The organism is Azospirillum sp. SYSU D00513 (assembly GCF_017356015.1).
Taxonomy (GTDB): domain Bacteria; phylum Pseudomonadota; class Alphaproteobacteria; order Azospirillales; family Azospirillaceae; genus Azospirillum.
Map to the genome: position 1 here is coordinate 1 of NZ_JAFIQV010000042.1, position 55,287 is coordinate 55,287.

Below are 55,287 nucleotides of genomic sequence, written 5' to 3' on the forward strand. Positions count from 1 at the left end.
ACGGTCGGTCACCCTTCCGCAGTTGCGCTTCACTTCGCTCGCCGTGATCAGCTTACGATGGGACTTGCACCCACAAGAGAACGCCCATGTTGGGCGCACATCGAAAACGGCATCCCGGTTTCCCGGGATGCCGTTTTCTGCCGACCCGATGGAGTCAGTGCTTCATTTCGGCCTGCTGCTTCAGGGAGTCACCGCTCTTGTCCTTGATGATGTCGTCGTTCGCCGGACCTTCGACGACGAGGTGGCCGATGAGGCCCTTGGTGGCGCGGCTCAGGGCGTGGTCCACCAGCGCGTAGGTGCCGGGATAGTCCACCTTGAATTCCACCATGGTGGCGCCGCCCGGCGGTACCGTCACGGTCTGGACGCCCTTCGCCGGCGCGCTCTCGAGGTCGCCCATGTTGTAGACATGGTCGAAGATCTCGCCGATGACGTGGAAGGAGGAGGTGAGGTTCGGACCGCCCACACCGAACCAGACGCGGACCGTCTCGCCGACCTTGGCCTTCAGGGCGTTGCCCTGCGTCAGGGCGCCGACGGCCCCGTTGAAGACCATATAGTGAGGGTTCTCGTTGACCAGCCCGTCATAATCGTCCTCGGCGTTCGGGATGTTCTTCGCCTTGGTCGCGTAGACTTCCTGCTGCATGACGTAGAACTCGCGATCCACCTTCGGCAGACCGGCTTCCGGCTCCACGACGATCAGCCCGTACATTCCCTTGCTGATGTGGTGCGCCACCATGGGCGTCGCGCAATGATAGACATACACGCCCGGAGACAGGGCCTTGAACGAGAACTCCTTCGTCTGGCCCGGTTCCACCTGGGTGACCTGGCCGCCGCCGAGGAAGCCCGTGGCGGCGTGGAAGTCGATGGAGTGGTTCAAGGCCGATTCCGGGGCGTTGGTGATCTTGACGTCCACCGTGTCGCCGACACGGACCCGGTACATCGGGCCGGGGATCTTGTTGTCGAAGGTCCAGTAAGTGTAGGTCGTGCCGTCGTCGAGCGTGCCGTCGACTTCCGTCGTCAGGATCTCGACCGTGTGGGTCTTCGGTGCGCGCTTGCCGAACTCGGGGGCCGGCACGGCGGACGGACTCTGCACGATGTCCATCGTCGCGGGCCGGGCCGTCGGGGCCGCGTACAGTGTTTCGGCGGCGGACGGGGCCGCCATGCCGAGAAGGACGGTCAAGGCGGCGGCGCTGACGGAGGCAAGAAGATGACGGGAGTTCATGGCTTTTCTCGCTGACGATGGTCAATAAGTCGAAGGCAGCATGGCTGTTGCTTTTGTCTTTCACTCCGCACGGCGATGACGCCTTGCGCGTCGTCAGCCACCTTCTTTCAGAAAGAACGATCACCACTTGATATTTTTTGTGGCGAGTTCTTTCGTTGGAGAAGTTTTACCTGGCGCCGAGGACGGGGAGTTTGATCTGGAACAAACAGGCGGAGTTTTTCTAAAAATGCGCCGCGATGCCCGTCGGCACCCACGCGCCTTCGCGCGCGGGCCAAGTCAAGTCAAGCCAAGCCAAAAAACAAAACGCGCTGCGGCGCTCGCGAGGGTCATGGGGGACCTCCGCGAACGCCGCAGCGCGTTGGATTCAGGAACCGTCTCCGGCGCGGCCGATGCCGCGCCGGCCCATCGTGAGAGTTACAGGCCGGCCAGGGGATCGACGCCGATCACCAGAGGGTGCAGGAGCAGGACCAGCTTGGTCAACGCCAGGGCGGCCACCACCCGCCAGATCCGTATCTCCCAGAAATCGAAACGCTCGCGGCCCAGCAGGATGCGCGCGAAGGGAACCACCCCGAGCAGCCCGTGCTCCGTGTTGCGGGCGTTCCTCGCGATGGCGGCGACGGCGATGACGGCCATGCCGACGAAGACCAGGACGGTCCGCGCCTCGCCGACGTTCAGCAGATGCACGAGGCTCCAGATCAGGACCGCGAGGCTGCCGGGCGTGCTCGTGATCCGGTAGATCCCGAAGCTCGCCCAGGCGGACGGCCTCTGGGTGAAGCGGCAGACCAGCAGGAAGAGGGCGAGGGGCATGAGAGCGAGCGCCACGTAGCGCCCCTCATAGAGGGGAACCCAGAGCCACAGGTCCGATTCCACGCTCCGATAGGCGGTGATCACCGCGGCGAGCGCCAGGAAAGAGACGAGCGAATAGCCGGCGTAGAAGGCCGGGCGCCCGGCCACCCCGATCAGGCTCATCCTGATGGCGGGGCGTGACGGGACAAGATGGCTCGCGATCAGAAACAGAAGAGCGAAGGACAACCAGAACACCGCTGTTCTCCCAGCCGGAGGGCCATGGACTGGCCGGAAAAGGGTTTCGGGACATGGCGGCGAGCGCCACCCGAGCGGTCTTAACCATAGTGCACCGGGCCGCCCGCCCCCTTGATCCAGCGCAAACATCCGCCCGGCCGGCCTTCGCCCTTCCCCACCCCTCCGTTTCGCCTCGATCTTTGCCCCGGCGCAAAGACGGCGGCCGGGTTGGCGCTTAGGGTCCCGCTCATCCACAGCGGGTCCGTTCCCCGGACCCGGCATCCGGAGATGACTCTCCATGAGCGCACTGCCCTTCACCGAACCCGCCGCACCACGCTTCGTGCCCTTCGCCTACGGGTTTCGTCCCTTCTTCCTGCTCGCCGGCCTGTCGGCGGCGATCCTCGTTCCGGTCTGGCTCCTCGTCCTGTCGGGAGTGGCGGTGCCGGTCCTCGGCGTCCCTCCCGCGGCGTGGCATGGCCATGAGATGCTGTTCGGCTTCGTCGGCGCCACCGTGGGCGGATTCATGTTGACCGCGGTGCCGAGCTGGACGGGCGCCCTGCCGGTCACCGGCAAGACCCTGGCCGGCCTCGTGGCGCTGTTCGTCGCGGGACGGCTCGCCTCGCTGCCCGCCGTCGCGGCGCTTCCCGCCGCAGCCGCGGTCGATCTGCTGTTCTATCCGGCGCTCGGCCTCGCCATCGCCCTGCCGCTGTTCCGGGCGGGCAAGGCCCGCAACACCGCCTTCCTGGCCCTGCTCGCCCTTCTGACGCTGGCGAACCTGCTGGTCCGGCTGGAATGGATGGGCGTGACCGCCGACACGGCCCGTTTCGGCACCATTCTCGCCATCGACGCCGTCCTGATGATGGTCGCCGTGGTCGGCGGCCGCATCATCCCCACCTTCACCCGGAACGCCCTGCGCAAACGCGATCCCGCGGTCGAGATCGCCGCCTGCCCGCGGCTCGACCGCGCAGCACTGGTGCTGACGGCGGCGCTGATCCCGCTCGACCTCCTGTTTGCCGACAGCGCCTTGCCAGGCGCGGCGGCGCTCGCGGCGGCGGCGGTACACGGCCTCCGCATGGCCCGCTGGAAAGGGCACCGCACGCTCCACGATCCGCTGCTCTGGATCCTGCACGCCGGCTACGGCTGGCTGATCGCCGGGCTGGCGCTGAAGGGGGCCGAGCTGGCCCTGGGGCTGCCGCTCGGGAACGCCTGGCTGCACGCCGTCACGGCCGGCTGCTTCGGCACCATCATCCTGGCGGTGATGAGCCGGGCCGCCCTTGGCCACACCGGCCGGGCGCTCAAGGCTTCGGCCCCGACCGTCGCAGCCTATGGGCTGGTGATGGCTGCCGGGCTGGCGCGGACGCTGGCGCCCGCCCTCGACGGGGCTTTCCACCAGCAGGCCATCGGCCTGTCGGGCCTGTTCTGGGCGCTGGGCTTCATCCTCTTCTGCGCGGTCTACACGCCGATCCTTCTCCGGCCCCGCGCCGACGGCCAGCCGGGCTGATCCCCGCGCGGCACCGATCCGTCACCCTTCTGTCCTGCCGACCTTTTCTGGAGATAGCCGAGAATGACCGACTTCCGCATCGCCCTCGACCGCACGGGCAAGGCAACCCTGGCCGGGCCGGAGGTGTTTCCCGGCGCCAAGCTGAACGGCAGCGTCGTCTATGACGTGGTGGACTGCCCGCCCGGCATCATGGACCAGGACGTCATCGCCCTGACCACCGGCTTCCGCCCGCCGGCGGGCGCCACGGAAATCCCCTACGGCCGTCTCCTCGCGAGGCGGAACGGGTCCTGCTGCGGCGGCATGTGCGGCTGACCGCAGCATTCCCCGCGCTCCCCGAAGGGGCTGGGCAACCGGGTGGCCGCAGGCGCGGCCGCCCGGTTTTCGTTTCTACCGCCTGTTCCCGTACTTGCCGGCCTCGGCCCTGGCAATGGCGATGAGGTCGGAGGCGGCACAACCCCGCGCGCCGTGCATCAGGATGATGTTCTGCTGGATGCCGACGAACATCGTGACCAGCTCGGGCTTCTGCTGCGCCATCTGGGCCATGCTGCCGCCCTGTCCCTGCCCGCCTCCCTGGCCGCCCTGCCCGTGGGACCCGATCTGGCGCAGGCCGTCGTAGACCTCCTGGAAGGACCGTTCGAGAAAGGCGCAGTCGCTTTCATTCCCGCCAGCACCCTGATTGCCCTGCTGGGCGAAGGCTGTCGTCGGCGCGGACAGGACAGCGAGGGCGGCGAGAGCATGACGGATCTTCATTGGTGTTCTCCTGGCATTGCCGTTCTTCTGGCTTTCCACTTACTCCTCTTCAAACAGCCGTGCCCTCACGGCGTTCTGTTCTTCTTTTTGCCCCGTAAGGGTATTCCCTTAAGGGAATTACCGGACAGATTTCGACCGGCGGATTCCCGCATGGTGTTTGCGCGAGAGCAAGGAAGGCAGGCGTGACGGCGGCTAGCCTCACCCCATCGGGCGCGGCTCACCGGGGCTCCCCGCCCCGCCGCGATGCGACGCCAGACCCTGCTCCGGTAAAATGAAAGAACACCAGCGATGCAGACCAAGAGACTTTGGCTGATCCTCGCCCTGGTCATGGCGGCCTCGTTCGCCGTGCTTGGGCTGATGGGCCGCCAGATACACCGTGAAGCACCACCCATGCCGGCGCAGGTCGTCACCGACGGCGGCGCCGTGCTGTACACGCAGAACGACATCGAACAAGGCCGCCTCGCCTGGCAGTCCATGGGCGGCATGCAGGTCGGCTCCATCTGGGGCCACGGCGGCTACGTCGCCCCGGACTGGTCGGCCGACTGGCTGCACCGGGAAAGCGTGGCGCTGCTCGACATCTGGGCCAAGCGCGAACAGGGCAAGCCCTACGCGGCGCTCGCCTCCGAACAGCAGGCCGCCCTGCGCGACCGGCTGAAGGCCGAGATCCGCACCAACCGCTACGACGCCGCGAGCCGCAGCATCGTGGTCGGCGCCGACCGCGCCGCCGCGATCCGCGAGGTCGCCGCGCACTACACGGCCCTGCTCGGCAACGACCCCGCGCTGGAGCCCCTGCGCGAGCAATACGCCATCGCCAACAACGCCGTTCCCGACGCCGGCCGGCGCGCCGGCATCGCGGCCTTCTTCTTCTGGACGGGCTGGGCAGCCGGCACGGAGCGTCCCGGCGACGTCATCACCTACACCAGCAACTGGCCGAACGAGCCGCTGACCGGCAACACGCCGTCCACGCCCAACATCATGTGGTCGGTCCTGTCGGTGGTCCTGCTGGTCGGCGGCATCGGCGCCCTGGTCTGGCATCATGCGCGCACCGCGCATGAGGATCACCTGACCCCGCCCACGGCCGACCCGCTTCTCTCGCTGAAGCCGACGCCCTCGATGAAGGCAACCGGCAAGTATTTCCTGACCGTCATCGGCCTGTTCCTCCTGCAGATCTCGCTCGGTGCCGTCACCGCCCACTATGCGGTGGAGGGCCATGATTTCTACGGCATCCCGCTCAGCGACATCCTGCCCTACGCGGTCACCCGCACCTGGCACACCCAGCTCGCGGTGTTCTGGATCGCGACCGCCTGGCTCGCCACCGGCCTCTACATCGCGCCGGCGATCTCCGGCCATGAGCCAAGGTTCCAGACACTCGGCGTGAACGTCCTGTGGGCCGCCCTGGTCTTCGTGGTGCTGGGCTCCATGGCCGGCGAATGGCTCGGCGTGCAGCAGGTGCTGGACCTCGACGTCAACTGGTGGTTCGGCCATCAGGGCTGGGAATACGTCGATCTCGGCCGTTTCTGGCAGATACTCCTGTTCGTCGGGCTGATGCTGTGGCTCGTCCTGGTCGGCCGCGCCCTCTGGCCCGCTCTGAAGAGCCCGTCGGAGAGCAAGCCCGTCCTTCTCGTGATGTTCCTGTCCACCATCGCCATTGGCCTCTTCTACGCCGCCGGTTTCATGTGGGGCAAGCACACGCACCTCAGCATGGTCGAGTACTGGCGCTGGTGGGTCGTGCATCTGTGGGTCGAGGGCTTCTTCGAGGTCTTCGCCACCGCCGTCATCAGCCTGCTGTTCGTGAAGCTGGGCCTGGTGCGCGCCCAGACGGCCAACGTCGCCGTCCTCGCCAGCACCATCGTCTTCCTGTTCGGCGGCGTGCTGGGAACGGCGCACCACTGGTACTTCTCGGGCACGCCCGTGTCGGTGATCGCCATCGGCGCCGTCTTCTCGGCCCTGGAGGTCGTGCCCCTGGCGCTGGTCGGCGGCGAGGCCCTGGAAACCTACCGCCACTCCAAGGCAGCACCCTGGGTGCAGACCTACAAGTGGCCGATCCTGTTCTTCGTGGCCGTGTCCTTCTGGAACCTGCTGGGCGCCGGCGTCTTCGGCTTCCTCATCAACACGCCGATCGCGCTCTACTACGTGCAGGGCCTGAACCTGACGGCCAACCACGGCCACACCGCGCTGTTCGGCGTCTACGGCATGCTCGGCATCGGGCTGATGCTCTTCTGCCTGCGGGGCCTGTCGAACCGGGCACGCTGGAACGACGGGCTGCTGAAGTGGACCTTCTGGCTGCTCAACGGCGGGCTGGCGATGATGTCCTTCCTGTCGCTCTTCCCGGCGGGCATCTATCAGGCCTGGGCCAGCATCACCCGGGGCATGTGGTTCGCCCGCTCGCCCGAGGTCATGCACTCCCCGATCATGGAGACGCTGGTCTGGATGCGCGTGCCCGGCGACATCGTCTTCAGCGCGGGTGCCGTGATCCTCGCCGTCTTCGCCTACCGCCTGATCCGCGGCAGGAAGGCGCCGGCCGGAATCCCGGCCTCCGCCCAGCCGGCGGAGTGAGCGTCCTGAACTGAAATCCGCACAGTGAACCGGAAGGGGAGGCAGCCGCCTCCCCTTCCTTCTTTCCGATGCCGAGCCTCACGGTCGATCATGTATGTCTGCATCTGCAACGCCCTGAACGAGCGGCGCGTGCGCCAGGCGATCCGCCAGCACCGCCCCGCGACCGTCCATGACGTCTACGCCGCCTGCGGCGTGACGCCCCAATGCGGCAAATGCGCGCCAACCATCCGGGACATTCTGGAAGAGGAGCGCGCGGCCGCCCTGCCGGCCCTCGCGCTTGCCGCCGAATGATCGGGGCCGAATGACCGGCGCACAATGATCGGCGCCCAATGATCGGTGCCGGATCCTTTTCCGCTTCCTGAACAGCCCTGCCAGACCGCCGAAAGGAGATGCCGATGGCATCCGCCTGCCCGCCTCCCGCTACCCTCGCCCGTTACGCCGACCAGCGGCTTCCGCGCTACACCAGCTACCCGACCGCGCCGCACTTCACCGAAACGGTCGATGCCGAGACCTACCGGCGCTGGCTCGGCGCGATCCCGCAAGGGGCGCCGGCATCCCTGTATCTGCATGTCCCCTTCTGCCGGTCCATGTGCTGGTACTGCGGCTGCCACACCACCATCACCAAGACCGACGATCCGATTCTCGACTATCTCGGCACGCTGCGCGCGGAGATCGGGGCCGTGGCGGACGCCGTGCCGCATCGGCTCGAGGTCGGGCACATCCATTTCGGCGGCGGCACGCCCACCATCCTGGCGCCCGAGGATGTCGAAGACCTCATGCGGCTGCTGCGGGAGCGCTTCTCGCTGCGCGAGAATGCCGAGCTGGCGGTCGAGATCGATCCCCGCACCCTGAGCCGGGGCATGGCCGCGGCACTCGGCCGTGCCGGCATCACCCGCGCCAGCCTCGGCGTGCAGAGTTTCGACTCCGTCGTGCAGAGGGCGATCAACCGCATCCAGAGCTTCGAGCAGACCGCCGCCGTGACCCGCGGACTGCGCGGGGCCGGCATCGCCGGCATCAATTTCGACCTGATCTACGGGCTGCCGCACCAGACCGTGCAATCCTGCCGGGACACGGTGGCCCGCTGCCTGGAACTGGCGCCGGGCCGGCTCGCCGTTTTTGGCTACGCCCACATCCCGAGCTTCAAGCCGCACCAGAAGAAGATCGAGGAGAGCGCCCTGCCCGGCGCCGAGGAACGCCTCGCCCAGGCAGACGCCATCGCCGCCGATCTGCTGGCCGCCGGCTACCGCCGGATCGGGCTGGACCATTTCGCCCATCCCGGCGACCCGATGGCCGCCGCCGCCGCAGACGGCTCCCTGCGGCGCAACTTCCAGGGCTACACGGTCGATCCCTGCGACCTGATGCTCGGCTTCGGCGCCTCGGCCATCGGGCGGCTGCCGCAGGGCTACGTGCAGAACGCCGTGGTGCTCGGCGGCTACGCCAAGCGCGTCGCGCAGGACGGCCTCGCCACCATCAAGGGCTACGCGCTCACCGAGGACGACCGGCTGCGGGCCGAGTTGATCGAGCGGCTGATGTGCGACTTCCGGGTGGATCTGGCGGAGATCGCCGGCCGGCACGGGGCGGACGCGCGGGCGCTGCTCGCAGAGGCCGACCTCGGCCCGCTGGAGGAGGACGGGCTGCTGGAGCTGCATGGCATGGCCATCGAGATCCCGGAGACGGCACGGCGCATCGTGCGCGCGGTCGCCGCCCGCTTCGACGCCCATCTCGCGGCCTCGGTCCGCCGCTATTCGCCGGCGGTCTGAAGCCCGGACCCAAGGCCGGACTCAAGGGCCGGATCAGGAGCCGGAGGCGCTGCCCTCCGCAAGGAGGGTCAGCGCTTCCAGGTCGCGCACGACGATGCGGCGGCGCGAGCTTTCCACGATGCCCTGCTCCTCCCAGGCGCTGAGCGTGCGGCTGACCGTGTGCAGCGTGGTGCCGATCATCTCGCCCAGCTCCTGCCGGGTGATCGGGAAATCGATCTCGATCCCGTCGCCGGACGGGCGCCCGGCCTGCTCGGCCAGCCGCGCCAGCGCGCGCGCGAGCCGTCGGTCCACGCGCTCGGTCGCGATCTCGCGAAGCCGAGCCTGCAGATCGACCAGCCGTCCGCCGGTGATCCGGTTCGAGGCGAGCGCGATCCTGGGGTGCCGCTCGATCAGCTCCGCCATGGCCGCCGCCGTCCAGTGCATCTCCACGCTGTCCACCACCGCGATGGCGTCGGCCGGAAGCGGAATGCCCATCAGAACGGCCACGGTCCCGTACATCTGGCCGGGACCGAGATAGCGGATCACGACCTGCGCCCCGTCCGGCGTGACCTGGGAGATCTTGATGCGGCCGTCGATCAGCGCGTGGCAGCTGATGGCCGGATCGCCCTGAGCGAGCACGAGCATATCCTTGGGCAAGCGGCGGACATGCCCCGCCTGAAGGACGTCGTCGAGCGACGCCTCGTCGAGATCGGCGAACAACTCCATCGTCTTCAGCAGCGAGCGGTGCGGAGTCAGCGGCATGGTCCCATTCCCTTTCCGGTTCACGCCCGGCATCCGGCCGCCGCGGGCGGCCTGCCTGGTCCTGCGGATCACAGGAGAGCCCGGAAATCCGGCCTCTTGTATGACGAAGATCAAGCAACGCCGAATATGCCGCCCCCGTCACGTCGGTCATCCCCATGAAAACGCCGCCACGACTACGTCACCATGAGAATAGGGGAGCCTCGCGGCTCCCCTTCTTCGTTTCCGGCCCTGCCCTGCCGGTCAGGCGGCGCGGACGGTGGAGAGGAAGTTGCCGACCTCGGCCTTCAGCCGCTCGGCCTCCTCGGCCAGGCTGTTGGCGGTGCCCAGCACCTGGGTGGCGGCGGAGCCGGTCTCGGTCGCGGCCTGGGTCACGCCGGTGATGTTGAGGTTGACCTCCTCCGTCCCGCGCGCGGCCTGGGCGACGTTGCCGGAGATCTCGCCGGTGGCGGCGTTCTGCTCCTCGATGGCCGCGGCGATGCCCGTCGCGATCTCGTTCAGCTCGCCGATGGTCCGTCCGATGTTCGCGATCGCTCCCTGCACGCCGCCGGTCGCCCCCTGGATCTCCTTCACCTTGGACTGGATCTCCTCCGTCGCCTTCGCGGTCTGGCTGGCGAGCGCCTTCACCTCGCTGGCGACCACGGCGAATCCCTTGCCGGCCTCCCCGGCGCGCGCCGCCTCGATGGTGGCGTTCAGCGCCAGCAGGTTGGTCTGGCCGGCGATGGAGTTGATCAGCCCGACCACCTCACCGATCTGGTGGGCCGCCTCGACAAGGCCCTGCATGCTGCTCTGCGTCCGCTCGGCCTCCATTACGGCCTCGCCGCTGATGCGGGTCTGGGCGGAGACTTGGCGGCCGATCTCCAGGATGGAGGCGGCCAACTCCTCGGTCGCGGCGGCGACCGTCTGCACGTTGGCCGAGGACTGCTCCGACGCGGCGGCGACGGCGGTCGCCTGGCTGCTCGCCTGGGCGGCGGAAGAGGACAAGGCCGTGGCCGCACCCTGCATCTGCGTGGCCGATGCCGCGACCGTCTCCACGATGCCCTGGACGCTGTGCTCGAAGTTCGCCGCGAGCTGCGCCAGTTCGGCCTTGCGCTGCGCCTCGGCCCGCGCCTTCTGCTCCTCCTGCTCATGCTGGAGGCGCCGCATCTCGATCCCGTTGTCCTTGAAGACCTGGAGCGAGCGGGCGAGCGCCCCGACCTCGTCCTTGCGCGCGGTTCCCTCGACCGTTACGCCGAGATCGCCGCCCGCCAGGGTACCCATGGCGCCCGCCATGCGGACCAGCGGACGGGCGACCAAGCGGACGAGAATCCAGAAGAGCAGGGCCGACGAAAGGGAGAGGCCGGCACCGGTCACGCTCCAGATCATAACCTCAGCGTCCTGCGCGACCGCGCCGGCGTCGGCGACGCCCTGGTGGACGGCCTTCTTGTTGAAGGCGACCGCGTTCTCCGCCAGCTCCGTCGCCTTGGAACGGTGCGCCCGCGCTTCCGTGTCGGACAGCCGCTGGGCCTCGTCGTTGCGGTTCTGGAGCCCGAGTTCGATGACGCGCGCGGCGGCCTGCTCATAGGCGGCGACACTGGCGGCCAACTGCTCCAGGATCGCGCGCCGCTCGGCGTTGGGCGCGAAGGCGACGATCGCTTCGGACGCCCGGCGCGCGTTGGCGATGCGCTCGGCGAACAGCGCGGCGTTCTCGCGCATCTTCGCCTCGTCCGTTTCGATGATGACGTTCTTTTCGGCGATGGCCGCGCCGTTAAGCCAGGCCCAGCTTTCGAAGGCGAGTTCGTGGCGCTGGATCACCCGGTCGCCGAGATAGGTCATGCTGTCGTTCAGGCGGCCGATGCTCGCCTGGGACATCCAGACGATGGCGCCGATCACGCCGAACAGGATTGCCAAGGGGATGGCGAGCTTGCGAAGCAGGGGGAGATTGGTGAACCAGTTCAACATCGTGACCTCTGGCCTGTGATCCGGCCGCAAGGGGCGTTCTTCCGAGGGATGGTTCAACTGCCCTGGAACATCGCCGGTCAAGCCGCCGCTCCATGCACGAGAACCTATGACTATAGTCTAGATTCGTCCTGCATTTTACCACTAAGGGGATATACCTAGACGGGAGATTCCTGCGGCTGGCTGTGCGCAGCCGGCTCCACGCTTTCAGGCCGACGGTCCGGCCAGCTCCGAATGCTGGACAAACCGTCCCTTGCCGGCCTGCTTGGCGGCGTACATCGCCTCGTCCGCGCGGCGCAGGACGTCGTCGAGGCTTCGGCAGCCCTCCGTCGGGCGGGCGATGCCGATGCTGCATCCCACCGTGATCCGCCGCCCGGACCAAGTCATCGGCTCGCGCAAGGCCGCCAGGATCCGTTGCGCGACCATCTCCGGAAAATCCGGACCGGCCCTCTCGGGCTCGTTGATCAGAACGACGAATTCATCGCCGCCCAGCCGGACGACCATGTCCCTCTCGCGCACGGCGGAGAGAAGCCGCTTGGCGACATGGCGCAGGGCGGCATCGCCGGCGAGATGGCCGAGGCTGTCGTTGATGGATTTGAAACCGTCCAGATCAATGAACAGGAGCGCGCAATCGGGCTCACGTTCCGCGTTCCTCAGCTTCGCATCGAACACGCGCTCGAGCTGGAGGCGGTTCGGCAGTCCGGTCAGGCGGTCCTTGTGCGCCAGCGAACCCAGCGCCTGGCCCATCTCCTGTATCGACAGCGCCAGGGCTCCCAGCGGACCCGCCGGCCGCTCCACCGCACCCTCCCCGGTCATCTCCCCGCGCGTCATGCGGTCCGCGGCGGCCTGCAGGTTCTTCACGACCCGCAGCACGGACAGCTCGACGAGAAGCCATCCGCCCACGATGCTGCCGATGAAGACGAGCCCGAGCACGGCAAGGCTCACGCGCCAGCGCTGGTCGATCGCGGCGAGGATCTGGTCCCTGCGGAAGGACACGGCGATCACCGGATCCTCGGTGCCGAGCGACGCGAAGGCCGTGATCCGCTCCTGCCCGTCGAGCCCTTCGCCGTCGAAGACCCCTTCCGTCCTGGACATCATGGCCTGCACCAGCGGGTGCGGCCGGTAGGACCGGCCCAGCGTGACGCCGTCGTTCCGCGGCTCGGAGGCTAGAAGGGTCCCTTTCCCGTCGAGAATCAGTATGTCGCCTTCCGTCTCCAGCGCCGCTTCCTGTGCCAGCTGCTGGACCCAGATCAGGTCGATGCCGCCGAGCATGTGGAACCGGATGTTCCGCGAGGGATCGAGGACGGGGAGCAGGGCCACCCGCACCGCCTTGCCGCTGGTGCGCCCGAGGATGTAGTCGCTGACGGTGAAGACCTTCGTCGAGCTGGCACGCTGGAAATAAGAGCGGTCGGCGATGTCGACGCGGCTTGGCCCAAGGTCGTCGCAGACGATCCTGCCATCGGGCGCCACCACCGACAGGCCGGTGAGGAAGGGATGCATCGGCAGGGTCTTCGCCAGGAAATCCGTGCAGGAGTCCGGGTCGGTGCTCCGGACCGCGGGAACGAAGCTGAGCGTCTCCAGCAGGCCGCGCGCCTCCCTGAGGATCCCCGCCTGTGTCCGCGCGCCCTGCCGGGCCAGCAGCAGGGCACGGCTCACCACGGCGGAAACCTCGTCCTGCCTCATGCTTTCGACGAGGCTGAGAACCAGCCCGAACAGCGGCAGCAGGGTCGCGATCACGAGCAGGAACAACCGCGCGCGCAGGCCGAGGCGGCCCGGCAGCCGGCATATTCCACGGATGATGCTCTTCAACACGCGTCGCGCCCTCGATATTCGCGCGCACGCTAGGCCAAAAGGGTTAACGGATGATGGGGATCGGCTCCGCCGCCCTTGCCCGCCCCGGAGCCCATGCTATCCTGGGCGGCCCTTCCCACCTTTCACCAAAAGCGGATCCCCGATCATGCCGGCCAACCGGCGGCTGTCCCTTCGTCCCTATGAAGAGTCCGACCTGGACGCGGTCATCGACATTTTCCTGCGCGCCATCCGGGAGGTCGCGTCCAAGGATTATGGGCCGGCGCAGATCGACGCCTGGGCCCGCGCGGACCGCGCCATCTGGGCGGAGCGCCGGTCGAGCCGGCCGACCTGGATCGCCACGGTCGACGGCGAGCCCGCCGGCTTCACCGACCTGGAGCCGGACGGCCATCTCGACATGATGTATGTCCATCCCGCCCATCAGCGGATCGGCGTCGCCCGGGCGCTCGTCGGGCAGGCCGAAGCCGCGGCGCACGCGCGGGGCCTCGCGCGCATCTACTCCGAGGTGAGCATCACGGCGCGTCCCTTCTTCGAACGGCAGGGCTTCCACGTCCTCGAGGAGGAGCGGGTGACGCGCAACGGGCAGGAGTTTCTGCGCTACCGGATGGAGAAGCGTCTCGGGTAGGGACCCCGCCCGCCCGCACGCCACCGGCCCATCACCCCTCCCGCAGTGGTTCGAACCGGGCGAACCACTGTCCGCAGCCGTCCGGCGCGGCGGAGTCGTAATGGAGTTCCTCCATGCGCAGCCGTCCCTTGGCCCCCAGTTCCGGACCGTCGATCAGCGTGTGAACGCTTTCCCCGCCGATGAGCCGGTGCGCGATGGTGACGTAGAGGCGGGAGAGCGCGTCGTCGCGCAGCATCGTCTCCAGCATGCGCGGGCCGGACAGCATGAAGAGGCTGCGGAAGCCGAGCCCGCCCAGCGCCCGCACCAGTGGCCCGCCTTCCACCGCGCGGCCCCGGCCGGCGGTCACCACCTCGTAGCCGCGCCCCCGCAGCTCCGCCGCCCGGTCGGCGGGCGCATTGTCGCCGGTCGCGACGATGACCCGCTGGCCATGGCGGGCGAGGGAGTCCGGGATCGGGAAGTCCAGGCTGCCGCTCGCCACCAGCACGGCCGGCTGGGGCGCCAGCCCGTTGTCCGCGCGCCATTGCGCGAGGTCGCGGTTGAAGTCGCGCGTGCCGATCTGAAGGATGTCGTCCAGATGGCCGTCGGCGATGGCGCGCAGATAGCCGCCATGGGTGATCAGGCAGTCCGCCTGTGCCTGCAGTTCCAGCAGCAGCCGGTAATCGCTGCCACTGGTCAGCCCCTCGGGCATGCGCCCCTCGCCCGTGGCGGGATCCCGGACCGCGATGCGCCCGTCGAGGCTGGAGACGAAATTCGCATAGACAAAGGGCGCCTGCGCCGTCCCCAGCTCGTGCAGCCGGTGGGCGAGATAGGCGCCCTTGAGGTCAAGCTCCCGCGGCGGGCCGGGGTGCAGCTTCAGGATGCGGGGCATGGCGGTCCTCCCTCCGTCAGGAATTTTCCTCGGCCTCGGCCACCGCCGCTCCGGATGCCGCCGTCTCGGATGCCGTCGCGTCGGTCAGGAGCGTGCGCCGGCGCCGGCGGGCGGTCGCGGCCTCGGCCCCGCCGAGCCGGAGGAAATCGCCGGCCTCGGCACCCGCCGCGGCCGCCTTGGTCAGTTCCTGCGCGTTGTGGCTGGCGATCTGCAGGGCGGTCTCGACCTCGCGCAGGAAGGTGGAGGAGGGGAACATGGTGTAGATCTCGTCGCTCAGGCGGCGCCCCTCCTTGACCTGCTCGACCTCGACCGACTCGACGATGCCCGCGCTCTTCAGCGCCATCACCGTGTCGCGGACGGCGCGCAGGGTGTCGCGCGGGCGGCTGTACTCGTTCATGCCGCTGTCGCGGATGATGGCGCTCGCCCGCATGACGGTCGGAGTGGGCGCGCTGGCGGACTCGTAGCGCAGGACGAGGCGCTTGTAGAGCCAGCGGGACACCGGATTCTTCAGCCCCATGAGCCAGCGGTAGGAGATCATGCGGAAGTTCATCGAACGGATGGAGTCCGCCACCAGCGGGTTGAACTGGAGCTGCGTCTCGTTGACCGACGGCCTGTCCTCGTCGTCGCCCTGGAACCGCGTGCGGAAGGCGAGGGTGGGAAAGGCCGTGGAGGACAGCTCGGCGCTGCCGCCCTTGCCCTTGCGCCGGATCTCGATGAAGGACTGGTGCAGGATGGTCAGCGCCTCCTTGATCTCCGTGATGTTCAGCGTGTGGTTGACGCGCTCCAGCTCCTTCTGCACCTCATAGAGGCTGAAGCGCAGGATCACGCGGTCCTGCCGGTCGAGCGTCAGCCGCCCGCGCTCGGTCGCCAGGCGCCGGATGACCTCCTCGACGATCTGCTCGCGCTCGCCGGGGAAGACGTTCACCCAGCCCTCGTCGGCACCCTGGTCCTCTCGGACCTTGCGCTGGATGAAGGCCGGCTTGAGCGTCAGCTTGTAATCCTTGCCGTGGAACTCGAAGTCGCGCTGGATGGGCGTGTCGTTGCGGCTTTCCACGCGCTCGCCATTCTCCGACTTGTAGGAGGGGAAGACCCAGCGCGGTGCGATGTCGTAGATGCCGACCGTGTTGGTCCGGCGCCGGTTCGGATCGGGATCCGGGTCGAATTCGAACAGCACGAGCTGAAGGGCGGTGCCCGCCTCGAGTTGATCGCCGCTGCCATCCTGCTTCATGACACCACTCCATCCGCGCTCGCCGCACCGTACCGGTGCCGGCCTTCGACTCGCAACCGCGCCAAAAGACTCTCCCCGACCGTCCCTGTGGGAACGGCTCGCGCTTCGCTGGAAGCGGCCCGCGCCCCTGTGGGAACGGCCCGCGTTTCGCCCCATGCCGGCCAAGCGCGGGCCGTTCCCATAGAAGGTGGCCGCGCCGAAGCGCGACTCGGACCCACAGGACCACTCGCCATCCCCACCTCCGCCCGAATCCCCCATCCGCGAGCCGTTCCTCCATAAAAGAGGGCTGGAAAACCCGGCCGAAGGGCAGGGCGGGCGGACTAGGAACCTCTACCGGAAGGACAGGAAAAGAAGCGCGAGCCGGTCCTACAGGGCCGCCCCGCCGGTGAAGCGCGAGGCGTTACCACATGGCTGGCGGACTCCGCACGCGATTCCAGCGCCCGGAAACGCTTTGCCACAGCCCCGCCGGCGGCCCCGGCCTCCCGTCCGGCCCGCCCAAGCGCGAGCCGTTCCCACCGAATCGCGGAAGATTCCCCTAAAAGCGCGACCGGTTCCCCCAGGATTCCGATTCGGGAGTCCAAACGCGAGCCGTTCCCACAGGGAAAATCGGGGGACTCGGAGGAGCGCGACCCGTTCCCACAGCCCCGCGAGCCGTCCCCACGCAAGCGCGAGGCGTTCCCCTACGGTGGAATCCGTCGCGCTTTCCGGCCTTCTGACTCGCCGGAATCCTGTGGGTCACGCGATCACGGAGGCCTTGCCTTGACGACCGATACCCACAGCAAAGACAGCCGGAGCCGCTGGGGGCGGATCCCCGCCTGGTGGCTCGACCATCCCGAACTGGACGCCGACGGCCTCGCCGTGCTGGCCGCCCTTGCGACCTACGCCGACGACCAGGGCGTGTGCTGGCCATCCCAGGCCACGCTCGCCGCGAAGCTCAAGCGCAGCCGGCCGACCGTCAACCGCATTCTCGGCCGGCTGGGCGAGATGGGGCTGGTGGCGATCGAGCGCCGCTCGGCCAAGGACGGCGCGCGCCTGTCCTGCCGCTACCGCCTGCGCCTGTCGCCCGACGGAACGGAGAGCGGCGTGGAGGCGGCGTCGAAGGCTTCGGTGGAAGAGGGCAGGGCTCAGCACGTCCAGGAACACGCCCGGAAAGAGGCTGTCCAGCCGGCGAACCGGCCTGACTCGGAAACGGACTCCCCCTGTTCGCCGGCGAGTCATGAACAGCCCCAACCCGAACAGATTCCAGACTCGCTCTGCCGGCGCGAGCAGGGTCAGGCGGACGCGGTTCCGGAAGGCTGGACGCCGGCTGCCGGGGATCTGCGCTGGGGCCGCGAGCAATTCCCCCATATCGACCTCGACCGGCATGTGGAGGGTTTCGTCCTGCGCTGCCGGGCACACGGCTACCGCTACCGGGACGTCGGCGCCGCCTGGCGCGCCTGGCTGATCCAGGACGCCGCCCGCAAGCCCGCCTCCGCCAAGGAGCCCGGCGTTGCGGCGGCACCGGCCCGCCAGACCCGTGAGGCTCCCGCCGAGCAGCGCGTCGCCGCCTGGGCCGCCGTCGCGGCCCGGCTGCAGGCCGCCGCCGATCCCCTTCACTTCCGTTCCTGAGAGGCCCGACCATGGCTGGCAATGTGACCCCGCTGCATGACGGCGCCCGCCTTCCCTTCGACCCGGCCCTTCCGGCCGAGGCTCGGGTCCGGGCGCTGACCGACGCCTTGCCCAAGCCGCTCCAGGACATCCTGAAGGCTGGCCGCACCGAGCGCCGCGCCCGCTTCGGCGAGGACGGCTTCGCCGGGCTTATGGAGGAATGGCTCGCGCCTGAGGGCACGCAGCCCCAGCACGCCGCCCTGGCGCGGCGCGTCCTGGAGGAGCTGCACCGGACCTCGCTGGCCCCGGCGGCACCCAACCATCTGCTGGGCCGCATCCTGGCCCTGCTCAGCCATTTCCCCGCCAAGGGCACGACGCCGGAGGTGGAGCAGATGATCGCCATGGACTGGGCCGACGATCTTGGCGAGTACCCGGCCTGGGCACTCGATCAGGCGGCCCGTACATGGCGGCGGACCAAGAAATGGCGGCCGAGCATCGCCGAGATGCGCGCACTCTGCGAGGAGGCCTGCGCCGCCGAACGGGCGCTCGCCGAACGGCTTCAGGCCGTGGCGATGGCGGGCGAGGCCGCCGCCAAGCCGGCTGGGGGCGGTTCGGTGCGGGCGATGCTGTCCCGTTCGGTGCGGCGGATCGCCTGATGGCAGGGCCGGTCCGGTGCGGACGGGTAGGGGGGAGACACTATGGCCCATTCGATGGGTCTTGACCGGTTTAGTGTCTCCCCCTTAAGGATGGGCACGGCCACGGTGCGATGGCCTGGGATGGCATAGGGGGACGGTGCATGCTTGGCGACGCCATGCGGGGTTTTCGCGAGCGGCGAAACCTCAGTCAGCAGGATCTCGCGGCCTGGCTCAACGAGCGGCTCGGCCGCAAGTACGACCGGCAGCGGGTTTCCAAATGGGAGAGCGGGTCGGAGAAGATCCCGGAGATCGTGGCGGACCTTCTTCAGAAGGAGATCGCCGGACCGGAGATCGAACACGGCCCCGCTCTGGTCGTCGCCGTCGCCAACCAGAAGGGCGGTGTGGGGAAGACCACCTCGGCCGTCAACGTCGCGAGCATGCTGTCCCAGGACGGGCACAAGGTCCTGCTGGTGGACGTGGATCCGCAGGCGAGCGCCACCTTGCATCTCGGCTTCAACGTGATGGAGCTGCAGCGCAGCGGCCGGACCATCGACAATGTGCTGCGCGAGAACTTCCCCATCGCGGACATCCTGCTGACCGTCCCGGCGACGGGGCTGGACCTGCTGCCGTCCAGCATCCGGCTGTCCAAGACGGAGGCCGAGCTGCTCGCCATGCCGGCCAGCAACTTCATCCTGCGCAAGCGGCTCGTCGAGATGCGCAAGGTCTATGATTACATCGTGATCGATACGCCGCCGCATCTTGGCCAGATGACGATGAACGGGCTCACCGCCGCCGACACGGTGCTGATCCCCTGCCAGACAGAGGTGATGTCGGTGGTCGGTGTGGAGTATCTGCTGGACACGGTGAACCAGCTGAAGGAGCTGTGCCACCCGGATCTCGGCATCCTCGGCATCCTGCCGACGCTCTACAGCCAGCGCCTGACCCAGGACCGCGACTCCCTCCAGGACATCCACCGGCTCTATGCCAAGAACCTGCGGGTGTTCGAGCCGATCCCGCGCGCGACGGTCTACGGCCAGTCGGTCGGGGCCGGGCGCGCGGCGGTGGAGGCGGCACCCGACGCCGCCGGCATCGCCGTGTTCCGCAGCGTCGCCGCCGCCGTGACCGCCGAGCGCAAGAAGCGCCTGGGCGGCAAGACCAGGGAGCTGCCGCATGTCGCGTAAACTCGCCCGCAAGACGGTCTCCGTCCTCGACGACATGGCGGCGCGCCGCGAGGGAACCGCCCCGGCCATGCCGGAGGGCGCCGGCACCCTGCCGGGCATCCGGCAGAGTGCCGCACCCGTGGCGCAGATCGGCATCGACATGATCGCCGACAACCCGCACCAGCCGCGCACCCGTTTCGAGGCCGAGCCGCTGGAAGCGCTGGCCGCCTCGATCGCGCGGCATGGCCTGCTGGAGCCGATCGGGGTCAAGCGGCTCGACGACGGGCGCTACCAGCTCGCCTACGGGGAGCGGCGGCTGCGCGCCTGCCGCTCGCTCGGCCACGACACGATCCCCTGCGTGATCCTGAAACCGGAGGTCCCGGAGGACGAGATCACCGTGCTGGAGAACATCCTGCGCGAGGATCTCGACCCCTTCGAGGAGGCCGACGCCTTCGCCACCCTGCTGGACCGCCGCGGCTACACCCAGGCGGAGCTGGCGAAGCTGGTCGGCCGCAACGCGTCCGACATGTCGAAGAGCCTGTCGCTGCGCCGGCTGCCCGATCCCATCCGCGAGGAGTATCCCCGCTACAAACCGGCGCGCTACAAGCTGCACGAGATCGCCGCGCTGAAGGAGGAGGAGGCGCAGCTCCAGGCCTGGAGCGCGTTGAAGGCGGCCGCCGAGGCGCCGGAAAAGCCGAACGCGCCGGCGCGGGCCGCGCGCCCGGCCCCGGCCGAGGATGTCCCGAGCGCCTTGCCCAGGCGGGTGGCGGCGAAGATCCACCAGGCGCAGGAGGTGCTGCTGGCGCTTCGCGATGCGCCGAAGCCCCTGTGGGACAGCGACGTGGAACGGCTGCGCGCCATCCGGGACGCCATCGACGGCATTCTCGAAAAGGCGGAAGAAGAAGCGGGATCCGTCCGGCCGTGAGATTGTGGCGAGGCTTTCAAATTTGAAAGCCTCGCCACGCCAGCCCGGCAGATTTGCGGGCGCGCTTGCAAATTTGCCGGGCTGGCAGACGGGCCGGCAGGCGGCACTGTCCCCGGCGAAACGGGACCGGCTTGGTCCCGGCCGAGCCTGGAAAAGGGGATATGGTGCGATGATGGACCGGGTCCGCATCCGTGACGTGCGCGTGCTGTCCGACGACTGGTACGTGCTGCGCAAGACGACCTTCGACTACCGGCGCCGGGACGGATCCTGGCAGACTCTCTCGCGCGAGACCTACGACCGCGGCAACGGAGCCGTCGTCCTTCCCATCGACCCGAGCCGGGGCACGGTGCTGCTGACGCGCCAGTTCCGCTACCCGGCCTTCGTAAACGGCCATCCGGAGCCGCTGATCGAGGCCATTGCCGGGCTGCTCGACGAGCGCAGCCCGGAGGAGGCGATCCGCCTGGAGGCGGAGGAAGAGGCGGGCTGCCGGGTCCACTCCCTGCGCCGGGTGTTCGACTCCTTCATGAGCCCCGGCTCGGTCACCGAGCGGCTGGCCTTCTTCGTCGCCGAATACAGCTCGCAGGACCGCATCGCGGCCGGCGGCGGCGTGGCCGCGGAGGGGGAGGACATCGAGGTGCTCGAGCCGACCCTTGACGAGGCGCTGGCGATGGTCGATCAGGGAGAGATCGTCGACGGGAAGACCATCATGCTGCTTCAGCACGCCAAGCTGCACGGCCTCGCGCAGCGGGGCTCATGATCGACCTCGCCACGCTGGACTGGGAGGACGTGCGCGCCTTCCTGGAGATCGCGCGGCGCGGCAACCTGCCGGACGCCGCCCGCGCGCTCGGCGTGAGTGCCGCGACCATCGGGCGGCGGCTGCAGCGGCTGGAGAGGCTGGTCGGGGCCGCACTTTTCGACCGGCTGCCGAACCGCCTGGCCCTTACCGCGCTGGGACGGGAGCTGGCCGAGGCCGGAGCGGCGATGCGGCAGGGTGCCGAAGCCTTCGCGCGGATGGCGATGGCGGGAACGGCGCTGGACCGCGCGCCGGTCCGGGTCACGGCGACGGGATCCCTGTCGCTCTTCCTTGCCGGGCAGGCCGGCTGGCTGGCGGACCGGCTGGCCGAGGCGGGGGCCGCCATGGAGATCCTGACCAGCAAGGCGACCCTCGACCTCGCCGGCGGGGAGGCGGAGATCGCGCTCCGCATGCGGCGCCTGCCGCTGGAAGGCCCCCTGACCGCGCGGCGGCTCGGGCGCGTCGCCTTCGGCGTCTACGCGGCGCGCGCGGCCGCCGGGCAGCGGATCGAGGCGGGGGAGAGTGCCTGGGCGTCGCTGCCGGTGATCGGGCTGCCGCTCACCGGCCGGGCGCCGTCGCAGTCGCGTTGGCTGGACGACCGCGCGGCGGCGCAGGGATCCCGGGTCGGCCTGCGGATCGCCGATGTCAGCGCCCGCCATCGCGCCGTGCGGGCGGGGGGCGGTGCCTCCCTGCTGCCCTGTTTTCTCGGCGACGCCGATCCGCTCCTGGTCCGTCTGTCCGAGCCGCCGGAGGAGCTGGCGGAGGATGTCCATCTCATGCGCCACGACCAGCCGCGCAACCCGTCCGCCACCCGGGCCGTGACGGAGATCCTCGCAGCACTCTTCCAGGAGCAGGGCCGGGCCTTGCGCGGCGAAGCGGGCGGCGCAGTTCCGTCCCCGGCGTGAGGGCCGGGCGCCTGTTCCTTGTCACTCGACTTCACCCCTTTCCGCCCACACCCTCGCCACGGCCGAGGGATGAGGGAATGAGCTACACCCTTCTTTACGTTCATGAAAACGAGCTTCTTTCCGCCTCCTATCCCGGCCGCGACGCCGCGCTGGAAGGGGCGCGCGACGTGCTCGCCTGGGGTGGAAGGCAACTCTCCATCCTCGACCCCTCCGGCCGGGAGGCCATCCTGCACGAGGACATCGTGCGGCACGCCAAGATCCTCAAGCGCTGGAGGGAGCGTTTCGGCCCGCCGCCGGGAGGACCGCAAGCCGATGGGGGGCAGGGACGCCCTGGACAGGCTGCGCCGCGCTGATCGAGCTAAACATCATGCCGCCAGTAAAGCGTATGACCGCTTCCGCGACCCATTCCTTTAGGGTTGTCTCGGGGTGAGACCCGTGGACGGCGGCATGGGCTGATCGCCGGGAGCCTTGAACGACATGGCAGGGCTTGGACCGAACCGCCGCTTCAGCGCAACGATCCGCCTTTTCGCTGCGGGGTCCCGGTGCGGTTCACGCGTCACTTTGCGGCAAAAACCGGCACACCGAACGAGTTGAGCGTCGAGAGCAGGAACAGCATCGCCGGAAAAAGGAATCCGAGCCATATCAGCAACGAGATGATGAGGGTAAGCGAAGCATCAGCTCTCTTGAGGTTGCCGCTCTTCAAGACCCTTTTAAGGTACAATGGGATCATTACCAAAGGCACGGAAAGGATCAGCACCATGAAAATCCCCAGTGCTATTCCCGTGTAACTGGCGACTGAATGCCCGTCCGGCATGCCGTTTTCCCTTTTTCGCGCGCTCTGTAGGAACGTGAGTTGCCGCCCTTGGAAGCCGGACTGCGGGTGGGACTATAGAGCATGTGATGGTGTTCGGGGTGCCCCGCGGCTTCTTTTTCCGGCGGCGGGCTACGCATGGCCGGGAAACCCCCTCTGGCCCTTCGGCTCGACCATGCCGGGCCTGTCATGGCCTACCCCAGCGAACAGCTAGTTCAGGAACCGGTTCTCCCGCAGACGGGAGACCGCCAGGTCGACGAAGGCCCGCACCTTGGCGGGAGCGTGGCGGCCTTCCGGGTGCAGCACGTGGATGGGAAGCGGCGGTTCCTCATGGTCGTCGAGCACGATCCGCAAGGTGCCTTCAAGCAGCGCCGGCCCGATCTGGTAGTGGAGAACCCTGGTCAGGCCCAAGCCGGCCTTGGCGGTGGCGATCGCCGCCTCGTTGGTGTTGCATTGCAGGAAGGCGCCGACCGTCACGCGCTGGTCCCCGGCGAAACGCCATTCCGGCGATGCCCAGGCGCTCGTCGATGCGGCGATGCGGTGGCTCTTGAGGTCGGCAGGCGCCGTGGGGATCCCGTGCTTTTCGAAGTATTTCGGAGAGCCGCAGATCACGCGGCGGACGGTTCCGACCTTGATCGCCGTGAAGCCGGAATCCGGAAGGTGGCCGATGCGCACCGCGACGTCGATACCCTCCTCGACGACGTTGACCGGGCGGTCCAGGAAGAGGGTTCGGCCGGACATCGTCGGATAAAGGTTCAGATATTCGGTCATGATCGGCAGGACATACATCTGCCCGAACAGCGCCGAGGCGGTGACGGAGAGCGTTCCCGACGGTGTGGCGTAGGAGCCGGCCGCGGCCGCCTCGGCCTCGGCGATATCGGACAGGATCCGGCGGCAATCATCGAAGTAGCGCACCCCCGCTTCGGTCATCTTCACCGAGCGGGTGGTGCGGACGAACAGGCGGGTGCCGATCAGGTCCTCGAGCGCCGCGACGGTGCGCGTCACGGCGGGAGCGCTCATGTGCATGTGGCGGGCGGTCTCGGCGAAGCTCTCCGTCTCCGCCACCTTCACGAAGATCCGCATCGCCTGCCATCGGTCCATCCGAGTCCTCCCCTTTCACCCAGCCCGTTAGATCACCCGCATCAGCGTTTCGGCAAGGGTGGCGGGAGCCTGCCTCAGCAACTCCCCGTGATGGTCCGGCCCGTGATGGTCCGGAGAGGCCCGGCACTGTGCAAGCTGGCCGAGCCGATCCCAGAGCCGGCCTGCCCCGGCCGTCAGCTCGTGGACGGACCGGGGCGGTCCGGGAGGAACGATGTCAGCGGTTGTCATGGGCCGTGCCCTCCTGCCTGTGAGTGTTCGGCTAAAAGCCGAAGTGGCTCAGGCCGGGGTGGTCGTCCGGGCGCCGGCCGAGCGGCCACCGGAACTTGCGGTCCTGCTCGGCGATGGGGTGCTCGTTGATGCTGGCGTGCCGTTCGCGCATCAGGCCGTCCTCGGCGAACTCCCAGTTTTCGTTGCCATAGGCGCGGAACCACTGGCCGCTGTCGTCGCGGTACTCGTATGCGTAGCGCACGGCGATGCGGTTGCCCGTGAAGGCCCAGAGTTCCTTGATCAGGCGGTAGTCCAGCTCCTTGTTCCACTTGCGGGTCAGGAAGGCCTGGGCCTCCTCCCGGTTCGTCACGAACTCGGCGCGGTTCCGCCAGCGGGTGTCCGCCGTGTAGGCCAGAGCGACCTTGGCGGGATCACGGCTGTTCCAGCCATCCTCGGCCAGGCGAACCTTTTCGATGGCGCTCTCTTCGGTGAAGGGGGGCAGCGGGGGGCGGGGCATGGTGGATCTCCTGTTTGGATTGTTGAAGTCGAAGAGGGCGGGCGCATCAGAGGGCCAGCTGGATCCGGTCTTCCTCATCCGTTTCCGGTTGCGCGGGAACGGCGCAGCAGATCAGCACTTCGTCCGCCGCCGTTGCCGCGGCCGGCTCCCTGACGTAGGTCACCGCACCTTTGAGCAGCTTGGTTCTGCAGGTGCCGCAGCTCCCTTCGCGGCAGCTGAACTCGGGCTCCAGGCCACGCGCTTCCGCCAGCTCCAGCAGCGTGCCGGCGCCGGGCGTCCAGCGCGCTTCCTTGAGGGAGTTCATGAAGGCGACGGGCACCGGCTTCGTGGAGGCCGAGCGGCGTGCCGGTGCGGCAGCACCCGCGTCGGGGGTCCGCTTCAGCGACGAGGGGCCGAACGCTTCCGCGTGAATGCGCGCATCGGCGACCCCGTACCCGCGCAGCCCGTCGTAGAGCGACTGGGTGAAGGCCGGCGGTCCGCAGAGATAGAAGTCGTAGTCGTTGAAGGGAAGGAAGCGGGTGAGCAGCGCCATGTCGATCCGGCCCGTGGCCTCGTAATCGACGCCCTCCTTCGCGTCCGTCGGATCGCTCAGGACACGGATCACCCGGACCGCACCGAGGGACGCATCGACCAGCGCCACCAGCTCGCGGTCGAACGGCCGCTCCGGCTTGCTGCGCGCCGCGTGGAAGAGGATGGTCGGCCGGACCCGCTGCTTGCGCACGCCCTCGTACACGACGTGCCGCAGCATCGCGAGCATGGGGGTGATTCCGACGCCGCCCGCCAGCAGCACGGCGGGCCGGGTGGCCTGGGCGTCTATCGTGAAGTCCCCGGCCGGCGCGCGCGCTTCGATGGTGTCGCCTTCACGGACCCTGTCGTGCAGGTGCCGGGACACCAAGCCGTCGCGCTTCACGCTGATGCGGTACAACCCATCGGACGGCGCGACGGAAAGCGTGTAGGTCCGGATAACGGGCTTGTCCTCTCCGGTAACGGCAACGCGGATGGGCAGATGCTGCCCCGCTTCGTGCGGGAGCAGCCCGATCCCGTCGTCGGGCTGAAGGTGAAAGGACCGGATTGAGGCGCTTTCCTCGACGATCTTCGCGACCTTGAACGGGCGCCAGCGTGTCGTGAGTTCGGCCGCGCGGAGCCGGTCCGCGGCCTGCCTCCAATCGCCGGTCATGAGTGAACTCGGCGACCAGCCGTCCTCCCGGAAGGTCCAACGCAGGGCCAGCGCGCCACGCCTGCGGACGACGCGGCTGGCCCGGAAGGTCCAGAGCCGCTCCGCGCCCTGGAAGGCGGCGATCTCCGGGGAGTCGAGCAGCACCTCCGCCTTGCCCGTCATCTGCAGCATGTCGCCGGTTTCGAAATCGACGAAGAGCAGGCCCGCCCTACCGTTCAGGAGAATGTTCCCGAGCGTCGCGAAGAAGAGATTGCCGTCGAAATCCGGGATGGTCAGCGTGCCGTCCCCGGTGACGCGGACGAAGCCGCTCCGCCCACCGCGGTGGGAGACATCGACCTGGCGCCGGTCCTCGCGATCGGCGTAGGACGCGACGAAGAAGGCATCCGCCCGCCCGATCATGGCGCGCGCGTCCCCGTCGAGTTCGGTGCTCTCTTCGACCGTGCCGGCGAAGCGGGGGCCGGGATCATGCGCGAAGGTGAAGTCGCGAAGCTGGATGTAGCGCGGACAGTTGCCGAAGCTCTGGTCGACGTCGACCCGGATGCCGGTGCTGGTTGTCGTGACGAAGCCGTTCATGCGGTTGCGCCGCCGGCTGTGCATCTCGATGCCGAGCAGCCCGACGGGATCGCCGTCGCCCATCCCCTGGCCTGCGGGATCGCCGGGGTCCGGCCGGGCCGCGATGTCGAGGATGGTCGGGCCCGGCGATGACATGAAGCCCGGCGGCCCCTCGACGAAGGTGGCCCAGGCATCGCCCCGTGCATCGACGCTGCCGAGCACGATGAAAGGGAGCTGCGCGTAGAAGCTGCGGTGCTGATCGGGCATGAAGTCACGCACGACGCGCTTGCCCACCTCCGCCATGCGCTCGGCCCCGCCGACCTTTTCCTGAATGAGCCTCTCGCCCTCATGCCAGGTCGGCAGCTTTTTCAGATTCCCGCCCATGATCCTTCTCCTCTCCCGCGAAGGGGCTTCGGGTGCACCGCACGCCGGGCGGCGCACCGGGAACGGTGTTCAGGCGGCGAGACCCGCCGGCGTCCGGGCGAAGGGGACGAAACCGGGCAGCGCCTCGACGCGGTGGAGGAAGGTGTTGACGGCCGGGTAGCCGGACAGGTCGACATTGCCTTCGGGTGCACGCGCCACGTAGCTGTAGATCGCGACGTCCGCGATCGTCGGACGGTCACCGGCCAGCCATTCGCGGCCGGCGAGATGGTCGTCGAGCCTGGTCAGCAGGGCATGAGCCCGGGCGATCACCTCGTCCGGATTGTACTTCGCGCCGAACACAGTGATCAGCCGCGCGGCCGCCGGGCCATAGGCGACCTCACCGGCCGCGACCGACAGCCAGCGCTGCACCGCGGCGGCGGCGCGCGGCTCCTCCGGCAACCAGTCGGCGCGGCCGGCCTTCTTGGCGAGGTAGACGAGGATGGCGTTGGAGTCCGAGACGATCACGCCCTCATCGTCGAGCACGGGAACTTGTCCGAACGGGTTCAATGCGAGGAATTCCGGCGTCTTGTGCGCCCCCGCCGCGAGATCGACCTCGATCAGTTCATGGGGCAGCTGGAGTAGCGAGACGAACAGACGGGCGCGGTGCGCGTGGCCCGACAGCGGGTGATGATAGAGCTTCATGATCCTGTTCCTGGCGTTCGCGGCCGGGTCCATTCCCGATCCGCAAGGCCAGACTGAGGCCGTTCTCCGGCAGCGGGAATGTCCGGTGTGGGCAGTTCATCATTGCGCTATGCGGAATAATCGCCTTGGCGAAGGACCAGCCCTGGGCATGCCGGCCTCACCGCCGCGTCGGCTCTGGCGGGGGCGGGGGCTGGAGCGTGGCGCGCGCGGCCCGCAGGACGGCGGCGTTGACGCCGGCCAGCGTCGTGCTCGCGATCCGGCTGCGCTGCCAGAAGAGGGGAATGTCCAAGGGCCGGTCCGGCGCCAGCGCCACCAGCCGGCCGTCGCGCAGGAGCCCGGCGACCTGGGGCTCCGCGTTCATCCCCCAGCCGATTCCGGCGAGTGCCGCATCCACGAAGGCCTGGGAGGAGGGAAGCCAGTGGGTCGGCCGCGCGACGTCCGTCCCGAACAGACCTTCCAGCCAGAGCGCCTGGAGCCGGTCCTTGCGGTTGAAGGTCAGGGACGGCGCGCGGGCGAGGGCGGCCTCGCTCAGCCCGTCGGCGAACCAGCGCGCGGCGAAGTCCGGGCTGGCCGTGGCGATGTAGCGCAGGCTGCCCAGCGGGTGGCTGTCGCAGCCCTGCACGGCCTTCTCGTGCGCGGTCACGGCGGCCAGCACCTCCCCCGTCCGCAGCCAGTCGGCGCTGTGGTCCTGGTCGTCGAGGACGAGGTCGAACAGGCAATTCCCGGCCTCCGCCATCGCGGCGATGAACCAGGTGGCGAGGCTGTCCGCGTTCACGGCGATGCGCAGGGTGACCGGCTCCTCCGCCCCTTCCAGCGCCGGCAGCCCGTCCCGCAACTCGCTTTCCAGCAGCGCCACCCGCTCCACGTGCTGGCACAGCCGCTGGCCCGCGGCGGTGCCCGTGCAGGGCTGGCCGCGCACCACGAGCACACAGCCCAGCCGGTCCTCCAGCAGCTTGATCCGCTGCGACACGGCCGACGGCGTCACATGGAGCCGCTGTGCGGCCCGTTCGAAGCTGCCGGTGCGGATGACGGCGGCCAGAGCCGAGAGCAGCGCGTAATCCAGCATGGATTAGAGATCCTTCATCAAGCGAAGAATCCTTAACTACGCTCATGCGGCGTCCGGTGATAGTCATTCCCGCCCGAACGCGACAGAGGATCGAGACGACATGGACATGGCCGCCTTCCTGCCCGGCTTCCTGCTGGGGCTCAGCCTCATCGTCGCCATCGGCGCGCAAAACGCCTTCGTGCTGCGCCAGGGCTTGAGGGGCGACCATGTGCTGGCGATCTGCCTGACCTGCGCCCTGTCCGACGCCCTGCTGATCCTGGCGGGCGTTCTGGGCTTCGCCCAGGCGAACGCGCTTCTGCCCTGGCTGGAGCCGGCGGCGCGCTATGGCGGCGCCGCCTTCCTAATCGTCTATGGATTCCGCAGCTTCCGGGCGGCGCTCCGCTCCGGCGATGCCCTGTCCCCGGCGGACGCCGCCCCGGCCGCGCTCGGCGTGACGCTGGCGGCCTGCCTCGCCCTGACCTGGCTGAACCCGCACGTCTATCTGGACACGGTCGTGCTGATCGGCTCGGTCTCCACCCAGTTCGCGGACGGAAAGGCGGCCTTCGCGCTGGGGGCGATGACGGCGTCCTTCGCCTTCTTCTTCGCGTTGGGCTATGGCGCGCGGCTGCTGCGGCCGGTCTTCGCGCGGCCCGCGGCCTGGCGGCTGCTGGAGGCCGTCATCGGCATCGTCGTGTGGGCCATCGCCGCCAGCCTGCTGCTGGGATGATCCCGCAAAGCCGGAGCCCGCCACCAGAGGTGAGTGAGACCGGCGGCGGGCTCCGCGCGGCCGGGGGGATGGTATCGGGGGACCAGCACGCGGCCGCAAGCGTGATACGGGCGGGGTCGCGGGGCTCCTGCGCGGATCCGATGAAAAAACCCGCCCCGGCGGCGGCCGGGGCGGGCTGAAGTGTGGTGCGCCCGCCGGGGGATCGACCAGGATTCCGGCAGGCTCGGCGCGGCCGGCGTGAGGAGCCGGGAAAAAGCTCTCGACCGCGCCGATGGTACGCGCCGGCCGCCCGGCCTCCTGCGCGAAGGCTTGGAGGTAGCCCGTTCGCCGGGGCCGGCGCGGAGCGGACACCGTTGTGTCCTAAAATGCGGTATCTACGACATTCAAGACATGGAGCGGCGCGGATAGGGTGTGTCTCACAGGGCCGGCGACGGCGGCACGGACCAACGGTCCCCGACCAGAGCAAAGACACACCCCAATCCAAGGAGACTCCATCATGCAGCTCACCGGAAACACGATCTTCATCACGGGTGCCACCTCGGGCATCGGCCGCGGGCTGGCGGAGGCGTTCCACCGGCTCGGCAATCAGGTCATCATCTCGGGCCGCCGCCGGGCGCTGCTCGACGAGGTGGTCGCGGCCAATCCGGGGATGAAGGCGGTGGAGCTGGACATCACCGATCCGGCAAGCATCCGTGACGTCGCGGCGAAACTGATCGCCGAGAACCCGTCGCTGAACGTCCTGATCAACAACGCGGGCATCATGCCCTTCGACGACGCGTCCGGCGAGATCGACGACGCCGTGGCGCAGTCCATCGTCACCACGAACCTGCTCGGCCCGATCCGCATGACCTCCGCCCTGATCGAGCATCTGAAGCGGCAGGAGCGCGCGGTCATCGTCAACAACACGTCGGTGCTGGCCTACACCCCGCTCGCGGTGACGGCCGTCTATTCCGCCAGCAAGGCGGCGCTCCACAGCTACACGCTGTCGCAGCGCTTCATGCTGCGCGACAGCTCGGTCCAGGTGCAGGAAATCGCACCCCCCTGGGTGAACACCGACCTGATCAAGAAGGGCGACGATCCGCGCGCCATGCCGCTCGACGCCTTCATCGCGGAAACGATGGCGGCCCTCGCCACCGATGCCGAGGAAGCCATCGTCGAGAGCGCCCGGCCGATGCGCGACAACCCCGGCCCCGGCGAGCATGCCCTGGTGAACGGCTTCAACGCCTACATCGCCGAGAACCCCATTCCGGTGTGATCCGGGTTCGCCTGATCCCGACGGCAGTGCTGCGGGGCGGGACCGTTCCGCCCCGCCGCGCCGGCCGGCGCATCCGCACCTCCAGCCCGGACGAGAACCATGAGCCTCAAGATTCACCCGATCAACCTCGGCAACATCACGATGGACGCGAGCGGCCTCGTGCTGTTCCGCGGGCCGGGCATGACGACGACCATCCCGACCCTCGGTTTCCTGATCACCGGCGGCGAGGGGCCGGTCCTGGTGGACACCGGGCCGCGCAACGTCCAGCAATACGCCGAGTTCGGCTTCCTGGGCGAACAGACGCCCGAGATGACGATCGAGCATCACCTGGCACGGCACGGGCTGCGGATGGGCGACCTGCGCTACGTCGTCAACACCCACGCGCACATCGACCATGCCGGCGGCAACGATCGCTTCCCCCTGTCCGTCCCCATCGCCATCGCCCGGCGCGAGATGCAGGCCGCGGCGTCGGGCGTCATGGGATCGGCCATGTACACGGCGGCCGACACCAAGCACCTGATCGACCGGCTGCACACGCGCGGCGCCTTGCGCCTCTTCGACGTGGACGGCAGCTTCGAGGAAGAGGTGATCCCCGGCGTCGCCGTGCGGCTGACCGGTGGACACACCGACGGGTCGATCTCGGTCCTGGTCGAGACCGACGAGGGCATCGCCAACATCTGCGGCGACATCGTCTACGACCTCAAGGACCAGCTGATCACGCCTCACCTCGACCGCAACCATATGGAGCCGACGGTCACGGCCAACCGATCCACCACGATCCTGGCCGAGAAGACCGCGATCAAGCGCGCCCTGGCCGGCAGCCGCTTCCTGCTGCCCAGCCACGACGTGCCGGCGCTGGTCAGCGGCGGGCGGGTGGTCGGGTTGCTGGAGAACGCGATCTCCAACCCCGCCGCCGACGTGACGGCGGCGGCCGGCTACGCCCCGCTGGCGGACACGCGCAAGGCCGCAGCCTGAACCGGCGCACGTTGCCGCCGCATCACGGAGCATGGAGGGCATTCCCATGAGACACGGTCTGGGACGGGAAGCGGGCTTCTGGGTCAGCGCGGCCGTCGTGGCGCACACGCTCTGGACGAGCGCCGCACCGGCCATGATCTATCCGCTTTACGCCGCGCAATGGGGACTGACGCCGACGGTGACCACGGGGTTGTTCGCGGTCTATCCGATCGTGGTCGTCGCCGTCCTGATCGGCTTCGGCACCTTGTCGGACCGGATCGGCCGCCGCGCCGCGATGCTTCTCGGCCTGGCGGCCTCGGCCGGGGGCGTCCTGCTCCTCGCCGTCGCGGCGGATGTCGGCACCCTCTTCGCCGGCCGCATCCTCATGGGGATCGGCGTCGGCCTGTCCGCGGGGCCAGCGGCGGCCGCGCTGGTCGAATTCGCCGGGCCGGGCGGTACCGGGCGGGCGGGCTCGGTCACGGCGGCGGCGCAGTCGCTGGGGCTCGCGCTGGCGCTGCTGCTGGGCGGCGCCCTGGTCCAGCACGCGCCCTGGCCGGCGCGGCTGAGCTTCTGGCTGCTGTTCGCGGTGCTGGTCCTGATTTTCGCGGCGGCATGGTTCCTTCCCCACGGGCGGGCGGACTCGCCGCCAGCCCGCTGGAGGCCAGGGACACCGTCGGTACCGCCGCACGCTCGCGGCGCCTTCGCCACGGCCGCACTGGCGGTGACGGCGGCCTACACCCACGGCGCGATCCTCATGTCGCTCGGTGCCCAGATCGCCGATGACCTCGTCGCGTCACCCGACGCCTTCGTCAATGGTGCGGCGCTCTCGCTCTTCGCGCTCGCCTCGGGCGCGGTCGGCATCCTGGCGCGCGGCATGGCGCCCCGGGCGGCGATGATCGGCGGGGGTGCGGTCTCGGTCGCAGGGGCCGCCTTCCTCGCGGGTTCGGCCGCCCTGCAAAGCCTGGTTTTCTTCCTCGCGGCGACGGCCATGGCCGGGGCTGGCTACGCGCTGCTGGTTCTGGGAGGGCTGGGGATCGTCAACGCGGCCGTTCCGGACCGGCAGCGCGGGGGCACGCTGTCGGCGCTCTTCCTCTTCGCCTACCTGTTCACGGGCGTCCTGACCGCCGGGCTGGGGCGCGTCGCTGCGGGCGCGGGTCTGGAAACCGCCGTCGACATCGGGGCGGCGGTGATGGGGCTGCTCGGCGGGCTCACCGTGCTTCGCGCCGCCGGGAACCATGCGAAGCCGGAGTCCCCCGCGCGGGCCGGTGCCTGCCCGGGCTAAGTTCCACCGTTTGAGCGCGGCACAGCCGAGCCTGTATTCTCGCCCGGCCTCGGCCGGGACAAGGTCGGATCGTTTCGGAGGTCGTCCGTCATGCATCGCGTCGGTCTTCTCGTCCTTCCCGGCTTCCAGAACATGTGCTTCGCGGCGCTCTCCGCCTTCGAGGTGGCCAACCGCAAGACGGCGCAGCCGGCCTATGGCCTGCATGTGGTGTCCGAGCGCGGCGGGCCGGTTCCCTGCTCGATGGGGATGGAGGTGACGACGGTCGCGATGGACGCGCTCGACCTCGACACGATCCTCATCGCGGTCGGCATGGAGGTGCCCGCCGCACCGGAGCCGGTCCTCGACCATCTGCGCCGGGCCGTCCGGTCGGGCCGCCGGGTCGCCTCCATCTGCCTGGGCGCCTTCGTGCTGGGGCAGGCGGGGTTGCTGGAGGGCCGGCGCGTGACGACCCACTGGCGGTGGGCGGAGGAACTGAAGGCGCGCCATCCCGCGGCACGGGTGGAGATGGACCGGCTCTTCATCCAGGACCAGGACCTGTGGAGTTCGGCGGGGATGGCGTCGGGCATCGACCTGGCCCTGCAGCTCATCGAGTCCGACCAGGGCCGCGACGTCGCCCGCGCCACCGCCAAGGGGATGGTGATCCACCACCGCCGCGCCGGCGGCCAGTCGCAGCATTCGGCCCTGCTCGACCTCGACGCCCAGGCCGACCGCATCCAGTCGGCGCTCGCTTACGCGCGGCGGAACCTGCATGAAGCGCTGTCGGTGGAGAATCTTGCGGAAGTCGCCTGCCTGAGCACGCGGCAGTTCTCGCGGCTGTTCCGGCAGGAGACCGGGACCTCGCCGGCCAAGGCGGTGGAAACCCTGCGGCTGGAAGCCGCCCGGGTGATGCTGGAGGAGAACGGCCTCTCCATCGACAGCGTGTCGCGGCGCACCGGTTTCGGCGATCCCGAACGCATGCGCCGCGCCTTCCTGCGCGCCTATGGCCGTCCGCCCAGCGCCTTCCACGGCCGCCGGAGCGAGCAGGAACCGGCGGATTAGGGAACCCAAGGCAATTGCGCCGACCTTTCCCCCGACCTTTGGAGCCACGATGACGAAACCGTTGACAGGACCCGCCCCCGGGACGCCTGAATCGGCTGCGGACAGCCCGTCCGGACAGCCGGAGAGTCTTATGCCAGCCATCGGTTTCGTGGTTTTCGAGGGCTTCCAGGTGATGGGGATGGCGGCGCTCTCCGCCTTCGAGATGGCGAATCTCGTGCTCGGCCGGACCGGCTACGAGGTGCATGTGCTGTCCGAGCATGGCGGTCCGGTGAAGAACTCCCTGGGCTTCTCCATCGACACGGCACCCTTCGGCCCCACCTTCTTCGACACGACGATCACGACCGGATCCCTGGTCGTGACGCCGTCCTCGGCGGGCCTGCTCGACTACATGCGGACCGCCGCCCAAGAGTCGCGGCGGGTCGCCGGCATCTGCACCGGCGCCTTCGTGCTGGCCGAGGCGGGGCTGCTCGACGGCCGCAAGGCCACGACCCATTGGGGCCACGCCCGGACCCTCCAGCGCCTCTATCCCAAGGTGAGGGTGGAGGAGGACCGCATCTTCAGCGTGGACGGCAATGTCTGGACCTCGGCCGGGATGAGCGCCGGGGTCGATCTGGCGCTGGCGCTGGTCGAGAACGACTTCGGGCAGGAGGTCGCCAAGGCCGTGGCCCGCAAGCTCGTCGTCTATCTGCGCCGGACGGGCGGGCAGTCCCAGTTCTCCACCCTCCTGGAGCTGGAGCCCAAGTCCGACCGCGTGCGCAAGGCGCTGGTCTACGCGAAGGAGAACCTGAAGAACGAGCTGTCGGTCGAGGAGCTGGCGGAGGCCGCGAGCCTCAGCCCCCGCCAGTTCAGCCGCGTCTTCCGCCAGGAAACCGGCCAGTCACCCGCCAAGGCGGTGGAGCATCTGCGGCTGGAGGCGGCGCGCGTGATGATGGAGGACGGGCGCCATCCCATGGACGTCATCGCCCGCGAGACGGGCTTCGCCGACCGCGAACGCATGCGGCGTGCCTTCCTGCGCTCCTACGGCCAGCCGCCCCAGGTCATCCGGCGCTCGGCGGAACAGGAGCGCGAGCTGGCGGTCCATTGAGCGGCTGAGGGTCGAGGGGCAGCGGTTCGAGAGGCCGTGCCGACATGTCCGAAAAGGAGGGACTTTCGACCTTCGGCGTCTGAGGCGCCGGCCCTAACCTCATGGCGGTTCAGCCCCAGTTCCGGACACCGCCATGACCACCATTCACGTCAACGGCCGCGCCCATGAGGTCGCGGTGGAAGCCGACACGCCGCTCCTCTGGGTCCTTCGCGACACGCTCGGCCTGACCGGGACGAAGTACGGATGCGGCATTGCCCAGTGCGGCGCTTGCACCGTCCTGATCGACGGCGAGGCCACCCGCTCCTGCCAGGTTCCGGTCGAGAGCGTCGGCAACGCCGACATCCGCACCATCGAGGCGATCGAGGAGGACGCCGTCGGCCGCAAGGTGGTCGAGGCCTGGGTCGCCTCCCAGGTGCCGCAGTGCGGCTACTGCCAGTCGGGCCAGGTCATGGCCGCGACCGCGCTGCTGAAGCAGACTCCGCAGCCGACCGAGGCCGACATCCAGGACGCGATGACGAATCTCTGCCGATGCGGGACCTACAACCGCGTCGCCTCGGCCATCCGCCAGGCCGCCGGCTGAGGGGGGACCGGACATGAACAGCCTGCAGACCCTGCACGCCCGGGCCGCCGCCACGCTGATGGACGCGCCCCTGGAGTCACCCGCCGGCGCGGGGACCCGCGTCTCCAACCTCTCGCGCCGCGCCTTCCTGGGCTTCGGCGCCGGCGCGCTCGTCCTGGGCGCGCTGCTTCCGCCCATGCCCGCGCTCGCGCAGGCCGCGGCGGCACCCAAGCCCGGCACGCGCGTGCCGGCCTTCCTGGTCATCGGCAAGGACAATGCCGTCACGCTGCTGAGCCCCTTCGTGGAAGGCGGGCAGGGGATCAACACCGGCCTCGCCCAGATCGTCGGCGAGGAGCTGGACGTCCACCCGTCGCGCTTCACCGTCGAATGCGCGCCGCCCGGCGCCGATTACGCGGTCATCAACGGGCTGCGCATGACCGGCGGCAGCTTCTCCACCCGGTCCAGCTACGATCTCATGCGCCGCCTCGGCGCCACCGCCCGCGACATGATGATCCGCGCCGCGGCGGCGCGGCTGAAGGTCGTGCCGGGAAGCCTGACCACCGACGACGGGCATGTCGTCCACGCCGCCTCCGGACGGCGGCTGACCTATGGCGAGTTGGCCGACGAGGCGCTGGCCCTGGCGCCGGACGAGGCCGTCGCGCTGCGCGATCCGGCGAACTTCCGCTACATCCGCAAGCCCATGGACCGGCTGGACGTGCGGGCGAAATCGACCGGCAAGGCCGTCTACGCCATCGACCAGACGGTCGAAGGGATGCTCCACGCCGCCGTCCGGCACGCGCCGCATCTCGGCACCCAGCCGGACGCGCTCGCCAACGAGGCGGCGGTCGCCGTGATGCCGGGCGTCCATTCCGTGCACCGGCTGCCGGGCGCCGTGGCGGTCGCCGCTGACAGCTGGTGGCGCGCCCGCAAGGCCGTCGAGGCGCTGGAGGTGGCCTGGTCCAAGCCGGCGCCCACGGGGTTCGAGACGGTGGCCGCGGATTACTCCTCGCAAGGCATCCTCGCCGCGCTCAAGGCCTCGACGGCGTCAGGTCCGCTCGCCGAGACGGAGGGCGACGTCGCCGCCGCCTTCGCCTCGGCCGCCAAGGTGATCGAGGCGGAATACGACGCGCCCTACCTCGCCCACGGGCAGCTCGAACCGCCCTCCAGCATCGCGCGCTTCAACCCGGACGGGACGCTGGAGCTGTGGGCGCCGAACCAGATGCCGGAGCTGTTCCAGTCGGTCGCCGCCCAGACGGCCGGGCTGCCGCCGGAAAAGGTCATCCTGCATTCGCCGACCCTCGGCGGCTTCTTCGGCCGGCATTTCCTGTACGGCAGCTCCAACCCCTTCCTCCAGGCGATCCAGCTCGCCAAGGCCACCAACCGCCCGGTGAAGGTGCTGTGGTCGCGGGAGGAGGAGTTCCGCATGGACGCCGTGCGTCCGCTGAGCTTCAGCCGCTTCAAGGCGGCGCTGGACCCGCAGGGCCGGCCCACGGCGATCCAGGTCCGCACCGTCGGGGAGGGGCCGCTCGGCCGCTGGTTCGGCGCCATCTTCAACGGGCCGGTGGACAGCTCGGCCGTGGAAGGCATCGTCGCGAAGCCCTACGCCGTGCCGAACCGCAGCATGGAATACGTGAAGGTCCCGCACCCCGTGACGATCGCCTTCTGGCGGTCGGTCGGCCATTCCATGAACGACTATTTCTATGAGGGCTTTTTCGACGAGATCGCGGACGCCGGCGGGCGCGACCCGTACGAGCTTCGCCTGGAGCTGCTGAAGGACAAGCCGCGCCACCGCGCCCTGCTGGAGACGGTCGCCAGGCTCTCCGGCGGCTGGAAGCGCGGCCCCTACGAGGCCGAAGGCGGCAAGCGGGCGCGCGGCGTCTCCATGGCATCGCCCTTCGGATCGGAGACGGCGACCGTCGCGGAGGTCTCCATCGAGGACGGGGAGGTGCGCGTCCACAACCTATGGATCGCCTTCGATCCAGGCAGCATCGTCAACCCGGCCATCGTGAAGGCGCAGGTGGAGTCGGCGGCGGCTCTCGGCCTGTCGGCGACCCTGTTCGAGGATCTCTCCTACGAGGGCGGCGTCCGGCAGTCGCACAATTTCGACGACTACCCCATCCTGCCCCGCCGCGCGATGCCGGCGGTGCATGTGGAGATCGTGGAAAGCGGCGCTCCGATGGGCGGTGTCGGGGAGCCCGGCCTGCCGGGGGTGGCGCCCGCCGTGGTGAACGCCGTCGCGGCGCTCACCGGCCAGCGCATCCGCAGCCTGCCCCTGGCGAAGGCCAAGATCGGCGTGTGAGGCGCGGCGGCCCTCCCCGGAGCGGGAGGGCCGCCGACGAAGCCGCGTGATTTCACGTTTTCTTCGCGCCCATGGCGCCGCATAATGGCCGGACCGCGCCATGGCCGATGCATGCCGAATCCCGATTTCAATCTGCTGCTCACGCTCGACGTCCTGCTCGAGGAGGGCAGCGTCGCGCGCGCGGCGCGCCGGTTGAGGCTCAGCCCCTCGGCGATGAGCCGGGCGCTGGCCCGGCTGCGCGAGGCGACGGGCGATCCTCTGCTGGTCAGGGCCGGGCGCGGCCTCGTGCCCACGCCGCGCGCGCTCGAACTGCGTGAAAGCGTCGGCCGGATCGTGCGGGACGCGGAAGCCGTCCTGCGCCCGGCGGGGGCGCTGGACATCGGGCAACTCGACCGGACCTTCACGCTGCGGACCGGCGAAGGGTTCGTGGAGACCTTCGGGCCGGGCCTCCTCGCCCGCGCCCGTGAGGAGGCGCCCGGCGTGCGGCTCCGCTTCCTGCCGAAGCCGGACAAGGACAGCGCGCCGCTCCGCGACGGGACCGTCGATCTGGAGACCGGCGTCGTGGGAGAGGCGACGGGGCCGGAGCTGCGCGCTCAGGGCCTGTTCCGGGACCGTTTCGTCGGGGTCGTGCGGGCCGGCCATCCGCTCGGCCGGGGCGCGATCACGCCCGCCCGCTACGCCGGCGGACGGCACATCCTCGTCTCGCGGCGCGGCTTTGGCAGGGCGCCGGTGGACGAGGCGCTGGAAGCCCTGGGGCTGGAGCGGGAGATCGCCACGAGCGTCGGCGGCTTCTCGACCGCGCTGGCGCTGGCGCGGGCCTCCGACCTGATCGCCACCGTTCCCGAACGGCACACCACGGGGCTGCGGACCGATCTGTTCAGTTTTCCCCTCCCGGTGCCCGTGCCGGACATCCTGGTTTCGCTGCTCTGGCACCCGCGGCTCGACGCCGACCCGGCGCACCGCTGGCTGCGCGGCTGCGTCCGGGAGGTCTGCGCGGAGCCGCTTCCGCCGTCCCAAGCCGGCGCCGCGTCCGCGTCATGACGCGTCGCCGGCGCGGCGGCCAGCCGGGGCACGGCTCGCCACGGCAATGGCGAGCGCGGCGACGACCAGGATCGCCGCGGCGGCGAAGGTGATCCGCGTGCCGGCGGCGACCGCATCGGGGCTCGCCGCCGCGACGTCGGTTGCCGCCGAGGCGACGGCGAACAGGGCGCCCATGGCCGAGGCCCCGGTGACGAGGCCGAGATTGCGCGACAGGGTGAGCATGCCGGACACGACGCCCCGCCGGTCCGGGGGCACGTCCGCCATCACGGCGGTGTTGTTGGCCGTCTGGAACAGCGCATAGCCCACGGTGACCAAGAGGATGGGAGCGACGTAGCCGGCAACGCCGAGCGTCGCGGGGATCACGGACAGCAGCAGTGAACCGGCCGCCATGCCGCAGAGCCCGGCGACCGTCATGCGCCGCGCGCCAAAACGGTCGGCGAGGCGCCCGGCCGCCACACCGGTGAGTGCTGCGGCGAACGGGCCGGCCGACAGGACGAGCCCGGTCATGGCCGTGTCGAGCCCAAGCGCGCGGGAGAGGTGGAAGGGACCCACGACCAGCGTCGCCATCACCACCGTCGAGACCAGCGCGCTCATGGCGAGGCCCGGCCCCAGCACCGGATCGCGGAACATCGCCGGCCGGATCAGGGGCGGCGACGCCCTCGCCTCGACGCGCAGGAAGAGGACGGCGCCGAGCACGGCGGCGGCCAGCAGCGCCAGGTTGAGCGGGCCGAGACCGCCGCGCCCCACCGTCATGGCCAATGCATAAGCCGCGAGCGTCAGGGCGAGCAGCAGCATGCCCGTCCCGTCGAAGCCGTCCAGGCCAGCCTTCGGCGTTTGGCGGTCGGGCGCCAGATGGCGGCGGGCGAGGAGGAAGGCCAGCGCGCCCAGCGGCAGGTTGAGGAGGAAGATCGCCCGCCAGCCCGGCCCGGCGATCAGCAGGCCGCCGAGCGAGGGTCCCAGCGCGGTGCCGACGGCCGACATGGTCCCGAGCAGCCCCATGGCGCTGCCAGTCCTCTCCTTGGGAACGGTCTCGCCGATGAAAGCCATGGTCAGCGCCATCATGACGGCGGCACCAAGGCCCTGCGCCGCACGGGCGGCAACCAGCAGCGGGAGCGAGGGTGCTGAGCCGCACAGGGCCGAAGCCCCGGTGAACAACAAAATCCCCGCCAGCAGCAGGCGCCGCCGGCCGATCAGGTCGCCGAGCCGCCCGACGCCGACGATCAGGCTGGTGACGGCGAGCAGATAGGCGATGACGACCCATTGGACGTCCTGGAAGGACGCGCCGAACGCCTGTCCGAGCGTCGGCAGGGCGACATTGGCGACGCTGGTGCCGAGCGAGGACAGCAGCATGGACAGCGAGAGCGCGGCGAGCGCCCAGCGGGCGGAGGCCGCCGGCCGGGCGCCCCCGGTCCCCGCCTCCATGCCCGTGGCGGTGGTGCCTTTCATCATGACCTTCCTTTCCGGCTCCCCGATTGGAGCCCCGGCAAGGCTGGACCCATGGCGGGCATGGCGGAACGCGCGTCGTTTGCAGTCCATTCGTGCATGGAACGCCATGTCATGGCCGAAGGCGGCGTGATGTGGCCGGTGAAATGTCCTGAAACGCTGTTTACCCGACATTCAGGCCGGATCGGGAAGGGGCTAGCCTGTCCTCGGCAGACACGTCCCTCCTTCAGGAGTTCGCTCCATGTCCTCCAAGGTCCCGCTCTATTGGATGGCCCTCGGCTCCTTCGCCGTGGGCACCGAGAGCTTCATGATCGCGGCGATCCTGCCGGAGATCGCGGCCGACCTGTCGGTCAGCGAGCAGGCCGCCGGCCAGCTCGTCTCCGTCTTCGCGCTGACCTACGCGGCCAGCTCCCCGATCCTCACCGCCGCGACGGGCGGGCTGAGCCGGCGCCTGCTGCTGATCGGCACCATGACCGCCTTCGTGCTCGCGAACATCGTGGCCGCTATGGCGAGCGGCTACGCCGGCCTGCTGGTGGCGCGCGTCCTGCTCGCCATGGCGGCTGGGCTGTTCGTCCCCAACGCCAACGCGCTGGCCGGCACGCTGGTCGGGCCGGAGGAGCGCGGGCGCGCCCTGTCCATCGTGACGAGCGGGCTGAGCCTCGCCATCGTCTTCGGCGTGCCCCTGGGCGCGCTCGTCGGCAACAGCCTCGGTTGGCGGATGACCTTCGCGGCGGTCGCGGCGCTGGCCGTCGCCGCGGTCATCGGCCTTCTCGTCGGGCTGCCGCGGTCGATGGAGGTCGCGGCGCCCGTCGCCAGCCTCGGCGCGCGGCTGGCGGCCTTGAAGAACCCGGCCGTCCGCCGCCCGCTCGCCATCACCGCCCTGTGGGCCATGGGTCCCTTCACCGTCTATCCCTACATCGCCTCCTACCTGCGGGAGGCCACGGGGCTGGACGGGGCGGCCGTCGGCTTCGCCCTCTTCGCCTGGGGGCTGGCTGCCTTCGCCGGGCTGACCTTCGGCGGGCGGGCGGCGGACCGGCTGGGCAGCCGGCGCGTCGTGAGGGCCACGCTGCCCCTGACGGCCGCCGCGCTGGCGAGCCTGTCCCTGACCGCCCATGTCGTGCCGCCCTCCCTGGCGCTCCTGCCCGTGCTCGCCGGCATCCTGGCCTGGGGCTTCGCGGCCTGGGCCTTCTACCCGGCGCAGCAGGCGCGGCTGATCGCCGCCGTCGGCCCGCAGGGCGCGCCGATCATCCTGTCCGTGAACGCGTCCTTCCACTATTTCGGCTTTTCGGTGGGGGCGGCGGCCGGGTCGCTGGTGCTGGGCTTCGGCGGCGTCCGGGACCTCGGCTGGGTCGGCGGCCTCTGGGTCGCGCTCGCCTGCCTGCTGGAATTTCAGGCCTTCTCGCGGTCGGCCGCCGTGTCGGCCAGCACGGAGTCGAGCAGCCGGATCAGGTCGTCGATGCGGTAGGGCTTGGCGAGCACCTGGACCCCCGTGGCGCGGGCGATCTCCTCGCTGTAGCCGGTGGCGAGGATCACCGGCAGTCCGGGGTAGAGGCGCCGGACCTCGCGGGCCAGATCCACCCCGCTCATGCTGCCGGGCATGACCACGTCGCTGAACAGCACGTCGACGCTTCCCGCCGCGACCCCCGCCTCGAGTGCCGCCAGCGCCTCGTCGGCGTTGGCCGCCCGCGTCACCCGCCAGCCGGCGTCCTCCAGCGCGGCGGCGACGGTGGAGGCCACGACGGGGTCGTCCTCCACGAGGAGCAGCCGGCCGCCACAGCCCGCCGCCGGCCCGCTGTGGCCGGACTCCTCGGCCAGCTTGGGCAGGGCCAGCTTGGGCAGGGTATGAGAGCGGCGCAGCAGGAGGGCGATGGTCGTGCCCCGTCCCTCCTCGCTGTCGATCCAGGCGGTGCCGCCGGCCTGCCGGGCGAGGCCGTAGACCTGGGCGAGGCCGAGGCCGCTGCCCTTGCCGACCTCCTTGGTGGTGAAGAAGGGGTCGAAGGCGCGGGCGCGCACCTCGGCGGGCATGCCGGTGCCGGTGTCGGCCACGGACAGCCGCACGAACTCGCCCTCCAGCCCGGACGGATCACCGGCCTCCAGCGTCACGTTCCCGGCCTCGACCGTCAGGCGCCCGCCGCCGGGCATGGCGTCGCGCGCGTTCACAGCGAGGTTGATCAGCGCCAGCTCGAACTGCGTCGGGTCCAGCTCCACCGGCCACAGGCCGGGGCCGAAGCGCGTCTCCAGCCGGATGTCGGCGCGCAGGGCGCGTTCCAGAAGGCCCGACATGCCTAGCACCCGGTCGCGCACGTCGATCGGCTCCGGCCGCAGGCTGTCGCGCCGGGCGAAGGCCATGAGCTGCTGGACCAGCTTGGCGCCCCGGTCCACCGCCTGCTGGCCCGCGTCGAGCAGCGGGCGGATGCGCGGCTCGTCCGTGCGCCGGCCGATCATGGTCAGGCAGCCGCCCAGGGCCTGGAGCAGGTTGTTGAAGTCGTGCGCCACCCCTCCGGTGAGCTGGCCGACGGCCTCCATCTTCTGCGCCTGGCGGAGCTGGTCCTCCGCCTGCCGCAGGGCGGCGTCCGCCTCGCGGCGCGCGGTGACGTCGCGGCCGACCGCGTGGATGAAGCCCTCCTCCGGCACCGCGATCCAGGAGATCCAGCGGTAGGACCCGTCCTTGTGGAGGTAGCGGTTCTCGAAGCGCATCGTGGACAGGTTCTTGGACAGCTGGCCAACTTCCGCCAGCGTCGCCGCGCGATCGTCCGGATGGACCAGATCCAGGAAGCTGGTGCCGATCAGCTCTCCCTCCTGCCAGCCGAGCAGGGCGGTCCAGGCCGGGTTCGTCGCCGTGACGCTGCCGTCGAAGCGCGCCACCAGCATGATGTCGGTGGAGAGCCGCCACATGCGGTCGCGTTCGGCCGTGCGCTCGGCGACGCGCCGCTCCAGCGTGGCGTTGAGGTCCAGAAGCGCATCCTCGGCCCGCTTGCGGTCGGTGATGTCGTAGCAGACGCCGAAGACGCGGGCGGGGCCGCCGGCGTCCTCCGGCACGGATTGGCCCTGCCGCGCCACCCAGCGCAGCTCCCCGTCGATGGGCCGCCGGATGCGGTACTCGACATAGCCCAGCCCGCCGGTCGGCACCGCTCCGGGGCTCAGCGTGTTCAGGCGCGGCCGGTCTTCGGGATGGATGATCGCCGCCAGTTCCGGCAGCGGGACCAGGGGGCGGGGCGGGATGCCCCAGAGGCGGCAGAACTCCGCCGACACGGCGAGCATGCCGTCGTTGCGCAGCTCGAAGGTGCCGATGCCGCCGGCCTCCTGCGCGATGCGCAGCCGCTCCTCGCTGGCGCGCAGGGCCTCCACGGCGCGGCGCGCCTCGGTGATGTCGTTGCCGGCGACGAAGATGGCCGTCACCCGTCCTTCGGCGTCGCGGATGGGCTGGTAGACGAAATCCACCCAGCGCTGCTCCAGCGGGCCGCCGTCCCGGCGCCGCAGCCGGGAGGAGACGCCGTGCCCGACGAAGGGCTCGCCCGTCGCGCGGACCCGGTCCAGCAGCTCGATGAAGCCCTGTTCCTCCAACTCCGGCAGCGCCTGCATGATCGGCTTGCCCAGTATGTCGCGCCGGCCGACATGCTCCTGGTAGGCGTCGTTGGTCATCTCGAACGCATGGTCGGGGCCGCGCAGCACGCACATGAAGCCCGGCGCCTGGCGGAAGAGGTCGCGCAGCCGGTCCCCCTCGGCGGCCAGCCGGGCGTTGGCGGCCCTGACCGCCTCCCGCTCCGCCTGGAGCGCGCGGTTGGCCTCGGCCAGCGCCTCGTTGGCGCGTCGCAGCGACAGTTCCGCCCGCGCGCGCTCGACGGCGGACCAGGTCCGCTCGGCGACCTCGCGCACCAGCTCGATCTCGTCCGGCCGCCAGCGCCGGGCCGTGCGGTTGTGGACGTAGAGCGCCGCGACCATGCGGCCGTTCTTCACGAGGCTCGCCGTGATGACGGCCGCCATCTCCAGCGCGGCGAAGGCGGCCTGATGCTCCGCCGAGGCGGTCTGCGGATCGGTGGCGGCGTCGTGGACGACGACCGGGCGGCCCTGCCGCAGGGCGGCGAGGATCTCCGGCCCAAAGGCCTCCAGGTCGTGCGTGCCAACGTGCGAGGCGACCGTGCCGTCGGTCCAGTTGCGGGTGGTGGTGAAGTAGCGGGCACCCTCGTCCACCACGCCGTAGCCGACGCGGCTCGTGGCGAGCGCGCGGCCGAGCGCCTCCTCCGCCGCGGCGACGATGTCGTCGGGCTCGGCGAGACCGCGGAGTTTTTCCTCCAGCTCCAGGTGGAAGGCCGCTCGCCGCTCGCCGAGCACCTTCTCCGTCGTCTCCGACGCAGCGCAGAACATACCGGCCACCCGGCCGCTCTCGTCGCGGACGGGCGTGTAGGAGAAGGTGAACCAGGCCTCCTCGCGGAAGCCCCGGCGCGCCATGGGGATCAGCAGGTCCTCGTACCAGGAGGCCTCCCCGGCGAGCGTGCGTTCCACCAGGGGCAGGATCTGCTCCCAGATGTCGGCCCAGACCTGCGCGAAGGGCAGCCCCATCGCGGCCGGCCGCCGCTCGCCGAAGATGGGCGCGTAGGCGTCGTTGTAGACGAAGGCGAGGTCCGGCCCCCAGGCGACGAACATGGCCTGCCGGGAGCTGAGCACCAGCTCGACCACCGCGCGCAGGCTCTGCGGCCAGCCCTCCGGCGGGCCGAGCGGCGAGGCCGACCAGTCCTGCGCCGCGATCAGCGCGGCCGCTCCGCCGCCGGCCGGGCCGGCGGCCTCCTGCCCGTCCCTCATGCCGCCTCTCCGGCGCGGGCCACCTCGGCGCGGTGTTGAAGGCTGGTCGTGCGTCTCGGGAGGATCATGCGGAAGGGCCGATGTGACCGCGGGACATTCGGAAGGATAGTGTCTTACCACAAGCCCGCCGGGAAGATAGCCCGCCTATGGTCAGCCTTCCGCCGCATGCCCTTGCCCGGCCACCATAGCCATGGGTCGTTTCCAAGTCACCGGGCGATCACCACCGAATGGGTCTGCGGCCAGGGCGCCGTGACGAGCTCCACAATGGATGCGGCGATCTTGCCGCCACCCTGGACCGACGGCTCGATGGGGTTGGCGTAGTCTTCGGCTTCGTCGCAGATCAGCCGCAGGTCGAGCAGCGGCAAGCCGCGCGCGAAGGCCTCGCGCGTGATGACGTCGTTGAAGACCGTCAGCCCGGTGACCACCAGCCGGTGCCGCAGCGGGTCCGGGTAGCGGGCGTCGTAGACGGTGCAGAGCGCGGTGGGAAGCCGGCGCGCCAGCACGGCCTCGACCATCGCGCGGTAGTCGCGCTGGAAGCGCTCCCGGATGTCGGCCAGCAGGTTGACCGCCCCGGCGACGGAGCGCGCCCCCTCCTCCAGCACGCTGGAATAGCCCAGCGCGTCGTTGCCGCCGACGCTGACGACGAGGTGGCTGGCGTCGGCGGGAATCCGGTCGAGCTGGCGCGCGACGCCGTTGGTGACGGCGCCGTCCACGGCGCAGAGCGTCGCCTGCCATTCCGCCGGTAGGCGCTGGCGCAGGTGGCGGATAACGTCCGGGCCGCCGCCGACATAGGCGGCGTTGTCGAAAATGGAATCTCCCAGGAGGACGGCGTGGGGCATGGCTTCGGCGATCCGTTGTTGTCCCCGGTCAACAGGGCCGCCGGGCAAAGCTCCCGCCGGCTGGCGGCGCCCGCAGGGAACCGCGCCACGACCGGGCATGTTGCAGGGGAAACCAATCACCGACGGGACACGCCGCCATGGCCGAGCCGAACGACATCGACCCCAAGAACCTTGAGGAGACGCGCGAGCGGCTCGCCCGCGCCGACACCTCCCATTCCCCCGCCGCGCAGGGCTCCGGGACCGGCACCGGCCCGGCGGGCGCCGCCGAGCGCGGTCCCGCCGACACGGCCCAGGCCGAAGGCGGCCCGGCCGGGGGCACCCCGCCCTCCACCGGCTCCTCCGGCCTCAACAGCGGCCTCCAGCCCGGCGGCATGAACCCGAAGACCGGTGCCGGCGGCACCGGCGACCTGCACGGCAGCATCAGCACGCCGGGTCCGGGTTCCTCGTAAGCGAGGGAAGTTCCGAGCATGTTCGGATAAGGTAAGCGGCTTGCTGGCCGCTTACTTGCGCCAACAAAGGGCAATGTTGTCGGACCGCAGCGATAGGCGCTTTGGCGTGGATGAATGGAGATTCAAGCGTTGCAAATCACCGCCGCCGAATTGCTTTCTCAATTTTTGCTCAAGTGTTCTGGTTCGTTTCTGATTTTCGCTCGTAAAGAAAAGCAAGAACCGCTCTTGGGGAATCCTCGTGCATGTAGCGGCGCCCTTTCTCGGTCGGGGTGATGTCATCGGCAACCAGAGTCCGATATTGCGGCACGATACGCGAAACCCGGTCGATCACCTTGTCGAGCTTATCCTCAACCTCGGACAGAGCGGACCAAAGCGGGTCGCGATGATGCTCCAAGACGGCGGCGAGGTCGAAAACATCGCGCACTTTGAACGTCGAAGGCCGGTAAAAGATTTTTTTGACCGCGATCTCCCAAGGATTCTCCAACCTTATGGTCCTTCCCTCGAAGGTCCATGGTGAGGAAGGATCATCCGTACGTCTGCCCGCAACGATAAAATCAATCTCACCTTCATCCATGCGGAGCTTCAGGTACTGTCCTGGATATTCGAATTTTCTATTGCCGAGCAGCTGCTTGGTAAGAGGGTTTCGTGCTGGTGCGAGGTCTCTTAGGACGTCTGAATCCTTAACGAAAATGTCGATATCATAACTGATGCGGTGATCGAGATGTACGGCCAAAGCCGTGCCGCCGCCGAATGTCCATACCGGCTCTTCCTTCAATGATTCGATAAGCCTAATGGAATCCCTCAGGAGGCCTTGCCAATGAGAGGTCCGCCATTTCTCTGATCCATGGGACGGCTCTGCCATCAGTCACCCTCCAATTCCTTGCCGCCCTATACAGCTCTTCGAAACCGAAGACCCCGGCCAACACGAGATCATGAATTGATTCCACGGACAACTCGTCGAAGAATGCTTCGATATGAGGCCGCCATTCCTGCTTGGGCCGGTCCGTGAGCAAACACTGAATTAATTTTTCCCGGCTGATCGGAAATGGACGGGGCGCGTTAATCGTTCCGAGAACAAAATCGAAATGGCGGTCCGCTCGGGAGCCTTTCTCCTGGGCACTGCGATAACGCTCAGCGGTTGCCTTCAAGTCGTCCCGAGACACCTCTGGAACTTGAACCTCCACGCGTTGAATGCCCCGGCTGTCCTTCTGCGCCAGACGATAGCGCTGCACACGCGAACTTGCGGTCCTATCGGTCACGAGAACCTCCACCGGCAGCGGCTGACCGGGCGGTCACCGTAACCGGATTACGGGGTCAAAATCAAGGTAACGCTTCTTGGGCCGTGAATAGGGTGGGGGTGATATCCGGCGGGATTTCAACGCCTTGCTCTTACCTCCACCCCCCATCCCGTCCCGGCACGTCCCGCCCGTCGATGAACCCCAGATCGCGCAGCAGATGCGCGTTCAGGTCCTCCGGCTCCAGATAGGCCGCGCGCCGGCCCGGCCAACCGGCCGGCCAGCGCAGCAGGCGGGAAAGCCGGTCGCGCAGGGAGGGCCGTGCGGCGGCCGGCGTGGCGATGCGGTCGATGTGGGTCATGGCGTCCGTCCCTCAAGGCTGGTTGATCGCTCCGCATTGACTTGGACCGCCGGGCGCCGGCTGTACAACGAAAGCTCCGGGGGTTAGCATAAGGCCAGCTTATAGGTCGCCATGCCCCTCCCGCCCCTGTCCGCCATCCGCTGCTTCGAGGCCGCGGCCCGTCACCAGAGCTTCACGCGCGCGGCGGAGGAGCTGGGCATGACGCAGGCCGCCGTCAGCTACCAGATCAAGCTGCTGGAGGAGCGCTGCGGGCCGTTGTTCCTGCGGCGGGCGCGCGGGGTGGCGCTGACCGAGGCCGGGCGGCGGCTGGCGCCGGCGGTGACGGAGGCCTTCGAGAGCTTGCGCGCCGCCTTCGAGGATGTCGGGCAGTCGGCGGAGGGCGTGCTGACGGTCAGCGCGGTCAACACCTTCGCCTCGCACTGGCTGGTGCCGCGGCTGGGCTCCTTCCAGATGTCCCATCCCCGGATCGCGGTGCGGCTCGACGTGACCGGGCGGCTCGTCGATTTCACGCGGGAGGAGGTGGACGTCGGGATCCGCAGCGGGGGCGGGTCCTGGCCCGGTCTCGCCGCCCACCGGCTGCGGCCGATCCGCTACACGCCGGTGCTGGGGCCGGCGCTGCTGGAGCGCTGCGGCCCGCTGACGGAACCGGCGGATCTGCTGCGGCTGCCGCTGATCGACCCGGACGATCCTTGGTGGGCGGAATGGTTCGCGGCGGCCGGCGTCGCGGCGCCCGACCTGTCGCGGCGGCCGGACATCCGCGTCGGCACGCAGCAGTTCGGGGCCAGCCTCGCCATGGCGGGGCAGGGCGTCGCCATCCTGTCGCCCGCCTTCTTCCCCGAGGAGCTGGCGAGCGGGCGTCTGGTCCAGCCCTTCCCGCTGGTCCACAGCCCGGACGCCAGCTACTGGCTGGTTTATCCGGAGGCGCGCCGCCGCTCGCCGAAGATCCGGGCCTTCCGCGACTGGCTGCTCGCGGCCGTGGCGGAAGGGGAGTAGGGCGGAGCCCCCGTGCTTTCCGAATTCGGCGGCTTTCAAATTTGAAAGAGCAAGACGCGGGCCTGGCATCCGGTGCTGGGAATGATGCCGCGCCAGAACGGCTTTCGGCGCTGCGGAACGGTTCTGCCCGCCGCCTGCATCGCGATGCCGAAAATGGCCGTCCTGTTTCCGTCGACCGTCACTTCAGGCCGGGCGTGCCGTCGAAGCGCTTCTCGATGCCGGACCAGCATTCGGCATAGCCCTCCTGCAGGGTCGGCAGGCTGGCGGCGAACTCGGTCAGCTGCTGCGGGAAGCGCGTCTCGAACATGAAGGCCAGCGTGTCGGTGAGCTTCACCGGCTTCAGCTCCGCCGTGCTTGCCTTGGCGAAGGCGTCGGCGTCCGGCCCGTGTGGCAGCATGCAGTTGTGCAGGCTCATGCCGCCGGGGGCGAAGCCCTCCTCCTTGGCGTCGTACTTGCCGTAGATCAGCCCCATGAACTCCGACATGATGTTCATGTGGTACCAGGGCGGGCGGAAGCTGTGTTCGGCCACCATCCAGCGTTCGGGGAAGATGACGAAATCGATGTTGGCGGTCCCGGCCTCGCCCGAGGGCGCGGTCAGCACGGTGAAGATCGACGGGTCGGGATGGTCGAACAGGATGGCGCCGACGGGCGAGAAGGTCCGCAAATCATACTTGTAGGGCGTGTAGTTGCCGTGCCAGGCGACGACGTCGAGCGGCGAATGGCCGATCTCCGTCTCCTGGAAGCGCCCGCACCACTTCACGACCAGCCGGCAGGGTGTCTCCTTCCCCTCGTAGGCGGCGACTGGCGTCTTGAAGTCGCGCGGGTTGGCGAGGCAGTTGGCGCCGATGGGGCCGCGCTCGGGCAGGGTGAACTTGGCGCCGTAATTCTCGCAGACATAGCCGCGCGACGGCCCGCCGACCGGCTCCACCTTGAACTTCATGCCGCGCGGGACGACGGCGATGTCGCCGGCCCCGGCCTCCAGCTTGCCCAGCTCGGTGAAGATCAGCAGCCGCCCGGCCTCGGGCACGATCAGCAGCTCGCCGTCGGCGTTGAGGAAATACTCGTCCAGCATCGGCGCGGTGACGAAGTAGAGATGCACCGCCATGCCGACCTGGGTGTGGACGTCGCCGGCCGTGGTGACGGTGCGCAGGCCGGACAGGAAGGTCAGCTCCTCGTCCGGGATCGGCACCGGGCTCCAGCGCAGGGGGCCGAGCGCCAGGTCATGGTCGACGATGTGCGGAGCGGTCTTCCAGAAGGGCAGCTCGATCCGGTGGAAACGGCCGACATGCCGGACCGACGGGCGCATGCGGTAGAGCCAGGAGCGCTCGTTGGTGCCGCGCGGCGCCGTGAAGGGGGACCCGGACAGCTGCTCGGCGTAAAGCCCATAGGCGCAGCGCTGGGGCGAGTTCTGCCCCTGCGGCAGGGCGCCCGGAAGCGCCTCGGTTTCGAAGTCGTTGCCGAAACCAGGCATGTAGCGAAGGGTCATCGTCTCCTCCCTGGAGGCGCTTGACCGGATGTGATCGGCCGGACTGGCTGGCCGGACCGTAGGGGCCGATGAGCGCTTGCCTTGCCGGCCGGCCCTGCGGAGGATATCATCTCAATTGCAAAGACTGTCAATGGCGATGACCGCGAACGGCCCCTCCCTGGACCTCGACGGGTTCCTTCCCTACCTCATCAACGTCCTGGCCGGCCGCGTCAGCCGCGAACTCGCCGCCGTCTATGAGGAGCGCTTCGGCATCTCCATCGCCGAGTGGCGGGTGATCGCCCATCTCGCCCGGAACCGGGAGGTGTCCGTGCGGGAGATCCGCCGGCGCGTGGACATGGACAAGTCGAAGGTGAGCCGCGCCGCCGCCCGTCTGGAGCAGGCGGGGATCATCGAGAAGAAGGCCAACGCGAGCGACCGGCGGCTGGTTCGGCTGTCGCTGACCCGTAAGGGCCGCCGCATGTTCGAGGACATAGCGCCGCTCGCCGTCGCCTATGAATCGGAACTGCTGTCCGGCCTGCCGGCCGAGGATCTGGCGGCCTTCCGGCGGGTGCTGGACCGGCTGCTCGCCCGCACCGCGGCGACGGCTCCCACGGAGGAAGCGGACGGCTGACCGGCCGGCGGGCAATGCGCCAGGTCATTGCCGCATCAGGCCATCCTGTTGCGGATGAGACGAACTCCGTGTGAGGATCGCCTTCCATCCAAGGGCGTCCGGAAAGCACGGCCGCCGTGTCGCGGGAGGGCGCTTTCATGGCCACGATCCTTTACGATTACTGGCGTTCGTCGGCGGCCTACCGGGTCCGCATGGCGTTGAACCTGAAGGGCGTCGCCTACGACAGCGTGCCGGTGAACCTGCTGGAGGGCGAGCACCGTGGCGCGGCCCACCTCGCGCGCAATCCCCAGGGGCTGGTGCCGGCGCTGGAGATCGATGGCCGCATGATGACGCAGTCGCTGGCCATCATCGAATATCTGGACGAGACGCGGCCCGCGCCGCCCCTTCTTCCGGCCGATTCGGAGGGCCGCCAGCGCGTGCGGGCGCTCGCCCATGCCGTCGCGATGGACATCCACCCGGTCTGCAACATGTCCGTTTCCAGATACGCGGCCTCGCTGATCGGCGGGGAGGATGGCGCCGCCCAGTGGATGCGGCGTTTCATCCGCCCCGGCCTGGAAGCCGTCGAGGCGTTGCTGGACAGCCCGGCGACCGGTGGCTTCTGTCATGGCGATGCGGTGTCCATCGCCGACCTCTGTCTCGTGCCCCAGATCTACAACGCGCGGCGCTGGCAGGTGCCGGTCGAGGATCTGAGGCGGGTCGGCGCGGTGATGGCGGCCCTGGAAGCGCTTCCGGAGGTGGCGGCGGCCCATCCCGACCGGGTTCGCCCGGCGGCCTGAACGGTGCGCGCCGTCAGGGCTGCGTCAGCACCGCGAGCCTTCCGGCGGCGGACATGACGGCGGCGATGGCGACCTCCGTGTTCAGGTCGTCCATCGCCACGACGCCGATGCAGGCCTCGAAACCGGTGCGGGGCCGGTCCGGCGAATGGATGGCGCTGGTGACGCCGGCGGCACAGAGCGTCAGCGGATGGCGGCTGCCGAACCGGTGCCCGACCCGCAGCAGCGCTTCGTCGTGCTCGGCAACCATGATCACGACGCATTCCTCCCCTTGCGCCAGCGAGACGTAGGCGGTCGCCCGCGTCTCCTGCAGGCACGCCTGAGCAATGGGGAAAGGAAAAATCCCTGCATTCTTCTGAGTTCCGCATCGGGATCTTGGCTGAGGTCCCGTTCTTCGTGCTGATTTGGCGTGGGAACGCCGCTCCCCCATGCATCGGCTGTCGCGCTCGCCACGCCAACCTCAGCTTCAAGAAAAAGCAAGTCGTCCACAAGATTACGCCTTAAAAAATATCCCTGCATGCATCAATCGAAGCGACGATTGGAAATGGTAATCATCCATTAACATCTCGCATGTAGCTAAGATCTCAGCAGAAACCATTTTTCAATGGGGCGATCGGATGAGCATTTCTAGCCGATATGCGGTCCTTCACGACGCAAAGAAGAAAAGCTGGAGCGTTATTGATCGTGTTTCCAACGACAATGCGCAGGCGAAAGGCCTCTCGTTGACCGGGTTGTCCAAGGTGGTTGCGATCGTGTGGGCGGATCGCCTCAACAGCGAAGCCGACAACCGCGGCCTCTGACCGCTTCCTGTGCAGAGTTCGGCCGAAGGCGCACGCTTGAGGAGGGCCAGGCGGCGACGCCGAACAGGCCGGCGGACAACGCCGCCTGTACCGGCATGTCGTTGGCGGGAACGGCCCGGACCTGCCCTTTGCGGCTCATGGCCACGATCCCGCCGCCGGGGATCGTCCGACGAGCGCTTTGGAAGTCCTTGAAGCCAAGCACACGTTCAAGGTCGCGGCAGCTGATCGGGAATCGCAGGCCCGGCGCACCGCCTACCGGATCACCTCGGCCGGCGGACCGGCGCCGCGAACGCTGCATCAGAACCACGCTTGCCTGAGCCTCGATCGACGCCGCCCCCGGAACGGTTGGGAGCAGCGTGCCGCCATTTTTTGGTGATGGATTGGTCTATGAGGTGTTGGTTTCCTCGAGTGGAAAGGGCAAGGCACATGAGTCTTGCGCCGCCACGCTGAGGAAGGAGACGGGAAATGTTGAAGTTTCTGGGCGGAACGGTCGGGGTCATATTTCTGATTGGCCTTCTGGTCGTGATCGGCCTTCTGTCCCTGATTTTCTAAGCCCTGCGAAACGGAAATGCCCCAACCGAAAGCATCAGTTGGGGCGATGGGCATTCCGCATGGGTGGTCGTCTCACAGGGGTGAACCGTGCCGAAGTGATCGCCACATCCGGTGCATTGCCCAGCCAAGGCCGGCGCTGTCACTGCGGGAGGACCGGAGGCCACCGCTCCGGGGGCGTTCCGGCTCCATGGCATGGCGAGGTGTGCTCAAAGCGGGACACGAAAGCGTCCAGGGGGCCGGTCTCCATCGGCCCCGCCGCTCACTGATCCAAAGGCATACCTCTTCGGACGCGTGTCATGTCGCCGCATCTTCATGGTTCAATGATTCCATATGGAGGAGCGGATGCCAGATCGTACCGAAAGCGTCATTTCACAGGCACGCAAGGTTGAGGACTACACCCGCCGTGTGTGCGCCGAAACTCAACGATTGCAGGCCCAGTCGATCGCTCCAACCGCCGCGAGGCGCGGCCCCATGGCCACGACGCGGGCGCGCCTTCAGACGCTCGACCTCAACGAGCTGCGGGAGGCCTACCGGCTGACCTTCAGCGCCATCCAGTCCGCGAAAGCCACGGAAGAGCAGGGCATCCTGCAACTCACCCGGACCCTCATCCGGCAGGAGATACGGCGGCGTGGCGTCAACCTCTACGACCTGTTCTCGGCCGGGGAAGTGGGCATGAAGGAATAGCCCGTTGATCGAAGGCAGCCGATCGAAGCGGAGCGGCGGCAGCGGCGGGCCGGAACAACGGCGTTCCATGAAGTTCCCGAATTCCGGCCGGCAAAGCCCTTGTACGATTTTCATGAAGTCCTGACCTGTGGTCAGGACTTCCGCGCCATGGGGCGCGGGGGCGCAGTCGCGGCCCTATACCGGGTTCGGAGGTCGGGCTGCGGGCGCGCGGTCCTTCAAATCTGGACCTCGTCCAGTTTCCAGACGCCCAGAGACTTCGTCGTGCCGCTGTGCTCCTCGGACAGCAACCGCATGGGGGCGGGCAGGTTGAAAGGGGCGGCCGTCAGGTTCATGGGGTGCCATCCGCCCGTCGCCACCCAGCGATTCCGGTTCGTGGTGTGGGTCGTGGCGATCAGGTAGCGTGACTTGCTCGCCTTGAAGCGGGCGAGCGCCGACAGCGCCTGCGCCGGAGGCAGGTGCGTCAGGCAATCGCGGCAGAGAATGGCGTCGCCCTCCGGCAGCGTATCGGTCACCAGATCGGCCTGGCCGAAGGCGTGGCTCCGGCGGTCGCGGAAGCGGTCGCGCAGCTCCGCCACCAGCCCTTCGACGATGTCGAAGCCCAGATAGAGCCGCAGGTCGCCGCTGATGGTCTGCATCCAGTTGAGATCGCCGCACCCGGCATCGACCAGGATGCGGATGTCCAACGCGCCGAACAGGGCGGTCAGGCGCTGGCGCAGCACGGTGGTCGCGGCGAGGGTGGACCCCGTCCCGCTGCGGCTTTCCGGGCAGCGCCAGCCATTCTGTTGCCAGATGGCGGTGAAAACATCCTTCCGGCTCTTGGCTTGGTTGGCGGCATCGGGAGCGTCGCCGGGCAGGCACTCCGCCTTGCCCTGCACCAGCCGCGCGGTGAAATCGAGACCGCTGAACCGTTCATAGGCGTCCAGGCTCCGGGCCTGCCCCAGGCCGTACCGCTCGATGTCGCGCAGCACGTCGGGATCCCTGGAGGTTTCCATTCCCAGCACATGGCGGACGCGCCGAAGCGACAGGTCGTTCCGCTTGCCCCAATCGCCGTTGTCGGCCCAATGGCGGGGACGCGCCGGCCGCTTGGTGTAATCATGCCACGCGACCGGGCGGTTCGGGGTGAAGATGTCCCAGCCATGGGTCCACAGGCGGGCCGCCAGGGTGATCTCCTCGCCCTGGAAATACAGGTGCGGGTCGTACGGAACCTCCTCCATGATGCCGCTCGGGCCGAACAGCAGGCCGGCCGCCACGAAGGCGGCCGGTGCCGGCGGCGGCGGATCCTCCCGCGGCGCCTCGCCCCGCGACTTGAACATGACGATGCCCTGGGCATCGAACGCCTTCGCCTCGATGGTCACGACCGACGGCGGCGCCAGCGTGTCGGGCGGCTCATAGGCCATGGGGTAGGTCGACAGCACCGCGCGCCGCGAGGGGCATTCGTCCAGCATGGCGAGCAGCAGCTCGTCCCAGCCGTCGACGAAGCGCATGTGGCTGTCGATCTGCAGGACATACTCCTCGCCCTGCCACAGGGACT

General features: G+C 69.2%; 52 protein-coding genes (1 of these 52 only partly in view). 29 read left to right on the forward strand and 23 right to left on the reverse strand.

The window, feature by feature from the left end; translation table 11 throughout:
* Window positions 1–154 precede the first annotated feature (154 nt).
* Both nirK and JUB11_RS25145 read right to left on the reverse strand, forming a co-directional pair.
* Window positions 155–1,219: a copper-containing nitrite reductase gene (nirK, locus tag JUB11_RS25140; RefSeq protein WP_207461536.1), complete on the reverse strand. Its 1,065-nt coding sequence runs from the start codon at window positions 1,217–1,219 to the stop codon at window positions 155–157.
* 414 nt (window positions 1,220–1,633) lie between these two features.
* Window positions 1,634–2,260, reverse strand: a complete 627-nt coding sequence (locus JUB11_RS25145; protein ID WP_207461537.1) for an NnrU family protein — start codon at window positions 2,258–2,260, stop codon at window positions 1,634–1,636.
* A gap of 277 nt (window positions 2,261–2,537) precedes the next feature.
* Here JUB11_RS25145 and JUB11_RS25150 point away from each other — a divergent pair, with 277 nt between their 5' ends.
* Together JUB11_RS25150 and JUB11_RS25155 are read left to right on the forward strand one after the other, a co-directional pair.
* Entirely contained in the window at window positions 2,538–3,740 is a 1,203-nt protein-coding gene (locus tag JUB11_RS25150; protein WP_207461538.1) for an NnrS family protein, read from the forward strand.
* 63 nt (window positions 3,741–3,803) lie between these two features.
* Entirely contained in the window at window positions 3,804–4,052 is a 249-nt protein-coding gene (locus tag JUB11_RS25155; protein WP_207461539.1) for a hypothetical protein, read from the forward strand.
* A gap of 75 nt (window positions 4,053–4,127) precedes the next feature.
* On the opposite strand, the gene JUB11_RS25160 is transcribed toward JUB11_RS25155, so the two are convergent.
* The gene (locus tag JUB11_RS25160; RefSeq protein ID WP_207461540.1) at window positions 4,128–4,490 is read right to left on the reverse strand and encodes a hypothetical protein; all 363 of its coding nucleotides are present in this window, start codon (window positions 4,488–4,490) and stop codon (window positions 4,128–4,130) included.
* A 288-nt stretch (window positions 4,491–4,778) separates the two neighbouring features.
* Here JUB11_RS25160 and JUB11_RS25165 point away from each other — a divergent pair, with 288 nt between their 5' ends.
* The 3 genes from JUB11_RS25165 to hemN all read left to right on the forward strand — a co-directional run bounded on the left by JUB11_RS25165 (window position 4,779) and on the right by hemN (window position 8,806).
* Complete coding sequence (locus tag JUB11_RS25165; protein ID WP_207461541.1) at window positions 4,779–7,046, forward strand: nitric-oxide reductase large subunit; 2,268 nt, start codon at window positions 4,779–4,781, stop codon at window positions 7,044–7,046.
* A 90-nt stretch (window positions 7,047–7,136) separates the two neighbouring features.
* On the forward strand, window positions 7,137–7,337 hold the full coding sequence (locus JUB11_RS25170; protein WP_207461542.1) for a (2Fe-2S)-binding protein: 201 nt from the start codon (window positions 7,137–7,139) through the stop codon (window positions 7,335–7,337).
* Window positions 7,338–7,441: 104 nt separating this feature from the next.
* Window positions 7,442–8,806, forward strand: a complete 1,365-nt coding sequence (gene hemN / locus JUB11_RS25175) for an oxygen-independent coproporphyrinogen III oxidase (RefSeq protein WP_207461543.1) — start codon at window positions 7,442–7,444, stop codon at window positions 8,804–8,806.
* Between the two features lie 33 nt (window positions 8,807–8,839).
* On the opposite strand, the gene JUB11_RS25180 is transcribed toward hemN, so the two are convergent.
* The 3 genes from JUB11_RS25180 to JUB11_RS25190 all read right to left on the reverse strand — a co-directional run bounded on the left by JUB11_RS25180 (window position 8,840) and on the right by JUB11_RS25190 (window position 13,294).
* On the reverse strand, window positions 8,840–9,547 hold the full coding sequence (locus tag JUB11_RS25180) for a Crp/Fnr family transcriptional regulator (protein WP_207461544.1): 708 nt from the start codon (window positions 9,545–9,547) through the stop codon (window positions 8,840–8,842).
* Between the two features lie 240 nt (window positions 9,548–9,787).
* Window positions 9,788–11,485 (reverse strand): methyl-accepting chemotaxis protein, encoded by a 1,698-nt coding sequence (locus JUB11_RS25185; RefSeq protein WP_207461545.1) that lies wholly within the window; start codon window positions 11,483–11,485, stop codon window positions 9,788–9,790.
* Between the two features lie 204 nt (window positions 11,486–11,689).
* Window positions 11,690–13,294: a sensor domain-containing diguanylate cyclase gene (locus tag JUB11_RS25190; RefSeq protein ID WP_207461546.1), complete on the reverse strand. Its 1,605-nt coding sequence runs from the start codon at window positions 13,292–13,294 to the stop codon at window positions 11,690–11,692.
* Window positions 13,295–13,439: 145 nt separating this feature from the next.
* Here JUB11_RS25190 and JUB11_RS25195 point away from each other — a divergent pair, with 145 nt between their 5' ends.
* Window positions 13,440–13,916 carry a GNAT family N-acetyltransferase gene (locus JUB11_RS25195; protein WP_207461547.1) on the forward strand — a complete coding sequence of 159 codons (477 nt, stop codon included), beginning with the start codon at window positions 13,440–13,442 and terminating at the stop codon, window positions 13,914–13,916.
* Between the two features lie 31 nt (window positions 13,917–13,947).
* Here JUB11_RS25195 and JUB11_RS25200 read toward each other — a convergent pair whose 3' ends face one another.
* Together JUB11_RS25200 and JUB11_RS25205 are read right to left on the reverse strand one after the other, a co-directional pair.
* Entirely contained in the window at window positions 13,948–14,784 is an 837-nt protein-coding gene (locus JUB11_RS25200) for a dihydrofolate reductase family protein (RefSeq protein WP_207461548.1), read from the reverse strand.
* A 16-nt stretch (window positions 14,785–14,800) separates the two neighbouring features.
* Window positions 14,801–16,012: a plasmid replication protein gene (locus JUB11_RS25205; RefSeq protein WP_207461549.1), complete on the reverse strand. Its 1,212-nt coding sequence runs from the start codon at window positions 16,010–16,012 to the stop codon at window positions 14,801–14,803.
* A 759-nt stretch (window positions 16,013–16,771) separates the two neighbouring features.
* Here JUB11_RS25205 and JUB11_RS25210 point away from each other — a divergent pair.
* The 7 genes from JUB11_RS25210 (at window position 16,772) to JUB11_RS25240 (ending at window position 22,370) form a co-directional block, all read left to right on the forward strand.
* Window positions 16,772–17,620, forward strand: a complete 849-nt coding sequence (locus JUB11_RS25210; protein ID WP_207461550.1) for a helix-turn-helix domain-containing protein — start codon at window positions 16,772–16,774, stop codon at window positions 17,618–17,620.
* Window positions 17,621–17,631: 11 nt separating this feature from the next.
* Window positions 17,632–18,255 carry a hypothetical protein gene (locus JUB11_RS25215; RefSeq protein ID WP_207461551.1) on the forward strand — a complete coding sequence of 208 codons (624 nt, stop codon included), beginning with the start codon at window positions 17,632–17,634 and terminating at the stop codon, window positions 18,253–18,255.
* Window positions 18,256–18,395: 140 nt separating this feature from the next.
* A complete protein-coding gene (locus JUB11_RS25220; RefSeq protein ID WP_247887313.1) occupies window positions 18,396–19,415 on the forward strand; it encodes an AAA family ATPase in 1,020 nt (339 codons plus the stop codon).
* Window positions 19,405–20,319, forward strand: coding sequence for a ParB/RepB/Spo0J family partition protein (locus JUB11_RS25225; RefSeq protein ID WP_207461552.1), 915 nt, complete (start codon window positions 19,405–19,407; stop codon window positions 20,317–20,319). Before JUB11_RS25220 ends, JUB11_RS25225 begins: the two co-directional genes overlap by 11 nt.
* Before the next feature lie 169 nt (window positions 20,320–20,488).
* Window positions 20,489–21,076 (forward strand): NUDIX domain-containing protein, encoded by a 588-nt coding sequence (locus JUB11_RS25230; RefSeq protein WP_207461553.1) that lies wholly within the window; start codon window positions 20,489–20,491, stop codon window positions 21,074–21,076.
* Window positions 21,073–22,017 carry a LysR family transcriptional regulator gene (locus JUB11_RS25235; RefSeq protein WP_207461554.1) on the forward strand — a complete coding sequence of 315 codons (945 nt, stop codon included), beginning with the start codon at window positions 21,073–21,075 and terminating at the stop codon, window positions 22,015–22,017. The genes JUB11_RS25230 and JUB11_RS25235 overlap by 4 nt, the downstream gene beginning before the upstream one ends.
* 77 nt (window positions 22,018–22,094) lie before the next feature.
* Window positions 22,095–22,370: a hypothetical protein gene (locus JUB11_RS25240; protein ID WP_207461555.1), complete on the forward strand. Its 276-nt coding sequence runs from the start codon at window positions 22,095–22,097 to the stop codon at window positions 22,368–22,370.
* A 203-nt stretch (window positions 22,371–22,573) separates the two neighbouring features.
* Here the strand turns inward: JUB11_RS25240 and JUB11_RS25245 are convergent, their stop codons facing one another.
* The 7 genes from JUB11_RS25245 to JUB11_RS25275 all read right to left on the reverse strand — a co-directional run bounded on the left by JUB11_RS25245 (window position 22,574) and on the right by JUB11_RS25275 (window position 28,513).
* A complete protein-coding gene (locus JUB11_RS25245) occupies window positions 22,574–22,831 on the reverse strand; it encodes a hypothetical protein (protein WP_207461556.1) in 258 nt (85 codons plus the stop codon).
* A gap of 207 nt (window positions 22,832–23,038) precedes the next feature.
* On the reverse strand, window positions 23,039–23,929 hold the full coding sequence (locus JUB11_RS25250; RefSeq protein ID WP_207461557.1) for a LysR family transcriptional regulator: 891 nt from the start codon (window positions 23,927–23,929) through the stop codon (window positions 23,039–23,041).
* 27 nt (window positions 23,930–23,956) lie between these two features.
* Window positions 23,957–24,157: a hypothetical protein gene (locus tag JUB11_RS25255; RefSeq protein WP_207461558.1), complete on the reverse strand. Its 201-nt coding sequence runs from the start codon at window positions 24,155–24,157 to the stop codon at window positions 23,957–23,959.
* Window positions 24,158–24,188: 31 nt separating this feature from the next.
* Window positions 24,189–24,653: a DUF1348 family protein gene (locus tag JUB11_RS25260; RefSeq protein ID WP_207461559.1), complete on the reverse strand. Its 465-nt coding sequence runs from the start codon at window positions 24,651–24,653 to the stop codon at window positions 24,189–24,191.
* A 46-nt stretch (window positions 24,654–24,699) separates the two neighbouring features.
* Complete coding sequence (locus tag JUB11_RS25265; protein ID WP_207461560.1) at window positions 24,700–26,766, reverse strand: pyridoxamine 5'-phosphate oxidase family protein; 2,067 nt, start codon at window positions 26,764–26,766, stop codon at window positions 24,700–24,702.
* Between the two features lie 69 nt (window positions 26,767–26,835).
* Window positions 26,836–27,447, reverse strand: a complete 612-nt coding sequence (locus JUB11_RS25270; RefSeq protein WP_207461561.1) for a glutathione S-transferase — start codon at window positions 27,445–27,447, stop codon at window positions 26,836–26,838.
* 157 nt (window positions 27,448–27,604) lie between these two features.
* Window positions 27,605–28,513, reverse strand: coding sequence for a LysR family transcriptional regulator ArgP (locus tag JUB11_RS25275; protein WP_207461562.1), 909 nt, complete (start codon window positions 28,511–28,513; stop codon window positions 27,605–27,607).
* Between the two features lie 100 nt (window positions 28,514–28,613).
* Between JUB11_RS25275 and JUB11_RS25280 the strand changes: the two genes are divergently transcribed.
* The 9 genes from JUB11_RS25280 to JUB11_RS25320 all read left to right on the forward strand — a co-directional run bounded on the left by JUB11_RS25280 (window position 28,614) and on the right by JUB11_RS25320 (window position 38,731).
* Entirely contained in the window at window positions 28,614–29,219 is a 606-nt protein-coding gene (locus JUB11_RS25280) for a LysE/ArgO family amino acid transporter (RefSeq protein WP_207461563.1), read from the forward strand.
* A gap of 496 nt (window positions 29,220–29,715) precedes the next feature.
* Window positions 29,716–30,474: an SDR family NAD(P)-dependent oxidoreductase gene (locus JUB11_RS25285; RefSeq protein ID WP_207461564.1), complete on the forward strand. Its 759-nt coding sequence runs from the start codon at window positions 29,716–29,718 to the stop codon at window positions 30,472–30,474.
* A 99-nt stretch (window positions 30,475–30,573) separates the two neighbouring features.
* Window positions 30,574–31,449, forward strand: a complete 876-nt coding sequence (locus tag JUB11_RS25290; protein WP_207461565.1) for an N-acyl homoserine lactonase family protein — start codon at window positions 30,574–30,576, stop codon at window positions 31,447–31,449.
* 46 nt (window positions 31,450–31,495) lie between these two features.
* Window positions 31,496–32,710 carry an MFS transporter gene (locus JUB11_RS25295; protein ID WP_207461566.1) on the forward strand — a complete coding sequence of 405 codons (1,215 nt, stop codon included), beginning with the start codon at window positions 31,496–31,498 and terminating at the stop codon, window positions 32,708–32,710.
* Window positions 32,711–32,800: 90 nt separating this feature from the next.
* Window positions 32,801–33,748: a GlxA family transcriptional regulator gene (locus JUB11_RS25300; RefSeq protein WP_207461567.1), complete on the forward strand. Its 948-nt coding sequence runs from the start codon at window positions 32,801–32,803 to the stop codon at window positions 33,746–33,748.
* Window positions 33,749–33,878: 130 nt separating this feature from the next.
* On the forward strand, window positions 33,879–34,832 hold the full coding sequence (locus tag JUB11_RS25305) for a GlxA family transcriptional regulator (RefSeq protein ID WP_207461568.1): 954 nt from the start codon (window positions 33,879–33,881) through the stop codon (window positions 34,830–34,832).
* A 133-nt stretch (window positions 34,833–34,965) separates the two neighbouring features.
* A complete protein-coding gene (locus JUB11_RS25310; RefSeq protein WP_207461569.1) occupies window positions 34,966–35,412 on the forward strand; it encodes a (2Fe-2S)-binding protein in 447 nt (148 codons plus the stop codon).
* 13 nt (window positions 35,413–35,425) lie between these two features.
* Complete coding sequence (locus JUB11_RS25315; protein WP_207461570.1) at window positions 35,426–37,690, forward strand: molybdopterin cofactor-binding domain-containing protein; 2,265 nt, start codon at window positions 35,426–35,428, stop codon at window positions 37,688–37,690.
* 111 nt (window positions 37,691–37,801) lie between these two features.
* A complete protein-coding gene (locus JUB11_RS25320) occupies window positions 37,802–38,731 on the forward strand; it encodes a LysR family transcriptional regulator (RefSeq protein WP_207461571.1) in 930 nt (309 codons plus the stop codon).
* Here the strand turns inward: JUB11_RS25320 and JUB11_RS25325 are convergent.
* Window positions 38,726–40,180, reverse strand: coding sequence for an MFS transporter (locus tag JUB11_RS25325; RefSeq protein WP_247887314.1), 1,455 nt, complete (start codon window positions 40,178–40,180; stop codon window positions 38,726–38,728). The two genes, JUB11_RS25320 and JUB11_RS25325, sit on opposite strands and share 6 nt — an antisense overlap.
* Window positions 40,181–40,415: 235 nt before the next feature.
* Between JUB11_RS25325 and JUB11_RS25330 the strand changes: the two genes are divergently transcribed.
* Entirely contained in the window at window positions 40,416–41,639 is a 1,224-nt protein-coding gene (locus tag JUB11_RS25330; RefSeq protein ID WP_207461572.1) for an MFS transporter, read from the forward strand.
* Here JUB11_RS25330 and JUB11_RS25335 read toward each other — a convergent pair.
* Complete coding sequence (locus JUB11_RS25335; protein WP_207461573.1) at window positions 41,564–44,974, reverse strand: PAS domain S-box protein; 3,411 nt, start codon at window positions 44,972–44,974, stop codon at window positions 41,564–41,566. The genes JUB11_RS25330 and JUB11_RS25335 overlap by 76 nt on opposite strands.
* A 206-nt stretch (window positions 44,975–45,180) precedes the next feature.
* Window positions 45,181–45,813, reverse strand: a complete 633-nt coding sequence (locus JUB11_RS25340) for an SGNH/GDSL hydrolase family protein (RefSeq protein ID WP_207461574.1) — start codon at window positions 45,811–45,813, stop codon at window positions 45,181–45,183.
* 137 nt (window positions 45,814–45,950) lie between these two features.
* Here JUB11_RS25340 and JUB11_RS25345 point away from each other — a divergent pair, with 137 nt between their 5' ends.
* A complete protein-coding gene (locus tag JUB11_RS25345; RefSeq protein ID WP_207461575.1) occupies window positions 45,951–46,262 on the forward strand; it encodes a hypothetical protein in 312 nt (103 codons plus the stop codon).
* A gap of 169 nt (window positions 46,263–46,431) precedes the next feature.
* On the opposite strand, the gene JUB11_RS25350 is transcribed toward JUB11_RS25345, so the two are convergent.
* A complete protein-coding gene (locus tag JUB11_RS25350; RefSeq protein WP_207461576.1) occupies window positions 46,432–47,124 on the reverse strand; it encodes a nucleotidyl transferase AbiEii/AbiGii toxin family protein in 693 nt (230 codons plus the stop codon).
* Window positions 47,125–47,651: 527 nt separating this feature from the next.
* On the reverse strand, window positions 47,652–47,858 hold the full coding sequence (locus JUB11_RS25355) for a hypothetical protein (RefSeq protein ID WP_207461577.1): 207 nt from the start codon (window positions 47,856–47,858) through the stop codon (window positions 47,652–47,654).
* A 111-nt stretch (window positions 47,859–47,969) separates the two neighbouring features.
* Here JUB11_RS25355 and JUB11_RS25360 point away from each other — a divergent pair, with 111 nt between their 5' ends.
* Complete coding sequence (locus JUB11_RS25360) at window positions 47,970–48,851, forward strand: LysR substrate-binding domain-containing protein (protein ID WP_207461578.1); 882 nt, start codon at window positions 47,970–47,972, stop codon at window positions 48,849–48,851.
* A gap of 178 nt (window positions 48,852–49,029) precedes the next feature.
* Here the strand turns inward: JUB11_RS25360 and hmgA are convergent, their stop codons facing one another.
* The gene (gene hmgA / locus JUB11_RS25365; RefSeq protein ID WP_207461579.1) at window positions 49,030–50,337 is read right to left on the reverse strand and encodes a homogentisate 1,2-dioxygenase; all 1,308 of its coding nucleotides are present in this window, start codon (window positions 50,335–50,337) and stop codon (window positions 49,030–49,032) included.
* 130 nt (window positions 50,338–50,467) lie between these two features.
* Here hmgA and JUB11_RS25370 point away from each other — a divergent pair, with 130 nt between their 5' ends.
* A complete protein-coding gene (locus JUB11_RS25370) occupies window positions 50,468–50,947 on the forward strand; it encodes a MarR family transcriptional regulator (RefSeq protein WP_207461580.1) in 480 nt (159 codons plus the stop codon).
* A gap of 137 nt (window positions 50,948–51,084) precedes the next feature.
* The gene (gene maiA / locus JUB11_RS25375; protein ID WP_207461581.1) at window positions 51,085–51,723 is read left to right on the forward strand and encodes a maleylacetoacetate isomerase; all 639 of its coding nucleotides are present in this window, start codon (window positions 51,085–51,087) and stop codon (window positions 51,721–51,723) included.
* A 13-nt stretch (window positions 51,724–51,736) separates the two neighbouring features.
* Here the strand turns inward: maiA and JUB11_RS25380 are convergent, their stop codons facing one another.
* Window positions 51,737–51,976, reverse strand: coding sequence for a hypothetical protein (locus JUB11_RS25380; protein WP_207461582.1), 240 nt, complete (start codon window positions 51,974–51,976; stop codon window positions 51,737–51,739).
* A gap of 361 nt (window positions 51,977–52,337) precedes the next feature.
* Between JUB11_RS25380 and JUB11_RS25385 the strand changes: the two genes are divergently transcribed.
* Entirely contained in the window at window positions 52,338–52,520 is a 183-nt protein-coding gene (locus tag JUB11_RS25385; protein ID WP_207461583.1) for a hypothetical protein, read from the forward strand.
* Between the two features lie 1,023 nt (window positions 52,521–53,543).
* Window positions 53,544–53,756 (forward strand): hypothetical protein, encoded by a 213-nt coding sequence (locus JUB11_RS25390; protein WP_207461584.1) that lies wholly within the window; start codon window positions 53,544–53,546, stop codon window positions 53,754–53,756.
* 215 nt (window positions 53,757–53,971) lie between these two features.
* Here the strand turns inward: JUB11_RS25390 and JUB11_RS25395 are convergent, their stop codons facing one another.
* On the reverse strand, window positions 53,972–55,287 hold the 3' portion of the coding sequence (locus JUB11_RS25395; RefSeq protein WP_207461585.1) for a GlcNAc-transferase family protein. 256 nt of this gene lie beyond the right edge of the window; 1,316 of the gene's 1,572 nt are visible here — the last part of the coding sequence; the start codon falls outside the window, past its right edge; its stop codon occupies window positions 53,972–53,974.

What these genes read in the sequence shown, in the direction of transcription:
- JUB11_RS25295 (WP_207461566.1), top strand. Translation starts at nt 31,496, where the DNA reads ATGAGACACGGTCTGGGACGGGAAGCGGGCTTCTGGGTCAGCGCGGCC.
- JUB11_RS25300 (WP_207461567.1), top strand. Translation starts at nt 32,801, where the DNA reads ATGCATCGCGTCGGTCTTCTCGTCCTTCCCGGCTTCCAGAACATGTGC.
- JUB11_RS25350 (WP_207461576.1), bottom strand. Translation starts at nt 47,124, where the DNA reads ATGGCAGAGCCGTCCCATGGATCAGAGAAATGGCGGACCTCTCATTGG.
- JUB11_RS25205 (WP_207461549.1), bottom strand. Translation starts at nt 16,012, where the DNA reads ATGAAGCAGGATGGCAGCGGCGATCAACTCGAGGCGGGCACCGCCCTT.
- JUB11_RS25310 (WP_207461569.1), top strand. Translation starts at nt 34,966, where the DNA reads ATGACCACCATTCACGTCAACGGCCGCGCCCATGAGGTCGCGGTGGAA.
- JUB11_RS25160 (WP_207461540.1), bottom strand. Translation starts at nt 4,490, where the DNA reads ATGAAGATCCGTCATGCTCTCGCCGCCCTCGCTGTCCTGTCCGCGCCG.
- JUB11_RS25265 (WP_207461560.1), bottom strand. Translation starts at nt 26,766, where the DNA reads ATGGGCGGGAATCTGAAAAAGCTGCCGACCTGGCATGAGGGCGAGAGG.
- JUB11_RS25235 (WP_207461554.1), top strand. Translation starts at nt 21,073, where the DNA reads ATGATCGACCTCGCCACGCTGGACTGGGAGGACGTGCGCGCCTTCCTG.
- JUB11_RS25215 (WP_207461551.1), top strand. Translation starts at nt 17,632, where the DNA reads ATGGCTGGCAATGTGACCCCGCTGCATGACGGCGCCCGCCTTCCCTTC.
- hemN (WP_207461543.1), top strand. Translation starts at nt 7,442, where the DNA reads ATGGCATCCGCCTGCCCGCCTCCCGCTACCCTCGCCCGTTACGCCGAC.
- JUB11_RS25335 (WP_207461573.1), bottom strand. Translation starts at nt 44,974, where the DNA reads ATGAGGGACGGGCAGGAGGCCGCCGGCCCGGCCGGCGGCGGAGCGGCC.
- maiA (WP_207461581.1), top strand. Translation starts at nt 51,085, where the DNA reads ATGGCCACGATCCTTTACGATTACTGGCGTTCGTCGGCGGCCTACCGG.
- JUB11_RS25225 (WP_207461552.1), top strand. Translation starts at nt 19,405, where the DNA reads ATGTCGCGTAAACTCGCCCGCAAGACGGTCTCCGTCCTCGACGACATG.
- JUB11_RS25170 (WP_207461542.1), top strand. Translation starts at nt 7,137, where the DNA reads ATGTATGTCTGCATCTGCAACGCCCTGAACGAGCGGCGCGTGCGCCAG.
- JUB11_RS25385 (WP_207461583.1), top strand. Translation starts at nt 52,338, where the DNA reads ATGAGCATTTCTAGCCGATATGCGGTCCTTCACGACGCAAAGAAGAAA.
- JUB11_RS25285 (WP_207461564.1), top strand. Translation starts at nt 29,716, where the DNA reads ATGCAGCTCACCGGAAACACGATCTTCATCACGGGTGCCACCTCGGGC.
- JUB11_RS25360 (WP_207461578.1), top strand. Translation starts at nt 47,970, where the DNA reads ATGCCCCTCCCGCCCCTGTCCGCCATCCGCTGCTTCGAGGCCGCGGCC.
- JUB11_RS25185 (WP_207461545.1), bottom strand. Translation starts at nt 11,485, where the DNA reads ATGTTGAACTGGTTCACCAATCTCCCCCTGCTTCGCAAGCTCGCCATC.
- JUB11_RS25200 (WP_207461548.1), bottom strand. Translation starts at nt 14,784, where the DNA reads ATGCCCCGCATCCTGAAGCTGCACCCCGGCCCGCCGCGGGAGCTTGAC.
- JUB11_RS25195 (WP_207461547.1), top strand. Translation starts at nt 13,440, where the DNA reads ATGCCGGCCAACCGGCGGCTGTCCCTTCGTCCCTATGAAGAGTCCGAC.
- JUB11_RS25355 (WP_207461577.1), bottom strand. Translation starts at nt 47,858, where the DNA reads ATGACCCACATCGACCGCATCGCCACGCCGGCCGCCGCACGGCCCTCC.
- JUB11_RS25155 (WP_207461539.1), top strand. Translation starts at nt 3,804, where the DNA reads ATGACCGACTTCCGCATCGCCCTCGACCGCACGGGCAAGGCAACCCTG.
- nirK (WP_207461536.1), bottom strand. Translation starts at nt 1,219, where the DNA reads ATGAACTCCCGTCATCTTCTTGCCTCCGTCAGCGCCGCCGCCTTGACC.
- JUB11_RS25315 (WP_207461570.1), top strand. Translation starts at nt 35,426, where the DNA reads ATGAACAGCCTGCAGACCCTGCACGCCCGGGCCGCCGCCACGCTGATG.
- JUB11_RS25220 (WP_247887313.1), top strand. Translation starts at nt 18,396, where the DNA reads ATGCTTGGCGACGCCATGCGGGGTTTTCGCGAGCGGCGAAACCTCAGT.
- JUB11_RS25370 (WP_207461580.1), top strand. Translation starts at nt 50,468, where the DNA reads ATGGCGATGACCGCGAACGGCCCCTCCCTGGACCTCGACGGGTTCCTT.
- JUB11_RS25245 (WP_207461556.1), bottom strand. Translation starts at nt 22,831, where the DNA reads ATGCCGGACGGGCATTCAGTCGCCAGTTACACGGGAATAGCACTGGGG.
- JUB11_RS25305 (WP_207461568.1), top strand. Translation starts at nt 33,879, where the DNA reads ATGCCAGCCATCGGTTTCGTGGTTTTCGAGGGCTTCCAGGTGATGGGG.
- JUB11_RS25230 (WP_207461553.1), top strand. Translation starts at nt 20,489, where the DNA reads ATGATGGACCGGGTCCGCATCCGTGACGTGCGCGTGCTGTCCGACGAC.
- JUB11_RS25290 (WP_207461565.1), top strand. Translation starts at nt 30,574, where the DNA reads ATGAGCCTCAAGATTCACCCGATCAACCTCGGCAACATCACGATGGAC.
- JUB11_RS25240 (WP_207461555.1), top strand. Translation starts at nt 22,095, where the DNA reads ATGAGCTACACCCTTCTTTACGTTCATGAAAACGAGCTTCTTTCCGCC.
- hmgA (WP_207461579.1), bottom strand. Translation starts at nt 50,337, where the DNA reads ATGACCCTTCGCTACATGCCTGGTTTCGGCAACGACTTCGAAACCGAG.
- JUB11_RS25255 (WP_207461558.1), bottom strand. Translation starts at nt 24,157, where the DNA reads ATGACAACCGCTGACATCGTTCCTCCCGGACCGCCCCGGTCCGTCCAC.
- JUB11_RS25165 (WP_207461541.1), top strand. Translation starts at nt 4,779, where the DNA reads ATGCAGACCAAGAGACTTTGGCTGATCCTCGCCCTGGTCATGGCGGCC.
- JUB11_RS25250 (WP_207461557.1), bottom strand. Translation starts at nt 23,929, where the DNA reads ATGGACCGATGGCAGGCGATGCGGATCTTCGTGAAGGTGGCGGAGACG.
- JUB11_RS25340 (WP_207461574.1), bottom strand. Translation starts at nt 45,813, where the DNA reads ATGCCCCACGCCGTCCTCCTGGGAGATTCCATTTTCGACAACGCCGCC.
- JUB11_RS25150 (WP_207461538.1), top strand. Translation starts at nt 2,538, where the DNA reads ATGAGCGCACTGCCCTTCACCGAACCCGCCGCACCACGCTTCGTGCCC.
- JUB11_RS25390 (WP_207461584.1), top strand. Translation starts at nt 53,544, where the DNA reads ATGGCCACGACGCGGGCGCGCCTTCAGACGCTCGACCTCAACGAGCTG.
- JUB11_RS25320 (WP_207461571.1), top strand. Translation starts at nt 37,802, where the DNA reads ATGCCGAATCCCGATTTCAATCTGCTGCTCACGCTCGACGTCCTGCTC.
- JUB11_RS25270 (WP_207461561.1), bottom strand. Translation starts at nt 27,447, where the DNA reads ATGAAGCTCTATCATCACCCGCTGTCGGGCCACGCGCACCGCGCCCGT.
- JUB11_RS25325 (WP_247887314.1), bottom strand. Translation starts at nt 40,180, where the DNA reads ATGATGAAAGGCACCACCGCCACGGGCATGGAGGCGGGGACCGGGGGC.
- JUB11_RS25280 (WP_207461563.1), top strand. Translation starts at nt 28,614, where the DNA reads ATGGACATGGCCGCCTTCCTGCCCGGCTTCCTGCTGGGGCTCAGCCTC.
- JUB11_RS25260 (WP_207461559.1), bottom strand. Translation starts at nt 24,653, where the DNA reads ATGCCCCGCCCCCCGCTGCCCCCCTTCACCGAAGAGAGCGCCATCGAA.
- JUB11_RS25345 (WP_207461575.1), top strand. Translation starts at nt 45,951, where the DNA reads ATGGCCGAGCCGAACGACATCGACCCCAAGAACCTTGAGGAGACGCGC.
- JUB11_RS25330 (WP_207461572.1), top strand. Translation starts at nt 40,416, where the DNA reads ATGTCCTCCAAGGTCCCGCTCTATTGGATGGCCCTCGGCTCCTTCGCC.
- JUB11_RS25275 (WP_207461562.1), bottom strand. Translation starts at nt 28,513, where the DNA reads ATGCTGGATTACGCGCTGCTCTCGGCTCTGGCCGCCGTCATCCGCACC.
- JUB11_RS25180 (WP_207461544.1), bottom strand. Translation starts at nt 9,547, where the DNA reads ATGCCGCTGACTCCGCACCGCTCGCTGCTGAAGACGATGGAGTTGTTC.